The organism is Novosphingobium pentaromativorans US6-1, from assembly GCF_000767465.1.
Classification (GTDB): domain Bacteria; phylum Pseudomonadota; class Alphaproteobacteria; order Sphingomonadales; family Sphingomonadaceae; genus Novosphingobium; species Novosphingobium pentaromativorans.
On record NZ_CP009291.1, the window covers coordinates 2522501 to 2579552 of the forward strand.

50 protein-coding genes and 1 tRNA gene (2 of these 51 cut by a window edge) are annotated in these 57052 nt (G+C 64.9%); 28 read left to right on the forward strand and 23 right to left on the reverse strand.

Annotation, left to right across the window (positions count from 1 at the left end):
* The 11 genes from JI59_RS11830 to JI59_RS11890 form a co-directional block, all read right to left on the reverse strand.
* A protein-coding gene (locus JI59_RS11830) for a VOC family protein (RefSeq protein WP_007015851.1) crosses the window boundary here: on the reverse strand, positions 1 to 237 show its start. It extends 651 nt beyond the left edge of the window; the window shows 237 of its 888 coding nt (coding positions 1-237); the start codon lies at positions 235 to 237; its stop codon lies beyond the left edge, outside the window.
* Between the two features lie 69 nt (positions 238 to 306).
* Positions 307 to 1140: a DODA-type extradiol aromatic ring-opening family dioxygenase gene (locus JI59_RS11835; RefSeq protein ID WP_038576080.1), complete on the reverse strand. Its 834-nt coding sequence runs from the start codon at positions 1138 to 1140 to the stop codon at positions 307 to 309.
* Between the two features lie 53 nt (positions 1141 to 1193).
* Positions 1194 to 1466, reverse strand: a complete 273-nt coding sequence (locus JI59_RS27095) for a hypothetical protein (protein ID WP_007015849.1) — start codon at positions 1464 to 1466, stop codon at positions 1194 to 1196.
* A 17-nt stretch (positions 1467 to 1483) separates the two neighbouring features.
* Positions 1484 to 1846: a hypothetical protein gene (locus JI59_RS11845; protein WP_007015848.1), complete on the reverse strand. Its 363-nt coding sequence runs from the start codon at positions 1844 to 1846 to the stop codon at positions 1484 to 1486.
* 98 nt (positions 1847 to 1944) lie between these two features.
* Positions 1945 to 3116, reverse strand: a protein-coding gene (locus JI59_RS11850; RefSeq protein ID WP_085997526.1) for an IS3 family transposase whose coding sequence is annotated in 2 segments (ribosomal slippage) — positions 1945 to 2852 and positions 2852 to 3116 — 1173 coding nt in all. Because the reading frame shifts where the segments join, the coding sequence is not laid out codon by codon here.
* A gap of 13 nt (positions 3117 to 3129) precedes the next feature.
* Positions 3130 to 3885: an LLM class flavin-dependent oxidoreductase gene (locus JI59_RS11860; RefSeq protein WP_052117883.1), complete on the reverse strand. Its 756-nt coding sequence runs from the start codon at positions 3883 to 3885 to the stop codon at positions 3130 to 3132.
* 61 nt (positions 3886 to 3946) lie between these two features.
* Positions 3947 to 5014, reverse strand: a complete 1068-nt coding sequence (locus tag JI59_RS11865; protein ID WP_007012497.1) for a cupin domain-containing protein — start codon at positions 5012 to 5014, stop codon at positions 3947 to 3949.
* 49 nt (positions 5015 to 5063) lie between these two features.
* Entirely contained in the window at positions 5064 to 5627 is a 564-nt protein-coding gene (locus JI59_RS11870; RefSeq protein ID WP_007012496.1) for an aromatic-ring-hydroxylating dioxygenase subunit beta, read from the reverse strand.
* Positions 5627 to 6928, reverse strand: a complete 1302-nt coding sequence (locus tag JI59_RS11875) for an aromatic ring-hydroxylating oxygenase subunit alpha (protein ID WP_238532497.1) — start codon at positions 6926 to 6928, stop codon at positions 5627 to 5629. Before JI59_RS11875 ends, JI59_RS11870 begins: the two co-directional genes overlap by 1 nt.
* A 745-nt stretch (positions 6929 to 7673) precedes the next feature.
* Positions 7674 to 7747 (reverse strand) — tRNA-Gln (locus JI59_RS11885).
* Positions 7748 to 7908: 161 nt separating this feature from the next.
* Positions 7909 to 8730 carry a crotonase/enoyl-CoA hydratase family protein gene (locus JI59_RS11890; protein WP_007012493.1) on the reverse strand — a complete coding sequence of 274 codons (822 nt, stop codon included), beginning with the start codon at positions 8728 to 8730 and terminating at the stop codon, positions 7909 to 7911.
* A 198-nt stretch (positions 8731 to 8928) separates the two neighbouring features.
* Here JI59_RS11890 and JI59_RS11895 point away from each other — a divergent pair, with 198 nt between their 5' ends.
* Together JI59_RS11895 and JI59_RS11900 are read left to right on the forward strand one after the other, a co-directional pair.
* Positions 8929 to 10242 carry a Ppx/GppA phosphatase family protein gene (locus tag JI59_RS11895; RefSeq protein WP_038576086.1) on the forward strand — a complete coding sequence of 438 codons (1314 nt, stop codon included), beginning with the start codon at positions 8929 to 8931 and terminating at the stop codon, positions 10240 to 10242.
* Positions 10239 to 10898, forward strand: a complete 660-nt coding sequence (locus JI59_RS11900) for an RlmE family RNA methyltransferase (RefSeq protein WP_007012491.1) — start codon at positions 10239 to 10241, stop codon at positions 10896 to 10898. The genes JI59_RS11895 and JI59_RS11900 overlap by 4 nt, the downstream gene beginning before the upstream one ends.
* A gap of 198 nt (positions 10899 to 11096) precedes the next feature.
* Here JI59_RS11900 and JI59_RS11905 read toward each other — a convergent pair whose 3' ends face one another.
* Entirely contained in the window at positions 11097 to 11729 is a 633-nt protein-coding gene (locus tag JI59_RS11905; protein WP_007012490.1) for a c-type cytochrome, read from the reverse strand.
* A 119-nt stretch (positions 11730 to 11848) separates the two neighbouring features.
* Here JI59_RS11905 and JI59_RS11910 point away from each other — a divergent pair, with 119 nt between their 5' ends.
* From JI59_RS11910 to JI59_RS11950, 9 genes are all read left to right on the forward strand, one after another.
* Entirely contained in the window at positions 11849 to 12742 is an 894-nt protein-coding gene (locus JI59_RS11910) for a prephenate dehydratase (RefSeq protein ID WP_007012489.1), read from the forward strand.
* 99 nt (positions 12743 to 12841) lie between these two features.
* Positions 12842 to 13546 (forward strand): hypothetical protein, encoded by a 705-nt coding sequence (locus JI59_RS11915; RefSeq protein WP_007012488.1) that lies wholly within the window; start codon positions 12842 to 12844, stop codon positions 13544 to 13546.
* The gene (locus tag JI59_RS11920; protein ID WP_007012487.1) at positions 13543 to 14880 is read left to right on the forward strand and encodes a hypothetical protein; all 1338 of its coding nucleotides are present in this window, start codon (positions 13543 to 13545) and stop codon (positions 14878 to 14880) included. The genes JI59_RS11915 and JI59_RS11920 overlap by 4 nt, the downstream gene beginning before the upstream one ends.
* Positions 14877 to 15851 (forward strand): AAA family ATPase, encoded by a 975-nt coding sequence (locus JI59_RS11925; RefSeq protein ID WP_007012486.1) that lies wholly within the window; start codon positions 14877 to 14879, stop codon positions 15849 to 15851. Before JI59_RS11920 ends, JI59_RS11925 begins: the two co-directional genes overlap by 4 nt.
* Before the next feature lie 4 nt (positions 15852 to 15855).
* Positions 15856 to 17184: a DUF58 domain-containing protein gene (locus JI59_RS11930; protein WP_007012485.1), complete on the forward strand. Its 1329-nt coding sequence runs from the start codon at positions 15856 to 15858 to the stop codon at positions 17182 to 17184.
* The gene (locus tag JI59_RS11935) at positions 17181 to 18221 is read left to right on the forward strand and encodes a stage II sporulation protein M (RefSeq protein ID WP_007012484.1); all 1041 of its coding nucleotides are present in this window, start codon (positions 17181 to 17183) and stop codon (positions 18219 to 18221) included. The genes JI59_RS11930 and JI59_RS11935 overlap by 4 nt, the downstream gene beginning before the upstream one ends.
* A complete protein-coding gene (locus tag JI59_RS11940) occupies positions 18218 to 19141 on the forward strand; it encodes an RDD family protein (RefSeq protein WP_007012483.1) in 924 nt (307 codons plus the stop codon). Before JI59_RS11935 ends, JI59_RS11940 begins: the two co-directional genes overlap by 4 nt.
* Positions 19141 to 19608 carry a GNAT family N-acetyltransferase gene (locus tag JI59_RS11945; protein WP_007012482.1) on the forward strand — a complete coding sequence of 156 codons (468 nt, stop codon included), beginning with the start codon at positions 19141 to 19143 and terminating at the stop codon, positions 19606 to 19608. Before JI59_RS11940 ends, JI59_RS11945 begins: the two co-directional genes overlap by 1 nt.
* 95 nt (positions 19609 to 19703) lie before the next feature.
* Positions 19704 to 20222 (forward strand): GNAT family N-acetyltransferase, encoded by a 519-nt coding sequence (locus JI59_RS11950; RefSeq protein ID WP_038576089.1) that lies wholly within the window; start codon positions 19704 to 19706, stop codon positions 20220 to 20222.
* A 7-nt stretch (positions 20223 to 20229) separates the two neighbouring features.
* Here the strand turns inward: JI59_RS11950 and JI59_RS11955 are convergent, their stop codons facing one another.
* Positions 20230 to 21240 (reverse strand): zinc transporter ZntB, encoded by a 1011-nt coding sequence (locus JI59_RS11955; protein ID WP_007012480.1) that lies wholly within the window; start codon positions 21238 to 21240, stop codon positions 20230 to 20232.
* A 117-nt stretch (positions 21241 to 21357) separates the two neighbouring features.
* Between JI59_RS11955 and ispG the strand changes: the two genes are divergently transcribed.
* Positions 21358 to 22482, forward strand: coding sequence for a flavodoxin-dependent (E)-4-hydroxy-3-methylbut-2-enyl-diphosphate synthase (gene ispG, locus JI59_RS11960; protein ID WP_007012479.1), 1125 nt, complete (start codon positions 21358 to 21360; stop codon positions 22480 to 22482).
* 71 nt (positions 22483 to 22553) lie between these two features.
* Complete coding sequence (locus JI59_RS11965) at positions 22554 to 23090, forward strand: retropepsin-like aspartic protease family protein (RefSeq protein ID WP_007012478.1); 537 nt, start codon at positions 22554 to 22556, stop codon at positions 23088 to 23090.
* A 12-nt stretch (positions 23091 to 23102) separates the two neighbouring features.
* On the opposite strand, the gene JI59_RS28000 is transcribed toward JI59_RS11965, so the two are convergent.
* The 3 genes from JI59_RS28000 to rpoB all read right to left on the reverse strand — a co-directional run bounded on the left by JI59_RS28000 (position 23103) and on the right by rpoB (position 31954).
* A complete protein-coding gene (locus JI59_RS28000) occupies positions 23103 to 23237 on the reverse strand; it encodes a hypothetical protein (RefSeq protein WP_007012477.1) in 135 nt (44 codons plus the stop codon).
* Between the two features lie 191 nt (positions 23238 to 23428).
* The gene (gene rpoC / locus JI59_RS11970; RefSeq protein WP_007012476.1) at positions 23429 to 27721 is read right to left on the reverse strand and encodes a DNA-directed RNA polymerase subunit beta'; all 4293 of its coding nucleotides are present in this window, start codon (positions 27719 to 27721) and stop codon (positions 23429 to 23431) included.
* 78 nt (positions 27722 to 27799) lie between these two features.
* The gene (rpoB, locus tag JI59_RS11975) at positions 27800 to 31954 is read right to left on the reverse strand and encodes a DNA-directed RNA polymerase subunit beta (protein WP_007012475.1); all 4155 of its coding nucleotides are present in this window, start codon (positions 31952 to 31954) and stop codon (positions 27800 to 27802) included.
* Between the two features lie 572 nt (positions 31955 to 32526).
* Here rpoB and JI59_RS11980 point away from each other — a divergent pair.
* From JI59_RS11980 to JI59_RS12000, 5 genes are all read left to right on the forward strand, one after another.
* Positions 32527 to 33666, forward strand: coding sequence for a hypothetical protein (locus tag JI59_RS11980; protein WP_007012474.1), 1140 nt, complete (start codon positions 32527 to 32529; stop codon positions 33664 to 33666).
* 418 nt (positions 33667 to 34084) lie between these two features.
* On the forward strand, positions 34085 to 34600 hold the full coding sequence (rplJ, locus tag JI59_RS11985) for a 50S ribosomal protein L10 (RefSeq protein ID WP_007012473.1): 516 nt from the start codon (positions 34085 to 34087) through the stop codon (positions 34598 to 34600).
* Positions 34601 to 34687: 87 nt separating this feature from the next.
* Positions 34688 to 35068 (forward strand): 50S ribosomal protein L7/L12, encoded by a 381-nt coding sequence (gene rplL, locus JI59_RS11990; protein WP_007012472.1) that lies wholly within the window; start codon positions 34688 to 34690, stop codon positions 35066 to 35068.
* 189 nt (positions 35069 to 35257) lie between these two features.
* Positions 35258 to 36169 (forward strand): CHAD domain-containing protein, encoded by a 912-nt coding sequence (locus tag JI59_RS11995; RefSeq protein ID WP_007012471.1) that lies wholly within the window; start codon positions 35258 to 35260, stop codon positions 36167 to 36169.
* A 7-nt stretch (positions 36170 to 36176) separates the two neighbouring features.
* Positions 36177 to 36647, forward strand: coding sequence for a CYTH domain-containing protein (locus JI59_RS12000; RefSeq protein WP_007012470.1), 471 nt, complete (start codon positions 36177 to 36179; stop codon positions 36645 to 36647).
* Positions 36648 to 36965: 318 nt separating this feature from the next.
* Here the strand turns inward: JI59_RS12000 and JI59_RS27660 are convergent, their stop codons facing one another.
* Positions 36966 to 37565: a c-type cytochrome gene (locus JI59_RS27660; protein WP_007012468.1), complete on the reverse strand. Its 600-nt coding sequence runs from the start codon at positions 37563 to 37565 to the stop codon at positions 36966 to 36968.
* A 135-nt stretch (positions 37566 to 37700) separates the two neighbouring features.
* Here JI59_RS27660 and JI59_RS12010 point away from each other — a divergent pair, with 135 nt between their 5' ends.
* The 4 genes from JI59_RS12010 (at position 37701) to JI59_RS12025 (ending at position 42580) form a co-directional block, all read left to right on the forward strand.
* A complete protein-coding gene (locus JI59_RS12010; RefSeq protein WP_007012469.1) occupies positions 37701 to 39080 on the forward strand; it encodes an MATE family efflux transporter in 1380 nt (459 codons plus the stop codon).
* A gap of 176 nt (positions 39081 to 39256) precedes the next feature.
* Entirely contained in the window at positions 39257 to 39544 is a 288-nt protein-coding gene (groES, locus tag JI59_RS12015; protein WP_007012467.1) for a co-chaperone GroES, read from the forward strand.
* A 45-nt stretch (positions 39545 to 39589) separates the two neighbouring features.
* The gene (gene groL, locus JI59_RS12020; protein ID WP_007012466.1) at positions 39590 to 41239 is read left to right on the forward strand and encodes a chaperonin GroEL; all 1650 of its coding nucleotides are present in this window, start codon (positions 39590 to 39592) and stop codon (positions 41237 to 41239) included.
* A 375-nt stretch (positions 41240 to 41614) separates the two neighbouring features.
* Positions 41615 to 42580, forward strand: coding sequence for a serine hydrolase (locus tag JI59_RS12025; RefSeq protein ID WP_038577529.1), 966 nt, complete (start codon positions 41615 to 41617; stop codon positions 42578 to 42580).
* A 148-nt stretch (positions 42581 to 42728) separates the two neighbouring features.
* Here the strand turns inward: JI59_RS12025 and JI59_RS12030 are convergent, their stop codons facing one another.
* A complete protein-coding gene (locus JI59_RS12030; protein ID WP_007012464.1) occupies positions 42729 to 43037 on the reverse strand; it encodes a hypothetical protein in 309 nt (102 codons plus the stop codon).
* Positions 43038 to 43261: 224 nt separating this feature from the next.
* Here JI59_RS12030 and polA point away from each other — a divergent pair, with 224 nt between their 5' ends.
* Positions 43262 to 46102 (forward strand): DNA polymerase I, encoded by a 2841-nt coding sequence (gene polA, locus JI59_RS12035; RefSeq protein ID WP_007012463.1) that lies wholly within the window; start codon positions 43262 to 43264, stop codon positions 46100 to 46102.
* 67 nt (positions 46103 to 46169) lie between these two features.
* Positions 46170 to 47303 (forward strand): mechanosensitive ion channel family protein, encoded by a 1134-nt coding sequence (locus JI59_RS12040; RefSeq protein WP_007012462.1) that lies wholly within the window; start codon positions 46170 to 46172, stop codon positions 47301 to 47303.
* A 173-nt stretch (positions 47304 to 47476) separates the two neighbouring features.
* Here JI59_RS12040 and JI59_RS12045 read toward each other — a convergent pair whose 3' ends face one another.
* From JI59_RS12045 to JI59_RS12055, 3 genes are all read right to left on the reverse strand, one after another.
* Positions 47477 to 49792 carry a CDC48 family AAA ATPase gene (locus JI59_RS12045; protein WP_038576092.1) on the reverse strand — a complete coding sequence of 772 codons (2316 nt, stop codon included), beginning with the start codon at positions 49790 to 49792 and terminating at the stop codon, positions 47477 to 47479.
* A 778-nt stretch (positions 49793 to 50570) separates the two neighbouring features.
* Complete coding sequence (locus JI59_RS12050) at positions 50571 to 51353, reverse strand: universal stress protein (protein WP_038577532.1); 783 nt, start codon at positions 51351 to 51353, stop codon at positions 50571 to 50573.
* A 110-nt stretch (positions 51354 to 51463) separates the two neighbouring features.
* Positions 51464 to 52366, reverse strand: a complete 903-nt coding sequence (locus JI59_RS12055; RefSeq protein ID WP_007012459.1) for a LysR family transcriptional regulator — start codon at positions 52364 to 52366, stop codon at positions 51464 to 51466.
* A gap of 89 nt (positions 52367 to 52455) precedes the next feature.
* Here JI59_RS12055 and JI59_RS12060 point away from each other — a divergent pair, with 89 nt between their 5' ends.
* From JI59_RS12060 to JI59_RS12075, 4 genes are all read left to right on the forward strand, one after another.
* Positions 52456 to 53163 (forward strand): CoA transferase subunit A, encoded by a 708-nt coding sequence (locus JI59_RS12060; protein WP_007012458.1) that lies wholly within the window; start codon positions 52456 to 52458, stop codon positions 53161 to 53163.
* Positions 53163 to 53816: a CoA transferase subunit B gene (locus tag JI59_RS12065; RefSeq protein WP_007012457.1), complete on the forward strand. Its 654-nt coding sequence runs from the start codon at positions 53163 to 53165 to the stop codon at positions 53814 to 53816. The genes JI59_RS12060 and JI59_RS12065 overlap by 1 nt, the downstream gene beginning before the upstream one ends.
* A 98-nt stretch (positions 53817 to 53914) precedes the next feature.
* Positions 53915 to 54460, forward strand: a complete 546-nt coding sequence (locus JI59_RS12070) for a glutathione peroxidase (RefSeq protein WP_007012456.1) — start codon at positions 53915 to 53917, stop codon at positions 54458 to 54460.
* Between the two features lie 38 nt (positions 54461 to 54498).
* A complete protein-coding gene (locus JI59_RS12075) occupies positions 54499 to 55182 on the forward strand; it encodes a glutathione S-transferase family protein (protein WP_007012455.1) in 684 nt (227 codons plus the stop codon).
* 18 nt (positions 55183 to 55200) lie between these two features.
* On the opposite strand, the gene JI59_RS12080 is transcribed toward JI59_RS12075, so the two are convergent.
* Positions 55201 to 56064: a sulfurtransferase gene (locus tag JI59_RS12080; protein ID WP_007012454.1), complete on the reverse strand. Its 864-nt coding sequence runs from the start codon at positions 56062 to 56064 to the stop codon at positions 55201 to 55203.
* A 167-nt stretch (positions 56065 to 56231) separates the two neighbouring features.
* A protein-coding gene (gene metK / locus JI59_RS12085; protein ID WP_013831828.1) for a methionine adenosyltransferase crosses the window boundary here: on the reverse strand, positions 56232 to 57052 show its 3' portion. The gene runs 397 nt beyond the window's last position; only the last 821 of its 1218 coding nucleotides appear in the window; its start codon lies beyond the right edge, outside the window; the stop codon is at positions 56232 to 56234.

The following is a 57052-nucleotide window of genomic DNA, read 5'->3' on the forward strand; positions in this document are numbered from 1 at the left end:
GGCCATCTCCGCCAGTTCAGCGCCCCCGGCGACGCGCAGCCCGAGATAGGCGAGATCGTCCCCTTCGCCGATGTGCAGTGTGATCCGGTGATGCCAGTTGTCCATCCGCAAATGGATCCGGTCGCCCTCGCCCTCATCCAACCATTCCAGGCCGATGATCTGCGTCGCAAAGACCTTCCAGGCATCCGCGTCGCTGATTGTCAGCCCGAGATAGCCGAGCTCCGTGATCTGAACCATCCGATTTTCCTTCGAAGCCAGAGTGCCGTTTGCGCACCCGCGGTCGCCGACCGGCGCGGGAACGCCTGATTACGCCGCGTTTTTCAACTCGGCGAAGCCCATGCCCGTCAGCCAGGCCTCCATCGCCTCATAAGCGATGATCTCGCCCTTCGCCTGGGGCAGGGCGCCGAGTGCGCAGTACCAGTTCTTGATTTCCATGCCCCCGTTGCCGCTCTCTCGCAGGATTTCCTCGTCGCTGATGGCCAGCAAGGCATCGACATCGCCCTTAACGAACAGATCGAGCATGCGAAGATCGAAGGCGGCATTGACATGGCCCATGCCCGGACAGCCAACCCAGTGGCTCATGCCGCCCGTGCCGAAGATGACAACCCGTTCGTTGCCCGGCCAGCTTTCCACCGCGCGGCGGATGCTCTCCCCGATCTCATAGGCGCGCTGGTTCGACACGAACGGCCGCTGGGTACAATTGAGATAGACGGGAATCGTCTTCAGCCCGGGGTTGGCCTTGACTGCGAATTCATAAGGAATGGCGATAGCGTGCTCGACGGTCAGTGCCTTGGCGAAGGACCAGTCGATCCGGTCGATGCCACCTTGTGCGAGGATGTGCCGGGCCAATGGCTCGTTGTTCGGGATCATGCCCTTTTCGAGCGGGATCCAGTCCTCGATCGGCCCGTCGAGGTCGCCGACCGCGATCAGGCAGCTCGGGATGCAGTGCGGCCCGAAATTGGTGTAATGGTCATCGCTGATGATGATGACGGTATCGGCCCGAAGCTCGACCAGGCGCGCTGCGATGTGCTCGAACGCCTTGAATACGGTGTCTTCCTGCGCCTGGTCCGCCAAGCCCTTCAGCATACCCGAAAGCGCCGGGTTATGCGGCATCAGGAAACCGCCCACTATTTCAGCCATGATCCAATTCCTTCTTCATATCCGTTTGAGTGCTGGTGCGGTGGGGCCCAGCCTCAGGCGGGCGCCCGGTAGTCCTGATTTATCTTCTCGAGATATTCCGGCATCCGCCGTGCCCCGTTGACGCCGCTGAATACCGACAGGAGGAGCAGCGGACTGACGTCGCGCCGCACGATTTCGGCAACATCCCAGTTGAGGATCAGCTCGCGCTCTTCCTCGCTGATGTTGAATTCGCTCAGATAGCCGGGCGCGTCCGCGCGGAGACGGTCCATTTCCCGGGGTTCGGACAGCGCCTTCCACAGCGCCTTTTCAATGCTGTTCGTGCTCATTCATGCCTCCCTTGGGGTCATACAGCCTGCGCAAGTGCCTCGCGCCGTTCGGTCGACTTCAGCAGGGGGATGACGCGCGTGCCGTACAGGTCCCAGCTGTGGGCGAGCTGCTCGACCGTGGTGTCACCGGCGAAGACGACCTGGAAATGGCCGGCGCCCGTCATCTCGCACTGCTCGCGGATCGTATCGGCCGCCTGCTCGGGCGTTCCGCCGATGAACTCGTCGTCGCCCATCGTGTATCCATGCGTGCCGGGGCTATCGAGCGCCTTGCGCGCCGCGACCGCCATGCGCTTGTCGCTGGCTGCGATCATGCTGCGGAATCCCTCGGCATAGGTGCCCGAGCGGCCGGCGGTCCCTTCTTCCTCGATTTCGAAGATCACCTGGCGGCGCAGCGCCAGCTGGTCCGGCCCGGTCGGGTTGAGGTGGTCCCGCCTTCCTGTACAGGTTTGCGGCTAAGTTAAGCTCATCCGGTTGTTGTTTACGCCGCCATTCTGGTGATCAGATCATGGGGGGCATGCCCCCCATGATCTGAAGCGTCGATTTGCCCATATGCCTCTGCCGGGGTTTTGCCTGCAAGGCGTGAGTGAGGCCGGTGATGGTTGTAATAGGCGAACCAGCGGGACAGGCCTGCGCGCAGTTCGGAACCCGTCTCGAAGGCGTGCAGATAGACGCACTCGTACTTCACCGAGCGCCACAGGCGCTCGATGAAGACGTTGTCCATCCAGCGCCCCTTGCCATCCATGCTGATTTTCACTTCGGCCGCCCGCAGCACGCCGGTGAAGGCCTGCGAAGTGAACTGGCTGCCCTGATCGGTGTTGAAGATGTCCGGCTTGCCAAAGCGGGCCATGGCATCCTCCAGAGCCTCGACGCAAAAAGCCGCGTCCATGGTATTGGACAATCGCCAGGCCAGCACCTTGCGGGTGGCCCAATCCATGATCGCAACGAGATAGAGGAAGCCTCGGCGCATCGGTAGATATGTCACGTCCGCACACCACACCTGATTGGGCCGCTCGATCTTCATGTCCCGCAGCAGATAGGGATAAATCCGATGCTCCGGGTGCGGATCGCTCGTGCGCGGGCGCTGGTAGATCGCCGCCAGCCCCATCTGCGCCATCAGCCGTCGTACCCGGCGGCGGCCCACCGCATGACCAAGCCGCTGCAGGTGCCGCACCATCTGCCGGCTGCCGTACCACGGACAGTCCATGAACGTCTCGTCGATTACCCGCATCAGCGCCAGCGTCTCCTCGCTCTGAGGCGCAGGCGTATAATAATAGGAAGACCGGCTGATCGACAGCAGGCGGCACTGCGCCGCGATCGACAGGCGCTGGTGAGCAGGCTCGATCAGCAATCGCCTCTGGCCCGCGCTCATCGACCGGAGGCTTTCGCCAAAAAATCCCGCTCCACCAGCAATTGCCCGATCTTGGCATGCAGCTTCTCGATTTCCGCTTCGGTCTCCGTCTTCGACGCCTGCTCACCGCCGTCGAACAGGCTGGCCATCCCGTCCACCGCCTGACGCTTCCATCCCCCGATCATCGTATGGTGGACGCCGTGCTTCGCAGCCAGTTCCGCCAGCGTCAGTTCACCACGGATCGCCTCCATCGCAACTTTCGCCTTGAATTCCGCGCTGTAGCGCTTTCTCGTCTTCTTCATTCCCGTCCATTCCTTAGGTCGGGATGAGCTTAACACCCTGTCCAGATTTCCAGCACCACGTCAGGTTGCCCGCCTTGGCGGCCTCCTCGTTATAGGCGTCGAACACCTCCTTGACCTGTTCGTTGGGAAGGAAGCCGGTGGCGATCTTCGCACCGCGCCGGGCGGCCTTGCGCGCTGATTCCACGCTGATGACCGTTGTCCACACCGGGATATTGGCCTGGATCGGCCGCGGCACCAGTGCCAGATCGTCGAAGTTCCAGAACTGGCCGTGATGGGAGATGACCGGATTTTTGAGACCCGCGTCGAGGATCTGCAGCGCCTCGTCGTTGCGGGCGCGTGCTTCGGCGGTCGGAAGGCCGATTTTCTGGAACTCGCCAGGAATACCGGCCGCCGTGCCGACCTCGAGCCGACCGCCCGTCAGAATGTCGAGCATGCCGACCTCTTCAACCAGCCGCCACGCATTATGATAGGGAAGAACCATGCCCATGACGCCGAGGCGCAGCGTATTGGTCCGCGCGGCGATCAGCGGCAGCAGGATGTTGGGAGATGGGCTGTAGCCCCCGCCGAAATGGTGCTCGCTCAGCAGCAGTCCGTCGAATCCCAGTCTCTCGGCGCTCGACCACAGGTCGAGGTATGCGTTGAAATAGGGAATGATCTTGCTTGCGTAGTTCGCGCATGCGGCCTCGCTCGGGTTGCCCCCGGCGCTCATGATGATGTTCTCGATTTCGCGTGACACGAAGAAGAACTCGAATGCCCATGACTTGATCATATCCTGGCTCCCAATGTGCGCCTGCCAGCGCGGCGGCGGCGCGTTCTTCGAAATCGCTTTCTCAGGCTGGCGCTTTTTCTTCCCGCCAGATGCCGAGCTTTTCCTGAACCACCCGGTCCGAGGCGCAGAAGAGGAAACAGTCTTCCTCCGCCTCGAAGGATCGCCACGTCCAGTTGGGGGCGGCGAGGACGTCCTGCGCGGCGAATGGGTGCCTTTGGCCGTCCACGATCATCCGTCCCCTGCCGTAGGGAACGCAGACGACCATCCCGTCCGTCGATCGGACCGGTGCGGTTCGCGTCCCGGCGGGGAGATAAGTCATCCAGGTGGAGATTGTGGGCATCGCCCAGCCACCGTCGGTCGGGTTGGCATAGCGCAGCGAAGCGCCCCAATGCGGATCGAGGGAACCGGCCGACGCGATCGCGACGAGCGCGGCGCGGGTCCGCTCGAATGGATAATTGAAAACCGGCGATGTTGCTCCGAAACGCGGTTCGGGCTCGATCGGCAGCATAGCGGTCCCGAAACGCGCGAGCGCATCGCCCTCCGGCCGGGCCGGTCCGTGGGTGGCCTCATTGTAATGTTCGAAGAAGCTCGTCTCGAAGAAGTTGACGATATGCGCGTCCAAGATGTCCACCCAGACAACCGGCTCATCGGAATCATTGCCGTGGTCGTGCCAGGTCCAGGACGGCGTGATGACGAAGTCGCCGCGGGCCATGGTCGTTCTTTCGCCGGCCACCACCGTGTAGCCGCCGGAGCTTTCCAGCACGAAGCGCAGCGCCGATGCCACGTGGCGATGGGCGGGCGCGGTTTCGCCGGGCAGAACCAGCTGGACGCCGGCGTACAGCGTGCCGCTGGCCCTGCCTTCGCCGACGAAGGCCGGGTTTTCGAGGATCAGTACCCGCCGTTCGGCCTCGGCTGCCGAAATCAGGTCACCGGCCTCCATCAGACAGGGGCGCACCTCTGCATAGGGCCAGACATGCGCGACCGTTCTGGGCGCGGGCTGGGGCGGCGCCATCTGGGCGATCTTGCCCCACAGCGGTGCCATGTACCGGGTGCCCAGCTTCTGGCCGAACGCCTCATTCCGGTCGTGAAAATCGGGCGCGCTGATGCCCGTGGTTGAAGTAGTGGCCATGATCCTTGCCTTGTTGACTGATTGCGCCGGGCCGGGGCCCGAACGCCCCTCACAGGAAGAACAGAAGGTTCTTGCTGCTGACTACGCGTTCCAGCAGGTCGATGCGGCGACTGACGATGCGGAATGCGCCGTCGCCAAGCTGGCGAACCCGGTCGGTTCGGCGGTAGACGACCTCGCTCTGTTCATAACCGCGACGGTAACGATAAGCCTTGCCGCAGCTGAGCACTTCGATCAGCTCGCCGACAGGATCGTGAAACGCTTCGACATTGGAGACAAAGCGAATGAGTTTCTGCGGCGGGTCCATCATCCACTGCAGTCCCGTCTCAAACTGGCGGACACGCATCTCCAATGCGTCCAGTTCATCGTCATAGACGAAGACCTCGCGCTGATCTTCCGGCGTCTTGTCCTTCAGATAGCGTTCGTCGCGAACGACCATTTGGTAATGGATCGCCGGATCGATCATGGTGTCGATCCACTCGCGGAACCGCTCCTGATCCAGCGTGCGCGCCTCGCGATAGAGGAACCGCTCGATATCCTGATGCAGCTCCCTCGAAACGGGCGGCCGTTCATGCTCCTGGGCATCGTGCCCTTGCGGAATGGTTGCCACGGTCATCAGAGTAACTGCTCCTTCCAGTTTTCGCTGTTGTGCTGGATTTCCTGCCAGTTTTTCGATTTCAGGCAGTCGGCATAGAAGCGGTAGTAGCCTCGGATCGACAGCTCGCTGACCATATCGCTGACGACCCCCGGGTAATCGGGATCCAAACGCGCGAGCCCATGGCCGAGCTGGGCATTGAGCGTGCCCTGTCGCGTGAAATAGCCCTGGTTCGGTTGCGTGGAGTGCTCGAAATTGTCCATGTCGTCGCCTTCGAGGATACCGGCCATGCCGAAGGTGCGGTTGACGGAGATCTTCATCCGGCGCTTGGCCTCCTCGGACATGCGCTTTTCCGCGATGACCCACGACACTACCTCGATCTTGTCGGGGCCGATCGGGTGCCAGACCTTGAAGACGTTCAAACCGATCAGATAGGAACAGTTGGGAAAGATCGTCCCGTCCCACATCGACGTATAGAGGTTGGCGTAGGCCTCGCCCTTTTCCGGCGCGACATCTTCTACCCTGCGCGGGGGGACCATGTCGGCCAGCTCCGGGGAGATCTGGTCGCGCATGGACGAGTGGTGACTGAACTGCGCCGCGTGGCCCGAACCGTAACGCGACGTGGCCTGCATCCCCATGCCCGACTTGAAATCGACGACCGGCGCGCCGAGCACCTTGAGGATGGACCCGTGGGTCATGCCCAGATGATAGACATCTCCAACGAATCCCTCAGGCGGCAGCTTCCAGTTGGTGTGAACGATCGATCGGGCCGGCGGTCCGAGCAGCTCTATGCCGCCGGGGATGTCGGTCCAGATGTCGATGTACCACTTCTCGTCGCCGAGATAGTCCGGCAAGGTCGGCGCGTCCGGGTCCATGCAGCCGAATACGAAGCCCTTGTAGCTTTCCACGCGCGGCACTTCGCGCAGGCCCCATTGGCGCTTATCGAATCTCGGACCGTAAACCGATTGCTCGAGCGGAACGGTCTTGAGGCTGCCGTCGGCGGCAAACTGCCAGCCGTGATATATGCAGGCGTGCGAGCGGGCGTTCCCTGCCTCGGCCTGGCATAGCCGCATGCCGCGGTGGCGACACTGGTTGAGAAAGGCCTTTATGCTTCCATCTTCCTGACGCCAGACGATGACCTCGTCCTCAGCCATTTTCGTGACCACGTAGTCGCCTGCCTTGGCCAGTTGGCTTTCATGGGCGAGGAACAGCCAGCAGCGGCCGAAAACCCGCTCCAGTTCAAGCTCGTAAACGTCCCTGTCCCAAAAAATCCGGCGGTTCTGAGTGCCAGCTTCCGCATCCACCAAATCGGCTATATTCACGACAAACCCTCCGCGCGACATCTTATTCCATGTTGCATTCCACCTGTTATAATATGATGCGTGCGATTGGTTTGATCTGCGTCAATTGGGTGTTTTGTTTTTGCCGGTGCCGGGCTGCGGAATGGACAGATTCGGCATGGATTGCGCGCCCCGGGCTCGGAACGCCGAGGGAGCCGCCGTCGCACCGCGCGCGATACCTGCAGACCGGACCATGGCCGGATGCTTTCGGAGATACGCCGCCGCTAAATCTGGCCTCACGCCAGACCGGTGCCTGGAAGAACGCGCCATGCGTCCATTCCCAACCGACAAGGCTTCAAGCGACAAGGCTTCAACCGGCGGCGCCCAAATCGGCAAGGCGAGCGCCATGCCCCCGATTTATCGCCCAAGACACCACATGCCATTGTGAGCCACGACCAAGGGTGCACGGGCCAGTTCGCTTACAGGCAACCTGCGCTCGGCGAAGCAATTCCGATAACGCTGTGAACCAGCCATGCTGGACCAAGGCGATGAAGGTGGGGCGTCGATGCTGGCCCGAGACACCGCTTTCCTGGCTGCCTCAGAAGATCTGCTGCGCGCCGTTGCCGCGAAGCCGAACGATCCGACGAAGGGTTATGGCGGAGGAGGCGACTCAGTCCGAGCAGGCTGCGCCCACGCCGCAATGACGAAGGTAATGGCCAACCATCGCAAAAAGTTAGCCACCGACCCCAGCGAGAACACCGGGAATTAGCCAAAATGTTCAGGAAAGTGGATGCCCCGCGAGGATTCGAACCTCGATAGACGGAATCAGAATCCGTAGTCTTACCATTAGACGACGGGGCAACGAGGGGGCGCCTCTAACTCGCATGCTCGAAGGGGTCAAGGCCCCAGCGCAAGTAAATTTGCGGTCGGGTTCCAAGGCGGAGAAAGCGACTGCGCAGCGGAATGCGCGTAAGGTGCGTCCGCATGTGCGCACATGCCGTTCGACCGGGTTTTTCCCGGGCCTATTTGCCGGTGAAGTGCGGGGGGCGCTTTTCGAGGAAGGCGTCGATGGCTTCCTCGAAGTCTGCCGTTTCATGGGCCAGTGCCTGCATCGCGGCCGACATTTCCAGTACTTCGTTGAGGCGCATGTTCTGGGCATCGGTGAGCAGCCGCTTGGCCATGCGCAACGACCTTGCGGGATTTGCGGCGATTTTCTCGGCGATCGCCATGGCTTCGTCCATCAGCGATTCGTGCGGGACGACGCGCGAGACGAGACCCATGGCCCTTGCCTGCTCGGCATCGAGCGTCTCGCCGGTGAAGAGCATTTCGGCGGCATTGGCGAACCCGACCGCACGGGGCAGCGCCCAGGCCCCGCCGTCGCCCGGAATCAGGCCCATCTTGATGAAGCCGGCGGAGAACTTCGCCTTGTCCGAGGCGATGCGGATGTCGCAGAAGCAGGCGAGATCGTTGCCAAGGCCGATGGCGAAGCCGTTGACCGCGGCGATCATCGGCACTTCGCATTCCTGGAAAGCGCGCGGGATGCGCTGCACGCCGCGGCGGTAGTTGAGCCGCGTCGCGGTGGGCGAGTCGAGCGGTCCGATGCCGTTGCGGTCCTTCATCGCCTGCAGGTTGCCGCCTGCGGAGAAGGCCTTGCCTGCGCCTGTGAGGATGCCGACGCTGATGGTTTCGTCCGCAGCCAGGTCCTCGAGCGCGGCGACGAAGTCGGCACAGTCCTGGTGTTCGCCGATGGCATTGAGCCTTTCGGGGTGGTTCAAGGTCAGGACGGCAATGCGCCCGCGCTTCTCGATCTTGACGAAATCGCCCATTTTCAAACCCTCGTCCATCAGCCAGCGGCAATCGGGCCGCCCCGTCCTGTCCTGTTCCCGGCATATGCGCCAAGGCCTTGCAGAGCCTTTCGCGCCGCCCCGGCGGTTCGTCAAGCAAGGCCGGGTAACCTCTCTTGCCCCTTTGGTTACGGCACGTTAGCATTGGCCTCAGGTGCCCGCCGCCTTGGCGGGAAGATATGAACGAGATTTGATACCATGGCGGAGCAAGATCCGCCGGCCGCGAAAGTCAAAGTGTCGGGTCGCCCGGGAAGGCGGCGGAAGGGACGAAAGGGCAAGTCACGCTCGAAAGTCGCCGGCACGGCCAAGGGGAAGGTGCGCCCGGCGGGTGCGCCTAAGCCAGAGGCAGGCGCAGCGCCGCGCGAAGAGAACGACAATAACGAGCAGGCGTCATCGCGTCGGCAAACGGTGCGGCAGGTTTCACAACGACCTTATCCTCAACGTACTGCCGGTCCGCGGCCGGGCGGCGGTCGGCAGTCCTATGCGGCGATCGACCTGGGTACCAACAACTGCCGTCTTTTGATCGCCCGACCTTCGGGCGAGAACTTCACCGTGATCGATGCTTTCAGCCGCGTCGTTCGTCTTGGCGAAGGGCTGGCTCAGTCCGGCCGTCTCTCGGACGAGGCGATGGACCGTACGCTTGCGGCCCTGCGCGTGTGTGCCGACAAGCTCATGCGCCGCAACGTTTATCTCGCGCGCTCCGTCGCCACCGAGGCCTGCCGCCGTGCCGAGAACGGCCCGGAATTCATCGAGAGGGTGCGCGAAGAGACCGGCATTGCCCTCGACATCATCAGCGCGCGCGAGGAAGCCCGGCTGGCGGTGCTGGGCTGCCATGTCCTGCTCGAGGCAGGGTTGGGGCCAGCGATGATCTTCGATATCGGCGGCGGCTCGACAGAGCTCGTCCTGATCGAGAGCACCGGCACCGTGCCGCGCATTCTCGACTGGCAGAGCGTGCCCTGGGGCGTTGTCTCGTTGAGCGAGAGCTGCGGCCCGGAAGGCGTGAGCGAGGCGGATCGTCTCAACCGCTATCGCCACATGCACGGCCTCGTGACCGAGAGCTTCGCTGGATTTTCCGACAGGATCTCGGGCGCGCGCAAGTCGGTTGCAAGCAGCGGCGAACTGCGCCTGCTGGGCACCAGCGGCACCGTGACGACGCTGGCGAGCCTGCACCTGCAACTGCCGCAGTACGACCGGCGGATGGTCGACGGCCTGATCGTGCCGGCCGAATCGATGCGCGAAATCAGCACACGCCTCTCGACCATGGCAGTCGAGGATCGCCGCGAGCTCAATTGCATCGGCCGGGAGCGTGCCGATCTTGTCGTTGCGGGCTGCGCCATTCTCGAGGCCATCCTCGACCTCTGGCCGGCAGCAAGACTGGGCGTTGCCGATCGCGGCATTCGCGAAGGCATCCTGCGCAGCCTGATTGCATCCAATGGCCATGGCAGCCCCCACGCGGGACAGGTCATCGCCGCAAGTGAAGGAAACGTACAGCAAGTGGAAACCGGTCGATGAGCCGTTCGGGACGCGATCCGGGCGAAAAACTGCGTACGGCGAAGAAGCGTTCGACGAGTTCGGCACGCTGGCTCCAGCGCCAGCTCAACGATCCTTACGTCAAGAAGGCCAAGGCCGACGGTTATCGCAGCCGTGCGGCCTACAAGCTGATCGAACTGGACGAGAAGTTCGGCCTGTTCAAGGGCGTAACCCGTGCAGTCGACCTCGGCATTGCGCCGGGCGGCTGGAGCCAGGTGCTGCGGCTCAAGTGCCCCAGGGCCAAGGTCGTGGGCATCGACCTGCTGCCCACCGATCCCATCGAGGGCGTGACGATCTTCGAGATGGACTTCATGGCCGACGAGGCCCCTGCGGCGCTGGAAGGGGCGCTAGACGGCGCGCCGGAACTGGTGCTGTCGGACATGGCGGCCAATACGGTCGGTCACAAGCAGACCGATCATCTGCGCACGATGGGGCTGGTCGAGACGGCGGCCGATTTCGCGATCCAGACGCTGGCACCCGGCGGTACTTTCGTGGCCAAGGTCCTTGCAGGAGGCACCGATACAGAGCTGCTGAACCTGCTCAAGCGCCACTTTACCAGCGTCAAGCATGCCAAGCCGCCGGCGAGTCGCAAGGATTCGTCCGAGTGGTACGTCATCGCCAAGGGCTTCAAGGGCTAGGGCGAGCCTCTCGTCGTTCCCGCGACTGCGGGAAGACGCTGTTTTCGGCGACCTTGCAAGTCAGCCGGCCCGGGTAGTGTCGGCCGGGCGGATTGGCCTGTTTTTCCTGCCCTGAAGACGGAAACGGCCCGAAGGCGACTCGGTGACGCCTGCGGACCGCTTCCTGCCGGCAATGCCGGATTCGTCGAATTTTCGGGATTATTCGGCCGCGGCGGCTTCGCCCTCGGCCGGAGCGGCCTCGTCCGCGCCTTCTGCCGGAGCGGCAGCGGCGTCACCCTCGGCCGGTGCCTCGTCGGCGGCCGGCGGGGTGGGCAGCGGCAGGTTCGAGCCCTGCGTGTTCAGATAGGCGATGAGGTTCGCGCGATCTTCCGGCTTGGAAAGTCCGGCGAAAGTCATCTTGGTGCCGGGCGCGAAGGCCTTGGGGCTCTTCAGCCAGTCGTTGAGCTTGTCGAAGGTCCATTCACCGCCAACGCTCTTGAGTGCATCGGAGAACGCGAAACCGCCTACGCCCTTGCCGATGGCTTCGCCCACGACGCCATGAAGGTTCGGGCCGATGCCGTTGGCACCGCCGGCGTTGATCGTGTGGCACGAGGCGCACTTGGCGAAAGTCGCCTCGCCCTTGGCGACATCGGCGCTGGCCAGAAGCGTTGCGATCGGCACTTCGCCGGCGCCTTCGCCTTCTTCCTGCACGCCTTCGATGGCGTATCCCATCGTCTCGGGACGATGCGGTTTGTCAGCCTTGAAATAATGCGAGCTGACGGTCGTCAGGCCGAGCCCAACGATGCCTGCGAACAGCGTCCAGCCTGCAATGGTATTGAAACGATCATCCATTCGAAGTTGCCCCGCCGGTGAATCTAGCCCATTCGGTTGCGCTGCGCTCTAGTGGCGGGCGGTGCTTAGTGCAAGAGCCATTGCGGATATCGCAGTTGCAGCCTAATCGCGCAGGCACCATGCATTCCTATCCCAAACCCGCCCTCGCCCTTGTGGCAGAGATGGAAGCCGCAGCGGCTTCTGACCCTTCGCGCGCCATGGCCTTGCAGGGCGCACCAGGCTGCAACGGGCATCGTGCCGCCCTCGAATTCGATCCCGATTGCCTGCCGCTGCCGTGCTTTTCCTTCGAGGATGCGCTCGATGCGGTGAAGGAAGGCAAGGCCGAGCGGGCGATCATCCCGATCGAGAATTCGCAGCACGGGCGGGTCGCCGACATCCATTTCCTGCTGCCGGAAAGCGGGCTTTCGATCGTCGGCGAACATTTCATGTCGATTCACCACGCGCTGATGGCGCTGGGGGACGGACCTTTCACCGGTGCCTACAGTCACCCGCAGGCGCTGGGTCAGTCCCGCCATTACCTGCGTGAGCGCGGGATCGTGCCGATGTCCTATGCCGATACCGCGGGCGCGGCGGCGTTCGTGCGCGAGCAGGGCGACATGACGGCCTGCGCCGTGGCGCCCAAGCTGGCTGCCGAGCTCTACGGCCTCAAGATCATCGAACAGAATGTAGAGGATGCCGCGGACAACACGACGCGATTCGTCGTGCTCGCCAAGGAACCGCTCGATCCGTTCTATCTCCAGGGCGAGACGGCGATGACGACCTTCATCTTCGAGGTGAAGAACATTCCTGCCGCGCTCTACAAGGCGCTGGGCGGCTTCGCCACGAACGGCGTCAACATGACCAAGCTGGAAAGCTATCAGACCGGGGCAAGCTTTGCCGCCACGACCTTCTATGCCGACATCGAAGGCGTGCCGGGCGATCCGCGTGTCGACATGGCGCTGCAGGAACTGGCTTTCCACTGCAAGTACGTGCGGCCGCTGGGCAGCTACCGGCAGGCGCGCGCCCGCGGCTGATCCTGCGCGAAGCGTGCTTGCGGCCCGTCGGATGGCGGTGCTGCCTGAAAAGTCGGGAATTTTCAGGCCTGCTTGCGCGGCGGTCCCGCTGGCAATCGCTTGCACGTCACGGCTGCACATGCCAATCAGGCCGGCGTGACGGTTGGTGGGCCTCAGATTGCGGGTGCGGCCGCTGCCCGGGACGCCGCGAGCGACTGGGAGGCCGTGCGCGCCGCGTCCGATATCCAGTACGCGCCTTTGCCGCCGCTCCAGCAGCCGCCCGTCTCCGAAGTACCGGGCTGGCTGCGCGCCCTTTCCAGGTTGATGGAAGCCATCTTCGCGCCGATCGGGCGCCTGCTCGGCATGTCCTGGCCGGTGTTCCAGTACGTCCTGATCGCACTGGCGGCAGCGATGGCGCTGTTTCTGCTCTGGCGGATTTTCGGCCCGGCCATCGCCGTCTGGCGCAATCGCCGTGACCGGGAGGAGGACGCCGTCTGGACGCCGAACCGGGCCCAGGCCGTCGCCCTGCTCGAGGATGCCGACCGGCTTGCCGCGCAAGGGCGATTCGGTGAAGCCGCGCACCTCCTGCTTCAGCGCAGCGTCCACCAGATCAACGATGCCCGGCCCGACTGGCTGATCCCGGCCAGCACCGCGCGCGAAATTTCCGTCCTGCCGATGCTGCCCGAAAGCGGCCGCCGCGCCTTCGCGACCATTGCGGAGCGGGTGGAGCGCAGCCTGTTCGCCCTGCGCGATCTCGACGCGCAGGACTGGTCAGCGGCCCGCGCCGCCTATGCCGATTTCGCCCGGCTGGAGCTTCGCGCATGAGCGCGGCGGCGTCCGCTGCAGGCCCGGTTGCCGGCACCGCCATTCCGGTCGGCGCCAACCCTTTCTCCCGCCGCGCCGTCCTGGGGATCGTGCTCCTCGGCTCCGCCCTGTTCATCGCGCTGCTGTGGATGATCGGGACCGGCAACGGGATGGGCACCAGCAACGACGGCCAGGCCCATGCGCAGGGCAAGGGACTCAATGGCTATGCGGCCATGGCCGATTTCCTCGACCGGCGCGGCTTTGCCGTGCGCAGGGTCAAGAACGAGGGTGCGCTTGCGAAGCAGGGGCTGCTGGTCCTGACACCGCCTGCCTTTGCCGAGGGAGAGGAGATCGACCGCATCGTCAGTGCCCGGCGCTACATCGGGCCGACGCTGGTGGTCACGCCCAAGTGGATGGCAGGCCCGGTCAATCGCCAGCAGAAGGGCGCGCGGCGCGGCTGGGTGCAGCTCATGGGCGCTTCTGGTCCCAACTGGCCGGGCTTTCTCGACGATGTCGGCGTCACCCTGTCCTCAATGGGGAAGGACGGCGCGCAGCCGCGCTGGCGCGGCATGGGCCTTGGCGGCGTACTGCCCGAGGGCAAGCAGGTGCTGTCGGGGCAGGGCGCCCGGCTGGTCCCACTGGTGGAAGGTCAGGACGGCCGGATCCTCGCGGCTGTTCTCGACGACGGCGGCTACTACCCCGAGCTGGAAGACCGCGCGCTTGCACCGATGAAGTCCGAGGTCGAGGATGACGACCTCTATCCGCTGGTGCTGGTGTTCGAGCCGGACCTGCTCGACAACTACGGCATGGCGCGGCTTGAGAATGCGCGCCTTGCCGAGACGCTGGTCCGGGCCAGCGGGATTTCGCCGGGCGATCCGGTGATCTTCGACATGACGCTCAATGGCTTCGGCCAGTCGCGCAACCTGCTCACGCTTGCTTTCACTCCGCCGTTTCTCGCCGCCACATTGTGCCTGCTGCTCGCCGCGGTGCTGATCGGATGGCGCGCCTTTCTGCGGTTCGGACCGCCAGCCAGCACGGAACGCGCCATCGCCTTCGGCAAGCGCGCCCTCGTCAGCAATTCCGCCGGCCTCGTGCGCCGTGCCCGCCGCCTGCACCTGATCGGCGGACCATATGCCGACCGCATCCGCGAGCGTCTCGTGCAGGGGCTTGGCCTGCCGCGTTACCTCGATACCGTTCACGCCGAAGAGGCCATCGACCGCGCCCTTGCCGCGCGCGATCCCGAAGCCGAACCCTATTCCGTCATTGCCGCGCGCCTCAAGCGCTCGCGCAAGGCCCATGACCTCCTGAAAGCCGCGCGCGAACTCCACGCGCTCGAAAGGAAGCTGATCCGATGAGTGAGACCGAGACCCTCAGCCTGCCCGATGTCGCGCAGATCGCCGGGGCCATACGCGAACAGGTCGGCAAGGCCATCGTTGGCCAGGCCGGGACCATCGACCACTTGCTGATCGCGCTGATGGCGCGCGGCCACGTGCTGCTTGAAGGGCCGCCGGGCACGGCGAAAACTTTCCTCGCGCAGTGCTTCGCGGCGACGCTGGGGCTCGATTTCGGGCGTATCCAGTTCACGCCGGACCTGATGCCGGGCGATATCCTCGGCTCCAACCTGTTCAACTTCCAGACCAGCCAGTTCACCCTGACCCACGGGCCGATCTTCTGTGACCTGCTGCTGGCCGACGAAATCAACCGTACCCCGCCCAAGACGCAGGCCGCCCTGCTTGAGGCGATGCAGGAACGCCGCGTCACGCTGGACGGTGCCGCCCATGCGCTGCCGCCGCATTTCATGGTCGTCGCCACGCAGAACCCGATCGAGAGCCAGGGCGTCTATCCGTTGCCCGAGGCGCAGCTCGACCGTTTCCTGTTCAAGCTGCTGGTCGACTATCCCAGCGCCGAGGAGGAGATCCGCATCGTCGCCCGCTACGGCGAGAATCGCGGTGCGCCTTCGCCTATGGAGCTGGGCATCGAAGCGGTGGCATCGCCGCAGGTGCTTTCCGCCGCGACCCGCGCTGTTGCGACCGTGACCCTCGCCGATAGTGTGACCGACTACATCGTGCGGCTCGTGCGCGCCACGCGTGACAGCGCTGACCTTGCCTGCGGGGCGAGCCCGCGTGCGGCGGTGCTGCTGGCCGGGGCGGCCCGCGCCCGCGCGGCGCTGGAGGGCCGCGACTATGTTGTGCCAGATGATGTGAAGGCACTGGCGACCGGCGTGCTGCGCCACCGTCTGCTGCTCAGTCCTGCGGCGGAGATCGAGGGCAAGCAGGTTGAGGCGCTTGTCGCCCAGCTTGTCGAACAGACCGAGGCGCCGCGCTGACGCGATGAGCACGCGGCTTGCCCCGATCGTACCGACCGCGCGCGCCGTGGTGCTGCTGGCGCTTGGTGCGCCGGTAGCGCTCGTCATCGGCGCAACGCAGCCGGAAGCATGGGTCATCGCGCCGCTGTTCGGGCTTGTAGTGCTGGTGCTGATCGTCGTTGACGGTCTGTTGGGAGGGCGGCTCGAGGATTTGCAGGTGACCGTGCCCGGCGATGCCGAAGTCGGGGCCGAGACGCAGTTTTCAGCCCGGGCCGCGCTCCATGCAGGCAATCCCTCTGCCGTCGAGATCGCGCTGGAATGCGATGCGCGGCTGTCGCCCGGCGGGCGCTGCCAGTTCGCGCTGCACCGTCGGGACGGCGAATGGCGCGGGCAGGCGCAAGTCAGCCCTTCGCGTCGGGGCACCGGCCGGGTCACGCGGTGCTGGCTGCGCTGGACCGGGCCACTGGGACTGGGCGCGCGGCAATTGCTGGGCGATCTCGACGAACAGGTCCGGGTCTGGCCGAACATTGCCGCGGTGCGTTCTCCGGCCCTGCAGACTTTCCTCAAGGATGCGCAATACGGGCTTATCGCGCGGCGAATTCGCGGCGAGGGTACGCAGTTCGAATCGCTGGCTGAGTACGAGCCCGGGATGGATCGCCGCCGCATCGACTGGAAGGCCTCGGCCCGCCACGTCCATCTCTACGCCAAGGAATTCGAGACCGAACGCAACAACCAGATCGTCTTCGCCTTCGATTGCGGGCAGGCGATGTGCGAACCGATTGCAGGGATGCCCCGGCTCGACCGCGCCGTTTCCGCCGCGCTGGCGACCTCCTATGTTGCGCTGAAGGGCGGGGACCGGGTATCGCTGTTCGGCTTCGCCTCCCGGCCCGAAGTTTCCACGCCTTTCATCACCGCTTCGCGCGACTTTCACCGTCTGCAGCGCGCGGCCGCCGGGCTTGAGTACCGCGCCGAGGAGCCCAATTTCACGCTCGCCCTGGCGACCCTTGCCAACCGGTTGCAGCGCCGCTCGCTTATCGTCGTGTTCAGCGACTTTTCCGACCCGACCAGCGCCGAACTGATGATCGAGAGCATCGGCCGTCTCGTCTCCCGCCACGTCGTGCTGTTCGTGACGATGGAGGATGAGGAGCTCGAGGAAATTTCGGCCGAGCCTCCCGAAGATCTCGAAGTGCTCTCGATGGCGGTTTCGGCCGACTTGCTGCTGCGCCAGCGCGCGCTTGTGACCCGGCGGCTGCAGCAGATCGGCGTCGACGTCATCGAGGCCCGCTACGACCGGATCGGTACCCGATTGCTCGACGCCTACCTTGCCATCAAGCGATCCGGAGCGATCGGATGACCGCCACCCTCGATGCCATCGAAAGCGCCGCCTTGCGTTCGGACCGTTTCCGGCTCGAGCGCGAGGCGGACTGGAAGCGGCTGGAAGCCATCGTCACGCGCATGGAAAAGGGCCGGATCAGGGGCATTTCCGACGAGGACCTGCCGGCGCTTCCCGGCCTCTACCGCACCGTCGCCTCCAGCCTGTCGATCGCGCGGGAAACTTCGCTCGATGCGGCAACGCTCGCCTACCTCGAAGCGCTGGTCCAGCGCGCGTGGTTCGTCGTCTATGGCCCGCGGACCAGCCTGTGGGAATGGTTCCGCGGCTTCCTTGGCGGTGGCTGGAGCGCCGCGGTGCGGGCGATCTGGGTCGATATTCTCATCGCCTTCGCGGTGATGGTGGCGGGAACGGCGGTCGGCTGGCTGCTCGTCTCGCACGATCCGGAATGGTATTTCGCGCTGGTGCCCAAGCAGTTCGGCGACGCGCGCGTGCCCGGGGCAAGCGCCGAGGCGCTCAAGGCGACGATCTTCGGTAATTCCGGGCAGAACGGGATGAGCGTGTTCGCCGCCCAGCTGTTCAGCAACAATGCGCAGGTCTCGATCCTCGCCTTCGCGCTCGGCTTCGCCTTCGGCGTGCCCTCGCTGCTGCTGCTGGTGCACAACATGGCCGTGCTGGGCGCCATGCTCTGGCTCTACAATGGGGCGGGGCTCACAACGGATTTCGCCGGTTGGATTGCGGTCCACGGCACGACCGAGATCTTCGCGATCCTGCTGGCGGGGGCAGCCGGACTGCACATCGGACGCTCGCTGGCATTTCCGGGGCGCAGGCCGGTGCTGCAGGCCACTGCGCAGGCCGGACGGCGCGCCGCTCTGGTCATGGCCGGCGTCGTGCTCATGCTTGTCGTCGCGGCCCTGCTCGAAGGCTTTGCGCGTCAGCTCGTCGACGAGACGGCGGGGCGCTTCGCCATCGGCGGATCGATGCTGCTGATCTGGCTCGGCTATTTCTTCGCCTTTCGCGGCAATGACGGCCACGCGGCGAGCCGGGACACCCCTCGATGACCGCGATGCCGACCCGCCTGCGCCGTTCCTCGCGCGACCGCGTGCTCGTCACGCCCGAGGGGATCGCCCTGCCGGTCACCGTGGCCAGCCGGGGCGCTCGGGCCGGTGCGCTGATGCTCGACCTCGTCTTCATATTCCTGCTGATCCTGGGATCGACGATGGCGCTGTTCTCCATCGCAGGCGGTGCATCGGCCTTCATGCGGGAGGTGGAAAGCGACACGGCTGCAGGGCATGTCCTGCAATTCATCTTCATCGTCTGGATCGTGATCCTGTTCCTCTTCCGCAACGCCTACTTCCTGTTCTTCGAGCTCGGCCCGCGCGGGGCCACGCCAGGAAAACGGCTGGCGGGCATCCGCATCGCCGCGCGCGACGGCGGGCGGCTCTCGGCGGAAATGGTCATTGCCCGCAACCTCCTGCGCGATGTCGAGCTGTTCCTGCCGCTGGTTTTTCTGGCGTCTGCGGGCGTGGAAAGCGGAGCGGCGTGGCTGGCCGCGACGGGCTGGTTCCTGATCTTCATGCTGTTCCCGATGTTCAACCGCGACGGCCTGCGCGCCGGGGACATCATCGCCGGAAGCTGGGTGCTCGAAAGACCGCGGCAGAAGCTGGAGGCGGCGATGTCAGTCGCGCGCGGAGCGCAGACCGCCGTGGCTGCGCCGCATCGCAAGTACCACTTCGACGATGCGGAACTGGCTGTTTACGGAGAGTACGAGCTTCAGGCGCTGGAACGCGTACTGCGCGGCAAGCGGGATCAGTCGATCGAATCCGTCTATCAGACGATCGCCGCCAAGATCGGCCGCAATGACGGCTGGAACGACGAGCGCCGGTTCCTCGAGGCCTATTACACCCAGTTGCGCGCGCGGCTGGAGGCAGGCATGCGCATGGGGCGGCGCAAGGCCGACAAGTTCTCGGACGAAGGCTGATGATCGACGCCTTGAGGATCGTGCCCGATGACCTGTCCGGCGATCAGGTTCTCGCCCTGCTGCAGTTCCATCTCGACGAGATGCACAAGTGGTCTCCGGCCTGCAAGGTTCACGCGATGCCGGCAGAGCGCCTGCGGCAGGCGGACGTTGCGTTCTATTCCGCATGGGATGGCGAGCGGCTCGCCGGTTGCGGCGCGATCAAGCATCTGGACGAGGGCCACGGGGAACTCAAATCGATGCGCGCCGCGCCCGATTATCGCGGGAAGGGGGTGGGCAAGGCGATCCTGCTTCATCTGCTCACGGTCGCGCGTGAGCGCGGCTATACCCGCGTCAGCCTCGAGACCGGCAAGCCGGAGGCCTTCCGCGCCGCCCGGCAGCTCTACCTTGCGAACGGCTTTGTCGAGTGCCCGCCGTTCGGCGACTATGTCTCCGACGCCTTTTCCATGTGCATGACCCGCGCGCTGTAACGGGAAACGGCCGCCTCCTTGCGAGCGCGGCTGCAAAGACTTGCGCTGAATCGGACGGAATTGACGGGCGCGGGCAAGTGAACCAGGAAACGGCAATGGAATTGAGACTCGCCGCGCCAGCCGATGCAGCCGCCCTTGCCGATCTGGGCGCGCGCAGCTTCGTGGAGAAGTTCGGGTATCTTTACCGTCCAGAGGATCTCTCTGCCTTTCTGGCCGGTTCCCATGGCGAAGTCGTCGTCGCAGGGCAGATTGCAGATCCGGGCATGCGGATCATGCTGGCCGTCGACGGGACCCGCCTGCTGGGATTTTGCAAGATGGTCATGGCCTGCGGCTGGCCGGAGCACGCCCGCGGCAGCAAGGTGGTCGAGCTCAAGCAGCTTTACACCGACCCCGACGCGACCGGGCAGGGCATCGGCGCAAGGCTGATGCACTGGGCGATGGACGAGGCGCGCGATTTCGGCGCGGACGAAGTCCAGCTCTCGGTGTGGAGCGAGAATTTCGGCGCTCACAAGTTCTATGCGCGCCAGGGCTTCGAAAAGGTCGCCGACATTCACTTCATGGTCGGCGAACAGCGTGACGAGGAATTCCTCTACGCGCGCCTGCTGCTGGGCTGACGGCGCTCTACCCGAACCACTTCCAGCGCCAGAACATCAGCAACTGCATCACCAGGATCGCAACGCACATGGCGACGACCAGCCAGAAGGCGTCCGGGTTCGAGGCGCCGGGCATCCCGCCGACGTTGATGCCGAGCAGCCCGGTCACGAATCCGAGCGGAAGGAAGATCGCCGCAACGATCGTCAGCAGGTAGCTGGTGCGGTTCGACTGGGCGACGGCGCGGGCGCGCAGGTCGTCCTGCAGGACGACCGCGCTTTCCTTGCTGATGTCGAGATCGTCGATATAGCGGCGCATGCGGTCGATCGTCTCGGCGATCTCGCGGCGGTCGTGGTCCTCGAACCAGGCCGGGGCATCGCGCGAGATGCGCTCCAGCGCGACGTGCTGCGGCGACATGTGGCGCTTGAGAGCGAGGCAATTGCGCCGGATCGTCGAGATCTTGTCGAGCATGCTTTCCGGATCGTCGTCGGGATCGGTGTCCTCCAGCTGGTCGATCACCTCGTTCATGTCGACGATGGAGCGGTTCATGCGGGCAATCATGTGCTCGACCAGCGAAGTGATGGCAGCGCCTGCATCGACCGGGCCGCGCCCGCCATCGAGATCGTGCATCACCGAACGCGGCGTCTGCAAGGGCCGCCGGCGCAGGGTGATCAGCCGTTGCCCGTCGCACCAGACCTGCATCGAGACCATGTCTTCCGGCTCTGCTCCAGGGTTGAAGTTGATCCCGCGCAGCGTCGCCACCAGCGCGCCGTCCTCGCTGAAGGCGCGCGGGCGGGTATCCTCGCTGGTGAGCAGTTCCGCCGTGGGTTCGGGCAGGCCCAGCGTCTGCTCCAGCCACTCGGCGACGCCCGGACGGTCGCGCCGCAAGTGCATCCACAAGACTTCCCCCGGTGTGCCGGGCTGCCAGGCATTCGCTTCCTGCCAGGTCACGGTGCGCCCGCCGCCGCGACCGTCCAGCACGCGACCGAACAGCAGCGGCGTTTCGGCTTCGAGGTCGTCGGTACGGGTATCGTCGAGCATTCGCCATGCATGCCCGAAAATCCGCACGGGCAAAAGAGCGCCCTCGAATCCGCGGCTTGACCCGGCAGAATGCAAACGTGCTTCAAACCGTCACGCCAAGCGCCTATAGGAGCGGCCATGTCTTCCATTCGACCCTGGCGCGATATCGAGCGCCGCAAGAGCCGCCAGATCATGGTCGGCAGCGTTCCCGTCGGCGGGGATGCCCCGATCACCGTGCAGACCATGACCAATACGCCGACCTCGGACGCGCGCGCGACGATCGACCAGATCCGCCGCTGCGAGGACGCGGGCGCCGATCTCATCCGCGTCTCGTGCCCCGATGTCGAGAGCACCACGGCGTTCCGCGAGATCGCCCGGGCAGCGCAGGTTCCGCTGATCGCGGACATTCATTTCCACTACAAGCGCGCGCTCGAGGCAGCGGACGCGGGCGCGGCCTGCCTGCGCATCAACCCGGGCAACATCGGCTCGGACGAGCGCGTCGCCGAAGTCGTGCGCGCGGCCAAGGCCAACGGCTGCGCCATCCGCATCGGCGTCAACGCGGGCAGCCTCGAGAAGGACCTGCTCGAAAAGTACGGGGAGCCGTGCCCGGAAGCTCTGGTCGAATCGGCGCTCGATCACATCAAGCTGCTGCAGGACCATGACTTCCACGAGTACAAGGTGGCCGTGAAGGCCTCGGACGTTTTCCTTGCCGTCGCCGCCTACCAGGGGCTGGCCGACGCGGTGGACTGCCCGCTGCATCTGGGCATCACCGAAGCAGGCGGCCTGATCGGTGGTACGGTCAAGTCGGCCATCGGCATCGGCAACCTGCTCTGGGCCGGTATCGGCGATACCTTGCGCGTCTCCCTTTCGGCAGAGCCGGAAGAGGAAGTGCGCGTCGGCTTCGAGATCCTCAAGGCGCTCGGCCTGCGCACCCGCGGCGTACGCGTCGTTTCCTGCCCGTCCTGCGCGCGCCAGGGCTTCGACGTGATCCGCACGGTCGAGGCGCTCGAGGCGCGTCTGCAGCACATCAAGACGCCGCTTTCGCTTTCCGTGCTGGGCTGCGTGGTCAATGGCCCGGGCGAAGCCCGCGAGACCGACATCGGCATTACCGGCGGCGGCAATGGCAAGCACATGGTCTATCTCTCCGGGGTGACCGACCACCATGTGCAGAGCGACGACATGCTCGATCACATCGTTTCGCTGGTGGAAGCCAAGGCGGCGGAGATCGAGGCTGCCGAGGCGCAGGCCCAGGCGGCCGAGTAAGTCCGCTCCTGCGTCGCTTCGCCGCGCGCTTTACGCCGGTTTAAGGCTTTGGCGCATAGCCTGCACGGGCCATGCGCAAGGGACCGATCATCCTTCTCGTCGGGACGGCCGCCGTCGTCGGCTGGATTGCGCCTGGACTGGAGGCAGGCAACGGGCGCCGTCCTGCCGCCAGCGTCAATCCTGTCGAGGTTGCGAGCCGCGAAGTTCGGCAGGATCGCCGCGATGCCTGGCTGGCCGGCGAAACCGTGCTGCCGCGCGAACCTGACGGTCATTTCTATGCCGATGCGATGGTCGGCAATGCGCGCACGCATTTTCTCGTCGATACGGGCGCCAGCATTGTCGCTCTCACCGGCGCCGATGCGCAGGCGATCGGCCTCGAGTGGGACGATTCGGATCTCGTCGGGGTCGGGCGCGGGGCAAGCGGTCCGGTCTATGGCGTACCGGTCCGGCTGGAGCGCCTGGAACTGGGCGGCTTCGAAGCGCGTGACGTCGAGGCGGCGATCATTCCCGAGGGGCTCGACGTTTCGCTTCTCGGCCAGTCGTTCCTCTCGAAGCTGAGCGGGGTGCGGATCGAGGACGATCGCCTGGTTATCGGACCGGTAAGCTGATCCCCGGCTCGCTCACGCGCCCAGCAGCGCTGCGGTACTGCTGAACGCCCCGCTGAACTCTGCAAGGCCGGACCACACCACGAAGGCCAGCATGGCAATCACCGAGGCGGCTGCGGCGCTGCTGACAGGGGACTCGTGACGTTTCATCGGTTCCGGCCTTGCGAGAGCGGGGGCGCGCGCCTCTATGCCGCTCCGCCCGCTCGAAGGCCATGTCACCGGTCGAACCCGATATGTCGCCCGTCGAAGCCCTCATTGTGCAGGGCCCGATAAAGCAAAGGCCCCGCCGGATCGCTCCGGCGGGGCCCTGCTTTTCGCCTGTCAGGCTGGAGGGGTGAGGCTCAGGCCTCGCCTTCCTCGTCGCCCTTGATCAGGTATTCGCCCGCATCGGCGTCGGTGCCGTGGGTTTCACCCTCGACTGCCGCCAGCGGATCGTCGCCCAGGTCGTCAAGCGGGTCGCGCTTGAGCTCTGCGGCATGCTCTTCCTCGGCCGTGTCGGCAGCGATGAGCGCTTCCTGCATCTTGCGATAGGAGGCGCGCAGGGCTGCGTCGCGGCTCGACGCGGCAACGCGCACGCGGTTCATGCCCGCGCCGGTGCCCGCCGGGATGAGGCGGCCGACGATGACGTTTTCCTTGAGACCGATGAGCGAGTCCTTCTTGCCCTCGACCGCGGCCTGGGTGAGGACGCGGGTGGTCTCCTGGAACGACGCAGCCGAGATGAACGAACGGGTCTGCAGCGAGGCCTTGGTGATGCCCAGCAGCACCGGCTTGCCTTCGGCCGGCTTCTTGCCGCCGGTGAGCTTGCTGTTGACCTCGAGCATTTCCTCGAAGTCGACCTGTTCGCCCGGCAGCAGCGTGGTGTCGCCGCCGTCGGTGATCTCGACCTTCTGCAGCATCTGGCGAACGATCACCTCGATGTGCTTGTCGTTGATCTTCACGCCCTGGAGTCGATAGACTTCCTGGATTTCCGACACGAGGTATTCCGCCAGGGCCTCGACGCCGAGGACCTCGAGGATGTCGTGCGGATCCGGCGAGCCGGAGATCAGGTTGTCGCCCTTCTTGACGAAGTCGCCTTCCTGAACGTCGATCACCTTGCTCTTGGGGATCAGGTACTCGACGGGTTCGCCTTCCTCGGGAATGATCGCGATCTTGCGCTTGGCCTTGTAGTCGCGAACGAACTCGATGCGACCCGAGACCTTGGCGATAACCGCATTGTCCTTCGGCTTGCGGGCCTCGAACAGCTCGGCAACACGCGGCAGACCGCCGGTGATGTCGCGGGTCTTGGCAGCTTCGCGCGATGCACGGGCGATGATGTCGCCGGCCTCGACGGTCTGGCCATCCTCGACCGAGAGCGTCGCACCCGGCGCCAGCATGTAGCGCGCGGCCTCGCCCGAGGAGTCGTCGAGAAGGGTGATGCGCGGACGCAGGTCTTCCTTCTTCTTCGACCGGCTGGACGAACGGTCCTCGGTGACGACGCGGCTGGTCATGCCGGTGGCATCGTCGACCTGTTCGGTCAGCGTGCGGGTGTCGATCAGGTCCTGATACTTCACCACACCTGCGGTTTCGGTGATGATCGGCAGGGTGAACGGGTCCCACTCGGCCAGGCGTTCGCCTTCCTTCACGGTCGCGCCGTCGGTGTGCAGCAGCACCGTACCGTAAGGAACGCGGTGCATGGCGCGCTCGCGGCCTTCGGTATCGATCACCACGACTTCGCCGTTGCGGGCCAGCGACAGGCGACGGCCGCGCTTGTCGACGATGGTCGGGATGTCGCGATACTGCACGGTACCGTCGCAGATCGATTCCAGGTGGCTGGTTTCGTTGAGCTGCGCGGCGCCGCCGATGTGGAAGGTACGCATGGTCAGCTGCGTGCCCGGTTCACCGATCGACTGGGCGGCAATGACGCCCACCGCTTCGCCGATGTTCACCGGCGTACCGCGAGCGAGGTCACGGCCGTAGCACTTGCCGCAGACGCCCTGGGTCGCTTCGCAGACCAGCGGCGAACGGATGCGGGCCGCCTGCACGCCGGCGCCTTCGATCGCCTTCACGCCGGCTTCGTCGAGCAGGGTGCCGTTGGCGACGACGACGTTACCTTCCTTGTCGACGATGTCCTCGGCCAGAGTACGGCCCAGGATGCGCTCGGCAAGGCTGGCGATGACCGAACCACCCTGGACGATCGCGCGCATTTCCAGCGCACGTTCGGTGCCGCAGTCCTCGACGACGACGACGCAGTCCTGCGAGACATCGACCAGACGGCGGGTCAGGTAACCCGAGTTCGCCGTCTTGAGCGCGGTGTCGGCCAGACCCTTGCGGGCGCCGTGGGTGGAGTTGAAGTACTCAAGGACGGTCAGGCCTTCCTTGAAGTTCGAGATGATCGGCGTTTCGATGATCTCGCCCGACGGCTTGGCCATGAGGCCGCGCATACCGCCAAGCTGCTTCATCTGGGCCGGGCTACCACGAGCGCCCGAGTGGCTCATCATGTAGATCGAGTTGATCTGAGCCTGACGGCCGGTTTCGGGGTCGACCGGAAGCGCCTTGAGCTCTTCCATCATGGCGTTCGCGACCTGGTCGCCGCAGCGGCTCCAGGCGTCGATCACCTTGTTGTACTTTTCCTGCTGGGTGATGAGGCCGTCCTGGTACTGCTGCTCGTAGTCGGCAACCAGGTCCTTGGTCTCGCCCACCAGGGCTTCCTTCGATTCCGGAATGATCATGTCATCCTTGCCGAAGGAGATGCCGGCCTTGAACGCGTTGCGGAAGCCGAGCGTCATGATGGCGTCGGCGAACAGCACCGTGTCCTTCTGGCCGGTGTGGCGGTACACCTGGTCGATGACGTCGCCGATTTCCTTCTTGGTGAGAAGGCGGTTGACGACTTCGAAGGGCACCTTGTGGCTCTTGGGCAGGCATTCGCCGATGAGCATGCGGCCCGGCGTGGTCTCGAACCGCTTCATGTACTGGTTCCCGTCCTCGTCGGTCTGCGGCACGCGGGCCTCGATCTTCGAGTGCAGGGTGACGGCGCCGGTGAAGAGTGCCTGGTGCACTTCGGCCATGTCGCCGAACTTCATGCCTTCGCCAGGATCGCCGGAGCGGTCCATCGACAGGTAGTACAGGCCCAGCACCATGTCCTGCGAAGGCACGATGATCGGCTTGCCGTTTGCAGGCGAGAGGATGTTGTTGGTCGACATCATCAGCACGCGCGCTTCGAGCTGGGCTTCCAGCGAGAGCGGAACGTGGACGGCCATCTGGTCACCGTCGAAGTCGGCGTTGAAGGCCGAGCAGACGAGCGGGTGCAGCTGAATCGCCTTGCCCTCGATGAGGACTGGTTCAAAGGCCTGGATACCCAGTCGGTGCAGCGTCGGCGCGCGGTTCAGCAGAACCGGGTGCTCGCGGATCACCTCGTCGAGGATGTCCCAGACTTCCTTGCGTTCCTTCTCGACCCACTTCTTGGCCTGCTTGAGGGTCATCGAGAGACCCTTGGCATCGAGGCGGGCGTAGATGAACGGCTTGAACAGTTCGAGCGCCATCTTCTTGGGCAGGCCGCACTGGTGCAGCTTGAGCTCCGGACCGGTCACGATGACCGAACGGCCCGAATAGTCGACGCGCTTGCCGAGCAGGTTCTGGCGGAAGCGGCCCTGCTTGCCCTTGAGCATGTCGGACAGCGACTTGAGCGGACGCTTGTTGGCGCCGGTGATGACGCGGCCGCGGCGGCCGTTGTCGAACAGGGCGTCGACCGCTTCCTGCAGCATGCGCTTTTCGTTGCGCACGATGATGTCCGGCGCGCGCAGTTCGATCAGGCGCTTCAGGCGATTGTTGCGGTTGATGACGCGGCGATAGAGATCGTTGAGGTCCGAGGTCGCGAAGCGGCCGCCGTCCAGCGGAACCAGCGGGCGCAGTTCCGGCGGAATGACCGGCACGACTTCGAGGATCATCCATTCGGGGCGGTTGCCCGAATCGATGAACGATTCGACGACCTTGAGGCGCTTGATGATCTTCTTGGGCTTGAGTTCCGACTTGGTCGTCTCAAGCTCCTGGAGAAGGTCGGCACGCTCCTGCTCGAGGTCGAGCTCCATGAGCATGGTCTTGACCGCCTCGGCGCCGATACCGGCCGAGAAGGCGTCCTCGCCGTACTCGTCCTGGGCGTCGAGCATCTCGTCTTCGGTGAGGAGCTGGTACTTCTCGAGCGGGGTCAGGCCCGGCTCGATGACGATGTAGCTCTCGAAGTAGAGGACGCGCTCAAGCTGCTTGAGCTGCATGTCGAGCAGCAGGCCGATGCGCGAGGGCAGCGACTTGAGGAACCAGATGTGCGCGACCGGCGCGGCCAGCTCGATGTGGCCCATGCGCTCGCGGCGGACCTTGGTGACGGTGACTTCGACGCCGCACTTTTCGCACACGACGCCCTTGTACTTCATGCGCTTGTACTTGCCGCAAAGGCACTCGTAGTCCTTCACGGGGCCGAAGATGCGGGCGCAGAACAGGCCGTCACGCTCGGGCTTGAACGTGCGGTAGTTGATGGTTTCCGGCTTCTTGATCTCGCCGAAGGACCAGGAGCGGATGCGCTCGGGGGAGGCGAGACCGATCTGGATCTGATCGAAGGTCTCGGGCTTCGCCATCTGGTTGGTGAATTTGGTCAGGTCGTTCATAGTTCAGTCCCCAACAGGGTGAATTCTCTTGGCAGGTGGAGAGGGCAGGGCGGAGCGCGAAGGCCCCGCCCGATCCCGTTACTCCGCCGCTTCGGCCAGGCCGTCGTCGTCCTCGTCGTCGTGGCTCTTGAGCTCGACGTTGAGGCCCAGCGAGCGCATTTCCTTGACGAGAACGTTGAAGCTCTCGGGAATGCCTGCCTCGAAGGTGTCGTCGCCCTTGACGATCGCTTCATAGACCTTGGTACGGCCGACCACGTCGTCCGACTTCACGGTGAGCATTTCCTGCAGCGTGTAGGCTGCACCGTAGGCCTGGAGAGCCCAGACCTCCATCTCACCGAAGCGCTGGCCGCCGAACTGCGCCTTACCGCCCAGCGGCTGCTGGGTGACGAGCGAGTAGGGGCCGATCGAACGGGCGTGGATCTTGTCGTCGACAAGGTGGTGGAGCTTCAGCACGTACTTGTAGCCGACAGTGACCTTGCGGTCGAAAGCCTCGCCGGTGCGGCCGTCGAGAAGCGTGACCTGGCCCGATTCATCGAGCCCGGCGAGCTTGAGCATGGCCGAGACGTCGGCTTCCACCGCGCCGTCGAACACCGGAGTACCCATCGGCACGCCGGCCCGCACGTTCTGCGCCAGTTCCACGATCTGCTCGGGCGAGCGCGCTTCGATCTCGTCGGCGTAGTTGTCGCCGTAGATCTCCTTGAGCACTTCCTTCACGGCTTCGGGCGGCTGACCGGCAACCGGGTCGGGGTTGGCGGCACGCCATGCGTCGAGCGCGTCGCCGACCTTGCTGCCCAGGCCGCGAGCGGCCCAGCCCAGGTGCGTTTCGAAGATCTGCCCGACGTTCATGCGCGAAGGCACGCCCAACGGGTTGAGCACGAAGTCGACAGGGGTGCCGTCCTCGAGGAAGGGCATGTCTTCCTGCGGCAGGATGCGGCTGATGATACCCTTGTTACCGTGACGGCCGGCCATCTTGTCGCCCGGCTGCAGCTTGCGCTTCACCGCAACGAAGACCTTGACCATCTTGAGTACGCCCGGAGCGAGTTCGTCACCGCGCTCGAGCTTCTCCTTGCGATCCTCGAACTTCTCCTGGATCGCCTTGACGGTCGCGTCGTACTGGGCCTTCACCGCTTCGAGCTGCGACTGCATGTGGTCGTCGGCAACCGCGAACTTCCACCATTCGTGCTTCTCGACTTCGCCGAGCACGGCTTCGTCGATCTCGATGCCCTTCTTCACGCCCTTGGGCGCCGAAGCGGCCACCTGGCCGATCAGCATTTCCTGCAGACGGTTGTAGGTCGCACGGTTGAGGATGGCGCGTTCGTCCTCGCGGTCCTTGGCGAGGCGTTCGATTTCCTCGTTCTGGATTGCGCGGGTACGGTCGTCGATCTCGATGCCGTGGCGGTTGAAGACGCGCACGTCGACGATGGTGCCCGAAACGCCCGGCGGCAGGCGCAGCGAGGTGTCGCGAACGTCAGAGGCCTTCTCACCGAAGATGGCGCGCAGGAGCTTTTCTTCCGGCGTCATCGGGCTTTCGCCCTTCGGGGTGATCTTGCCGACGAGGATGTCACCCGGGTGCACTTCGGCGCCGATGTAGACGATGCCCGCCTCGTCGAGGTTGCGCAGGGCTTCCTCGCCGACGTTCGGGATGTCGCGGGTGATGTCTTCCGGACCCAGCTTGGTGTCGCGGGCCATGACCTCGAACTCGTCGATGTGGATCGACGTGAACACGTCGTCCTTCACGATCCGCTCGGAGATGAGGATGGAGTCCTCGTAGTTGTAGCCGTTCCAGGGCATGAACGCGACGAGCACGTTGCGGCCCAGCGCCAGTTCGCCCAGCTCGGTCGACGGGCCGTCGGCGATGATGTCGCCGGCCTCGACGACGTCGCCCACTTTCACCAGCGGACGCTGGTTGATGCAGGTCGACTGGTTCGAACGCTCGAACTTCTGCAGGCGGTAGATGTCGACGCCAGACTTGCCGGCCTCGATGTCACCCGCGGCGCGGATGACGATACGGGTGGCATCGACCTGGTCGACCACGCCGCCGCGCTGTGCGGAGATCGCGGCGCCGGAATCGCGGGCGACGGTCTCTTCCATGCCGGTGCCGACGTAAGGCGCATCGGCCTTGACGAGCGGAACGGCCTGACGCTGCATGTTCGAGCCCATCAGAGCGCGGTTGGCGTCGTCGTTTTCCAGGAACGGAATGAGCGAGGCGGCCACCGAGACGAGCTGCTTGGGCGAAACGTCCATCAGCGTGATCTGGTCGCGCGGGCTCATCACGAATTCGCCGTTCTGGCGAGCCGAGACGAGTTCCTCGACGAACGAACCGTCGGTGTTGAGTTCGGCCGAAGCCTGCGCGACGGTGTGCTTCTGCTCTTCCATTGCGGAGAGGTACACGACCTCGCCGGAGACCCTTCCGTCCACGACCTTGCGGTACGGGGTTTCGATGAAGCCGTACTTGTTGACGCGGGCGAAGGTCGACAGGGAGTTGATCAGACCGATGTTCGGGCCTTCCGGCGTCTCGATCGGGCAGATGCGGCCGTAGTGGGTCGGGTGAACGTCGCGGACTTCGAAGCCGGCGCGCTCACGGGTCAGACCGCCCGGGCCAAGCGCCGAGACGCGGCGCTTGTGGGTGACTTCCGAAAGCGGGTTGGTCTGGTCCATGAACTGCGAGAGCTGCGAGGAACCGAAGAACTCGCGAACGGCAGCCACGGCGGGCTTGGCGTTGATGAGGTCGTTGGGCATCACGGTCGAGACGTCGACCGAGCTCATGCGTTCCTTGACGGCGCGCTCCATGCGCAGCAGGCCGACGCGGTACTGGTTTTCCAGCAGCTCGCCCACCGAACGCACGCGGCGGTTGCCGAGATTGTCGATGTCGTCGATCTCGCCCTTGCCGTCCTTGAGATTCACCAGTTCCTTGACCACCGCGAGGATGTCATCGGTGCGCAGGGTGGTGACGGTGTCCTCGACCTCGAGGCCGAGGCGCATGTTCAGCTTGACGCGGCCGACGGCCGAAAGGTCATAGCGGTCGCCGTCGAAGAACAGGCCTTCGAAAAGGGCTTCGGCGGTTTCCTTCGTCGGCGGTTCGCCCGGGCGCATGACCTTGTAGATGGCCTCGAGACCCATGTCGCGGTTCTCGGCCTTGTCCACCTTCATGGTGTTGCGGATCCACGGACCGGTGTTGACGTCGTCGATGTCCAGCAGGTTGAGCTGGTCGATGCCGGCGGCGTCGATCACTTCGAGGTTTTCCGGCGTCACTTCGTCACCGGCCTCGATGTAGATGCGGCCGGTGGACTCGTCGATCATGTCCTCGGCGATGAAGCGGCCGAAGATTTCCTCGGTCGGGATGAGGAGTTCCTCAAGACCGTCCTTCTGCGCCTTGTTGGCTGCACGCGGGCTGATCTTGTGACCGGCGCCGAACACGACTTCGCCCGACTTGGCATCGACGATGTCGAAGGCCGGCTTCAGGCCGCGCCAGTGCTCGGGGGTGAAGGGCAGGCGCCAGCCGCCTTCGCCGCGCTTCCAGGTGACGGTGTTGTAGAAGTGGTCGAGGATCTGCTCGCTGTCGAGGCCCAGGGCATAGAGCAGCGAGGTGACCGGCAGCTTGCGCTTGCGGTCGATACGCACGTTGACGTTGTCCTTGGCGTCGAACTCGAAGTCCAGCCACGAACCGCGATACGGGATCACGCGGGCCGCGAAGAGGAACTTGCCCGAGGAGTGCGTCTTGCCGCGGTCATGGTCGAACAGCACGCCCGGCGAACGGTGCATCTGCGAAACGATGACGCGCTCGGTGCCGTTGATGAAGAAGGTGCCGTTCTCGGTCATGAGCGGCATGTCGCCCATGTACACGTCCTGCTCCTTGATATCGAGCACGGAGCGGGTCTCGGTTTCCTGGTCCACCTCGAACACGATCAGGCGCAGAGTGACCTTCATCGGGGCCGCGTAGGTGATGCCGCGCTGGCGGCACTCGGTCACGTCGTACTTCGGCTCTTCGAGTTCGTAGTGAACGAAGTCGAGTTCGCTGGTGCCGGCGAAGTCACGGATCGGGAACACCGAACGCAGCGTCTTTTCCAGGCCCGAAACGTAGCCGACCGAAGGATCGGAACGCAGGAACTGTTCGTAGCTCTCGCGCTGGACCTCGATGAGGTTGGGCATCTGGACGACTTCGTGGATGTCGCCGAAGATCTTGCGGATCCGCTTCTTCGCGGAGCGGCGGGGTTCGAGGGGCTTGGTCGCCATGTGGGGTTCTTGCCTCTTCGCTTCTCAAAAGGGACCGATTCGCGATGAACGGTCCGGAAAAATTTCGTCTTCGCGAGGACGATTTTCCGCCCGATGGACGGATCACCTGAAACACCAAAAGGCCGCTCGGCATGCCCGGAATCCCGTGAATCGGGGTCCGAAGCGGCCTGCAGCCTCTGCGTCAGATGAATACCCGGACCGCTTCCTTCCTGGACGTGTCCCCGCGCATGGACCCGCCTTGCTCGAAGCGCCGAGCGAGGTGTGCATATAGGAGTGCGCCCCTGCACTGTCAAACGATCCCATGTGCGGCGTGCCGGCGCATGCCGGGGGCGGCGGCGTAGGCCGGGGTGTCCTTGCGGCAGGGGAGCGTACAGGGTCTCGATACGAAGAAACAGGCGGACTGCCTGCACGGCTTTTCGGTGAACGCCAAATGAACGCGCCCTTGTGTGCCGACAAGGCAAATACAGGCCCGGATCGGTCAAGTAACGGTTCGTCGCAAGGGGGATCTCGTCTTGTCCTGTATTGGAAGATGTACCGGTAACTCATCCAAGGTCCCGCGCATTATAAGCGGCATGACACAAGTACGCTCACGTTCGCCTCACGCCCTGACGGCCATTGCTGCCGTCCTGGCGATTGGTTCCACACCGGTCCTGGCGCAGGACAGTGGGGCGTCCGCGCCCGCGCTGACCCTGCCGCAGGACGTGAATAGCGCTTCGCCTGTCGATGCGGCGAAATCGACGGTCCCGGTCACGGGTGCCGCCGAGCAGCCGACTATCGTGCTTCCGCAGGCCGAGCCCGATGCGACGGTTTCGCAGCCGCTCGCGATGCCCGTGGCGCCAGTCGCGCAGCCAGAGACTTCAACCATCAACACTTCTGCAGCTTCCAATGCCGCCGATACGAACGATGCTGGCGAAACTGGGGCTGCCGCCCCTGCGGAGCGTAGCCCTGAGCAGCGCCCGGATGTGCGCGAAACCAGTGCCGCCGCGGCAAACAATCGCCGCGAGGCCGCGCCTGTCACAGTTCCCGATGCGGCCGATGCGGGGACGGCAGCAGACGGTGCTCTGGCGCAAGGCGATGTCTCCGACCCGGCTCAGGCATCGCCGCTCAAGGCTGCTTCGCCGGCCGATGAAAGGGCGCAGCCGGACGCGGCCCCGGCGAACGAGAACAACGGGAACGAGGACAGCGATCTGCCCATCGAGGGCATCCTCGGCCTGCTTGCGGCTGCCGGCATAGCCGGGGCCGGGATCATGGCCATGCGTTCGCGCCGCAAGCGGGTGCGCCAGCCGCGCTCGCGTGAGGCCATGCCAGGTACCTACAAGCCCGCATCCGTCTATCGCCCGGCTGCGGCTCCGGCCTCGAGTAAACCGGCGACTGCGTCTGCGGCAGCCAGCGGCCCGGCTGAAATGCCGCGTGCCGCCGCACCGGCTCCGGCAAGTCGCCCGCTTGAGCGCAAGGTCCAGGCACCGGTCGCAGGCAGCGGACCGGTTCCCACCGGCGAGGCGCGCCGCGAACTGCTCGAACGCATGGTCGCAGCTGCGCCAGACGCCGCGAATCCCTTCATCTCGCGCAAGGCCCGCATGCGCCGCGCGCGCATCCAGTTGCAGCACCGAGAACACCTGCAGAAGCAGGGTATGGCCCAGTCCTTCGACTGGCGCACCTACCGGCCGACGACCAAGCCCTCCACCCCTACGCCCCCGTTGGTCGAGGCCTGATCGCCCGCCGCCATCCCCTCTGGCGGCAGGTAACAGCGGGGCGGCTCCCAGCGAGCCGCCCCGTCTTTTCGTGCGATCTTCGAAGGCGCTGCCGGACTTTCCCGCCCGCCGCCGGATGACTTTGCTTGACTCCCTACCTGATTTCGGCCAATGGCCCGCTCCGACCGGCAGGCCTCGCGTCTGTCGTTCATCCGTCCGAGACCGCTGCTGAGGGTTTCCCTCTTAATTTGCAGCCTAGACGGGGAACAGGAAATTTTTCCGGCCCCTCGCTCCTTGCAGCGCGGTGCCACTCTCGCGTTTCGGCGCGAAACTCCTTCCCCATCGAACGGACTCGCCCATGGTGCATCAGCGCCATGGTCAAACGTAGCCGGCCGTCCGGGACGCAATTCCCTGGCGGTCACATGTGAAGGAGTAAGGCATGGATCGTTCGCAGAAAGCCGAATCGGTCGCCCAGCTCAACGCGGTCTTCAACGAGGTCGGCGTGGTGGTTGTCACCCGCAACCTCGGCATGTCGGTGGCCCAGTCCACCGAACTGCGCAACAAGATCCGTGAAGCCGGTGCGTCCTACAAGGTTGCGAAGAACCGTCTTGCCAAGCTTGCCATCGCGGACACCGACTATGTCGGTATCGGTGACTTCCTGAACGGCCCGACGGCCATCGCCACTTCGGTGGACCCCGTCGCAGCCGCCAAGGCCGTCGTCGACTTCGCCAAGACGACCGACAAGATCGAGATCGTCGGCGGCGCGATGGGTTCGCAGGTTCTGAACGCGGACGGCGTCAAGGCTCTCGCCTCGATGCCCTCGCTCGACGAACTGCGCGCCAAGCTCATCGGTCTCGTCCAGGCTCCGGCCACGAAGATCGCCCAGCTTTCGACCGCTCCGGCGGCCAAGCTGGCCCGTGTCTTCGGCGCCTACGCCGCCAAGGACGCTGCCTGAGCCAAGCCTCGGTAACACGTTTCGAAACGATTTATCCCGGTTGGTTGCATGAGGCGCCCCGGGACCACAGATCAGGAGTGAAGTACAATGGCCGATATCGCCAAGCTTGTTGAAGAACTGTCGCAGCTGACCGTCCTCGAGGCGGCTGACCTCGCCAAGGCCCTGGAAGAAGCATGGGGCGTTTCCGCCGCTGCTGCCGTTGCCGTTGCTGCTCCCGCCGCTGGCGGTGCAGACGGTGGCGCCGCTGCTGAAGAGCAGACCGAATTCGACGTGATCCTCACCGGCGACGGTGGCAAGAAGATCCAGGTCATCAAGGAAGTCCGCGCCATCACCGGTCTGGGCCTCGCTGAAGCCAAGGCTCTTGTCGAAGGCGCCCCGAAGGCCGTCAAGGAAGGCGTCAGCAAGGCTGAAGCCGAAGAAATCAAGAAGAAGATCGAAGAAGCCGGCGGCACCGTCGAGCTCAAGTAATCTTCTTTCCGGATTTTTCGGAACGAAACAGGGAAGGGCGGCTCCATCGGGGCCGCCCTTTTCCTTTGGCCGCCCTCCTGCCCGCGGTTCCGGCAGGCTTTTCGGGCGGCGCGATGGTAAACCATTGTTCCCTTTTGTCATGAACCTTGGCATGGTTGCGCACCGAAAGCGCGGCAGCTGAAGGGACGCATGGCCTACCGTCTCAAAGCAAGGGACAGCTCGGTTGAGCATGCCGTGCGCCGCATCGCGCGAGAGCAGGCTGCCCGCGCCCTCGGTGCCATCGAGCATGAGCCCTCGGCCATCGCCACCCATGAAGTGCGCAAATCCTGCAAGAAGATTCGTGCGCTCATCCGCCTCGTGCGTCCCTCGTTCCCCGCTTATTCGACTGAAAACGCGCGGTTTCGCGATATGGCCCGGCTCATGGCCGGCGCGCGCGACGCCAAGGTCGTAGCCGACACCTGCAAGCTGCTGATCGCGATGGCCCCGGACGATCTGGGGGAGGGCTTCTTCGCGCCCGTGCTGGAAGATCTGGAAGCGGCTGCCGATGGGCTTGTGCAGGGCGAAGTGGAAGACGCGCATCTGGAAAAGGTTCGCGTGCTGCTGGAAGAGAGCCGCGAGCGGGCCGCAGACTGGTCCATCGGCGAAAATGGCTGGGATGCGATCGGCGCAGGGCTGGGCAAGGTCCTTCGTCGCGCCGGGAAGGCCGCGCAAGTCGCGGCGGATGATCCGAGCGCGGAGAACTTCCACGATCTGCGCAAGCGGATGAAGTACCACTGGTATCACACGCGCCTGCTCGTGCAGATCTGGCCCGAAGTAATGCAGGCGCGGGCCGACCAGCTCAGTCTGCTGGCCGACAACCTGGGGCTTCATCACGATATCGCCGTATTCGAGCAGCGGTTGGCCGACCTCCGAACCGCGCGCGCGCATCCCCACGCGGTAGAGTGCCTGCAGACGCTTGCCTCGCAGCGCCGCGAAACGCTCGAAAGGGAAAGCAGACCCCTTATCGACCGGCTTCTGGCGCAATCGCCGGAGGACCTTGAGGGGCATTGGCGCTCCCTTTGGCAGATCTGGCGCGCCGGAACCGCGCACAAGAGGGACTGAGCCGAGCATGGCCATCGAAATCGAGCGCAAGTTCCTTGTCGAGGGTGACAGCTGGCGCAGCGCAGTCGCCTCGAAGAAACGGATTCGCCAGGCCTACCTCTCGAATGGCGGGAAGGCGGGCGTGCGCATCCGCATCATCGATGAGGAGAGGGCCAAGCTGACGATCAAGTCGAAGGCCAAGGCGGGCGTAAAGGCGCTTTCGCGCTCCGAGTTCGAATACCAGGTGCCGCTCGAGGATGCACGGGCGATGCTGGAGCTACGGCGCGGCCTGATCATCGACAAGGTACGTCACCTCGTTCCGGCGGGTGGCGGCCGGACCTGGGAGATCGACGTCTTCGCCGGCGAGCACGAAGGACTGGTCCTTGCCGAGATCGAGCTGGGCTCTGCCGACGAGGCGGTGACCCTGCCGGAATGGATCGGGCGCGAGGTGACTTCGGACCCCCGTTACAGCAACGCAGCGCTCGCGCAGGGCAGCTGAACATCGGGTAATCTGCGGTTCAGGTGGAAGGGATAAGTTTCGGTTTCGAAACGGGTTGAGTCACAGGAGATCCCTCCATGCGCATTGCCTCCACCGATGATTTGGTCGGCGCCGGAACGAACCGCGCGGCGATGCCTGCCGTCATTCCCGCCCAAGGCCGAGGCGTCGGCAAGGGCGCCTGAAGGACCCGGCCAGAAAGTCTGAAGTCCCCCGCAAGAAAACCCCTGCAAGTAAAGTGTCCCTGACTGAAAAGGGGCGGCCCGGAACCCTTCCGCGCCGCCCCTCTTTTCATCGGGCAATGATCCGCGCCGCCGAAACCTATTTCAGCGTTTCGAGATAATCGATGATTTCCTTGCGCTTGGCGGCGTTGGGCTGGCTGATGACCATCTTGGTGCCGGGAACCATCTTCATCGGGCTTGCCAGCCAGGTGTCGAGCGTGCTGCGATTCCAGGTGATCCCGGACTTCGCCAGGGCGGGCGAGAAGCTGTAGCCCTCGACTTCACCGGCCTTGCTGCCGACGATGCCGAAAAGAGTCGGGCCGACGCCGTTCTTGCCGGGTTCGACCGCGTGGCACACCTTGCACTGCGTGAACGAGGGCGGGGGTGCGACGGGCGCCGATGCAGCGGCCGGCACCATCTTGGCGGTAGGTGTCGTGGCTGGTGTCGTGGCAGGTGTCGCGGCGGCCATCTTCTCGACCGCTGGCGGCTGGCCCGGATCCTCGCCCGCAGGAGAGGAAGCGTCCTGCATCGTGCTGTCCGGCATCGCGGACGCAGTCGCCGAAGCCTCGCTCGAAGCCTGTTCCGCAGGTTCGGTGCCGGCATCCTGCGTTGCGGTATCGGCTGCAGTGTCGGGCCCGGAACCGCCGCAGGCGGCGAGGAGCGCCAAAGGGGCAAGGGCAAGCGGGAAGCAGGAACGCATCGACAATTCTCCTTTGCGGCCTTGCGTACCGCACGAAACAGGGCATGGAAAGCTGGTACATGTAGGCGGGTGAATGCGCGGCGAAGGGAATTCGCTTCCGTTGTCCCGCCGCTGGGCCTATCGCGCCGCTCCGCGATGACGAAGACTGTCCGCCCCTCGACCCTGCGCGGCGAATTGCGCGCCACCCTGCGTCTTGCGGGGCCCCTGGCGCTGGCCAACCTGCTACAGATGGCGGTCTTTGCCACCGACGTCATTTTCGTGGCGCGGCTGGGCCAGCAGGCGCTTGCCGCGTCGAGCCTTGCCATCGCCCTGATCGCAGTGATGATGATGGGGCTGAACGGGGTTACCAGCGCGGTCGCGCCGCTGATCGCCGCCGAACTGGGGCGGCGCAGCAATGCGGTGCGCGAAGTTCGCCGCTCGGCGCGCATGGCGCTGTGGGTGGCGGTCATTCTGGGCCTTGCCGGATTTCTCGTCAGCCTGAAGGGTGAGTGGCTGATGCTGGCGACCGGTCAGGACCCCGAAGTCTCTGCGCTTGCGGGCCATTTCCTCGTCATCGTGTCGATCGCAATGACGCCGATGGCGGTGTCCAACGTGCTGCGCACCTTCGTTTCGGCGCTGGGGCGGCCGGTTTTCGCGACGCTGATCACCGCGCTGTCGATCCTCGTGAATGCGCTGGGCAACTATACGCTGGTCTTCGGCCATTTCGGGGCGCCGGCTCTGGGGCTGACGGGCTCGGCACTGTCGAGCATCATCACCGCCTGCATTGCGGTGCTGGCCTACTCCATCGCAATCGCGCGGGACCGCAACCTGCGGCGCTTCCACATCTTCGGTCGCTGGTGGCGGCCGGAGTGGAGCCGCCTGCGCCAGATTCTCGCGCTCGGGCTGCCGATCGCGCTGACGCTGATTGCGGAAGGCGGCCTGTTCAGCGGGGCGGCCTTCCTGATGGGCCGCATCGGCGAGGCGCAACTGGCCGCGCACACCCTTGCGCTGCAGATCGCTTCCTTCGCTTTTCAGGTGCCGTTCGGCATCGGCCAGGCCGCGACGATCCGGGTCGGTTATCACTACGGTGCGGCCAATCGCCTCGCCATCGGCCATGCCGGCTGGGCGGCGATCATCATCGGCCTGGCGTTCACCTCGGCCTCGGCCGGCGCGATGCTGGCGTTCCCGAAGCTGATCCTCGCGGCCTACATCGACGTGTCGGCGCCCGCGAATGCGGCGCTGATCGCCTTTGCCCTGCGCTACCTGTTCGTCGCCGCGATCTTCCAGCTTACCGACGGACTGCAGGCCGTAGGCGCGGGGGCGCTGCGCGGCATCCAGGACACCCGGGTGCCGATGACCATCGCCATCTTCGGCTATTGGGCGGCCGGTTTCGGGGTGTCGGTGGTCCTTGCGTTCTGGACCCCGCTGGAGGGCGTGGGCGTCTGGATCGGCCTTGCCGTCGGCCTGACCGTGGCGGCGATACTGCTGCTCGCCCGCTGGCACTGGCGCGATCGCTTCGGTCTCGTGCCCGCGTAACGCGCACTCTTCGCCCTGCCGGGGCCCGGTGCGACCGATACCGGGACCGCCTTGCAAATTTTTTAGCATCGAGCCGCTTGACGCCTCCGGGGCGCGAGACCATATCCCCGCCGTTGGCACTCTCAGAGCGGGAGTGCCAATTCCAGATTCTTGCTCATAGGATTAGGGAGTATCCAATGACTTTCCGCCCGCTGCACGATCGAGTTCTCGTGCGCCGCGTTGAGGCCGAAGAAAAGACGGCCGGTGGCATCATCATCCCCGACAGCGCCAAGGAAAAGCCCGCAGAGGGTGAAGTGGTCGCTGCCGGCAACGGCGCCCGCGCCGAAAACGGTACGGTTACCCCGCTCGACGTCAAGGTCGGCGATCGCGTGCTCTTCGGCAAGTGGTCCGGCACCGAAGTCAAGGTCGACGGTGAAGACCTGCTGATCATGAAGGAAAGCGACATTCTCGGCGTCATCGCCTGAGCCTGTACGCAACCATCCATCTGATATTCTAAAAGGAATTCTACAATGGCAGCCAAGGACGTAAAGTTCTCGCGCGACGCCCGCGAGCGCATTCTCGCCGGTGTCGACACCCTCGCCAATGCCGTCAAGGTGACCCTGGGCCCCAAGGGCCGCAATGTCGTCATCGAGAAGAGCTTCGGCGCTCCGCGCATCACCAAGGACGGCGTCACCGTCGCCAAGGAAATCGAACTCAAGGACAAGTTCGAGAACATGGGCGCGCAGATGATCCGCGAAGTGGCCTCGAAGGCCAACGACGCGGCCGGTGACGGCACCACCACCGCCACCGTTCTTGCCCAGGCGATCGTTCGCGAAGGCATGAAGTCGGTTGCTGCCGGCATGAACCCGATGGACCTCAAGCGCGGTATCGACCTCGCCGTGACCAAGGTCGTCGAGAACCTCAAGAGCCGTTCGAAGGACGTCTCGGGCACCGCGGAAATCGCCCAGGTCGGCGTGATCTCGGCCAATGGCGACCGTGAAGTCGGCGAGAAGATCGCCGAAGCCATGGAAAAGGTCGGCAAGGAAGGCGTGATCACCGTGGAAGAGGCCAAGGGCCTCGAATTCGAACTCGATGTCGTCGAAGGCATGCAGTTCGACCGCGGCTACCTGTCGCCCTACTTCGTCACCAACCCGGACAAGATGACTGTCGAACTCGACAATCCCTACATCCTGATCCACGAAAAGAAGCTGTCGAACCTGCAGGCGATGCTTCCGATCCTCGAAGCCGTTGTTCAGTCGGGCCGTCCCCTGCTGATCATCGCAGAGGACATCGAAGGCGAAGCCCTGGCCACTCTGGTGGTCAACAAGCTGCGCGGCGGCCTCAAGGTTGCTGCCGTCAAGGCTCCGGGCTTCGGCGATCGCCGCAAGGCCATGCTGGGCGACATCGCCACGCTGACCGCCGGTGAGATGATCTCGGAAGACCTCGGCATCAAGCTCGAGAACGTGACGCTCAACATGCTGGGCGAAGCCAAGAAGGTCACGATCGACAAGGACAACACGACCATCGTCGATGGTTCGGGTTCGGCCGAAGAGATCAAGGCCCGCGTCGAGCAGATCCGTGCGCAGATCGAAGTCACCACTTCGGACTACGACCGCGAGAAGCTGCAGGAGCGTCTTGCCAAGCTGGCTGGCGGCGTTGCCGTGATCAAGGTCGGCGGCGCTTCGGAAGTCGAAGTGAAGGAGCGCAAGGACCGCGTCGACGACGCTCTCCACGCTACCCGCGCTGCCGTTGAAGAAGGCATCGTCCCCGGTGGCGGTACCGCGCTGCTCTACGCCACCAAGGCTCTCGAAGGCCTCAAGGGCGAGAACGACGACCAGACCCGCGGTGTGGACATCATCCGCCAGTCGATCATGGCTCCGGTTCGCCAGATCGCGACCAACGCCGGCTTCGACGGTGCGGTCGTCTCGGGCAACCTGCTGCGTGAAAACGACGAGACCCAGGGCTTCAACGCGGCTACCGACACCTACGAGAATCTCGTGGCTGCCGGCGTCATCGACCCGACTAAGGTCGTTCGCACTGCCCTGCAGGACGCGGCTTCGGTCGCCGGCCTGCTGATCACCACCGAAGCGGCGATCAGCGAAGCCAAGGAAGACAAGCCCGCCATGCCGATGCCCGACATGGGCGGCATGGGCGGCATGGGTGGCATGGGCGGCTTCTAAGCCAGCCCGGCCATCTGCCGAACGAAAACGGGCCGGGAGGAGCGATCCTCCCGGCCCTTTTCTTTGGGGTTCATGGCGGCGAAAAGGTGTGAAGGGTTCCGCTCGCGGCCGTTCCGGGCGGGTCCGGCAACATTTCCCCCAGATGAACGAATCCGTCGCAAAGGCGGCGTAAAACTGCGGCTTTGCGCAACTACTCGCAGCATGCCGGCAATTCATCGCGAATGGCTGGCGGTTCGCCGCCGTTTCCTTCATATTTGCGGAACTGGGACGCTTTAGGCTTCAAGAGATATGACCGGGTCTAGCACATTCATCGCAAGGTGCCTGCGTGGCGCCACTCGTCTGACCGCCGCTGCCGCGATGGCGCTGGCGGCGACGATGCCGCTTGCGCCTGCCTATGCGGGCGATACCGCGACGGTGCAGGATATCGGTGAAGTACGCCAGACGTTCGATTCGCTGTTCGGGACGGAGCTGCGCGGTCCGCCGACGTACTCGACCCAGTTCGAAAAGCAGCTGGCCTCGGTGGCCGAAGCGTCCAAGGGCCGCATCGGCGTTGCGGCGGTGGATCTTGCGACTGGCCGCACCATCGAAGTGCTGGGCGACCAGCGCTTCCCGATGGCCAGCACCAGCAAGATCGCGATTGCCGCCACTTTCCTGGCCGGTGTCGAGAAGGGCAAGTGGAGCCTGACCAGCGAATTCCCGCTGATGGTTCCGGTCGCCTCGGCGCCGTTCTCCACCCCGATCGCGCCGGTTCGGCCCGGCGCCTATCTATCGGCGCGCGATCTCATCGAACAGATGATAACCCGCTCCAACAACTACGCGACCGACGCCCTGCTCAAGGTCGTGGGCGGACCCAAGGCCGTGAACGACTGGGTGCACAATGTCGCGGGGATCGAGGAATGGCACCTCGATCGCGACATCGCCACGCTGGTTCGCGATGACGGCGCGATCGATCCGGCACAGGTGATCGACAAGCGCGACAGCGCCACGCCGCTGGCGATGGTGAAGCTGCTGAACGGCATCTACGACGGCAAGTGGATGAAGGCGGAAAGCCGCGACGTCATCCTCGGGGCGATGAGCCGTTGCCGCACCGGCCGGCGCCGCATCCCGGCAATGATGCCCGATGGCGTGACCGTTTCGCACAAGACCGGCTCGCTCAACAACACGTCCAGCGACGTCGGCATTATCCAGACGCCCGACGGCCATGCCTTCGCCGTGGCCATCTATGTGACCGGGCAGGGCAGCCGCCCCAACCGCGAGGCGCGCATCGCCCAGATCGCCCGCACCGTCTATGACGGCTACCTGACCGAAAGCTCCAGCTACCGCCGCACTGCCTCGCGCTGAGGAATGCGCCGGCGCAGGCCCGGTCCATCCGGATCTGGCTTTCGCGCGCATTGCGCCCGGGCCGGCAAGACGCTCCAGGCAAAAGGAAAGGCCCGCCGGACCGAAGTCCGACGGGCCTTTGCCGTCACTCCAGACTGAGCGTTCGGGCTCAGTTGGTGTGGTTGTCCATTTCCGCTTCCGCGTCCTTGGCAGCCTGCTCGGCGCTCGATGCGGCGTCGCCCGCTGCGTCGGCAGCATCTGCACCGGCATCCTTGGCGGCATCGGCGGCGTCGTTTGCAGCACCGGCCATCGCATCGCCCGCATCGTCGACAGCGCCGGCGGCGTCGGTTGCCATCGCGCTCATGTCATCGGCAGCGGAGGAGGCTGCGGCCTCGGTCGCGTCCTGGGTCTTTTCAGAGCAGGCGGCGAGCGAGAGGGCCGCAACAGCGGCGGTGGTTGCAATAACGATCTTGCGCATCTTTCAGTAATCCCTCGTTGGCAAGTTGAACCCCGATGGCGAAAGCCACGAAGCAGGCCCGGAATCTTGAACCGGGCCGGTCCCCCATGGATTAGGAGGGGGCACGCGGCGTTTCAAGCACTCGGGGCAAAACGCGCATCGGGCCGGGCGGTTCCCGAGAAAGTTCACGACCTTCGTCGACCTGCCTGCTGACGCCCCGCTTCGGCACTGCTAGGGGACTGTCCATGGATCCCAAGCAGCACCTCTATCTCGTCGACGGCTCGGCCTACATTTTCCGCGCCTATCACCGCCTGCCGCCGCTGACGAACCCGGAAGGCACGCCGGTCGGTGCGGTCTACGGCTACACGACGATGCTGTGGAAGCTGGCAGACGATCTCAACAAGGCAGACGGGCCGACGCACCTGGCCGTCATCCTCGATGCCGGGAGCAAGTCGTTCCGCAACGACATCTACGAGGAATACAAGGCCAACCGTCCGCCGCCGCCCGAAGACCTGCGTCCGCAGTTCCCGCTGATCCGCGATGCGACGCGCGCCTTTTCGCTGCCATGCATCGAGGAACAGGGTTTCGAGGCCGACGACCTGATCGCCTCCTATGCCCGCGCCGCGGCCGAGCAGGGCTGGAACGTCACCATCGTCTCCTCGGACAAGGACCTTATGCAGCTGGTCGGTACTTGCGAGAAGGGCGGCGGCAAGATCGACATGCTGGACACGATGAAGAACCAGCGCATCGACATCGACGAGGTGGTCGAGAAATTCGGCGTGCCGCCTGAAAAGGTCGGCGATGTGCTGGCGCTGATGGGCGACTCGGTGGACAACGTACCCGGGGTCTATGGCGTCGGCCCCAAGACCGCGACCAAGCTGATCCAGGATTACGGCGATCTCGAAGCGGCGCTGGCTGCTGCGCCCGAGATGAAGAAGTCGAAGCTGCAGGAACGGCTGATCGAACAGGCCGAGCAGGCCCGCCTTTCGAAGGTGCTGGTCACGCTCAAGGAAGACTGCAACCTGCCGATGCCGATCGAGGACTTCAAGCTCGACGCGATCCCGCCCGAGCCTTTGGCAGCATTCCTCTCGACGCATGGTTTCACCAGCCTCCTGAAGCGCCTCAATGGCGGTGCGGGCAGCCCCGAGCGCGCGACCCAGCTCAACCCGGCCAAGCCGGTCACGGCGGGCGCCGGTCCCGCCGAAGGCGCCGCGCGCCAGTCGCCGCCGGAATTTCCCGCGCTCGACTATGCCGCCTACGAATGCGTGCAGACGCTCGAGGCTCTGCAGGCCTGGGTGGACAAGGCAGCCGCGGCCCATCTCGTCGCCGTCGATACCGAGACATCCGCGCTCGATGCCATGCAGGCCGACCTGACCGGCGTCAGCCTGGCGATCGGGCCGAACGAGGCCTGCTACATTCCCCTTGGGCACGGCGGCAGCGACATGTTCGCCGAAAAGCCGCAGCAGGTGCCGCTCGACAAGGCCATCGAGGCGCTCAAGCCGCTTCTGGAAAACGATGCGGTGCTCAAGGTCGGCCAGAACATCAAGTACGACCTCAACGTACTCGCCCGCTACGGCATCGCCGTGGCGCCGGTCGACGATACGATGATCGAGAGCTTCTGCCTCGATGCCGGTCGCTCCATCGACGGGATCGGCGGCGGTCACGGCATGGATGAACTCTCCGAGCGTCACCTCGGCCACAAGCCGATGGCGTTCAAGGATCTTTGCGGCACCGGCAAGAAGGCGATCCCCTTCGGCGAAGTTCCGCTCGACAAGGCGACCCACTATGCGGCCGAAGATGCCGACGTCACCTGGCGACTGCACGCCGTGCTCAAGCCGCGTCTCTCCGAAGAAGGCGGCACCCGCATCTACGAGCGGGTCGATCGCCCGCTGATCCCCGTCGTCGCGCAGATGGAGCGCCACGGGATCAAGGTCGACCGCGAGAAGCTGGCCGGTCTTTCCAGCCAGTTCGCCGAGACGATCGGCGCGCTCGAAGCCGAGATCCACGAGGCCGCAGGGCAGGAATTCACCATCGGCAGCCCCAAGCAGCTGGGCGAAGTACTGTTCGACAAGCTCGGCTACAAGGGCGGCAAGAAGGGCAAGTCGGGGCAGTATTCCACCGACCAGTCGGTGCTCGAGAAGCTCGCCGGCGAAGGTGCGCAGGTCGCGACCAAGGTTCTCGAATGGCGACAGCTCTCCAAGCTGCGCTCGACTTATACCGAGGCGCTGCAGGCAGCCATCAACCCGAAGACGGGCCGTGTTCATACCAGCTATTCGCTGGTCGGCGCGCAGACCGGCCGCTTGTCCTCGACCGATCCCAACCTGCAGAACATTCCGATCCGCACCGAGATCGGCCGCCAGATCCGCGACTGCTTCGTCGCTGACAGCGGCAATGTCCTGCTCGCGGCCGACTACTCGCAAATCGAGCTGCGGCTGGCAGCGTTCATGGCGGACGTGCCGAGCCTGAAGGAAGCCTTCGCCAATGGCGAGGACATCCACGCGCGCACGGCGCAGGAGATGTTCGGCACGGTCGATCGCGACACGCGCGGCCGGGCCAAGACGATCAACTTCGCGATCCTCTACGGCATTTCGCGCTGGGGCCTTGCGGGCCGTCTCGGCGTCGAGGCGGACGAGGCGCAGGCCATGATCGACCGCTACTTCGAACGCTTCCCCGGCATCCAGCGCTATATCGCCTATACGCTCGAGCAGGTCCGCGAGCGCGGCTATTCGGAGACGCTGTTCGGCCGCAAGACCTGGTTCCCGCGCATCACCTCGAAGAACCAGGCCGAGCGGCAGGGTAGCGAGCGCGCCGCGATCAATGCGCCGATCCAGGGTACCTGCGCCGATATCATCAAGCGCGCGATGGTGCGCATGCAGCCCGAACTGGAACAGGCGGGCCTCGGCCACGTGCGCATGCTGCTGCAGGTGCACGACGAACTGGTCTTCGAACTGCCCGAAGCCGATGTTGCGGCGGCCTCGCAAGTCATCGAAAGGGTCATGGCGAGCGCGGCGGAACCGGCAGTCAAGCTGGACGTGCCGCTGGGCGTGGAGATCGGTTCGGGATCGAGCTGGGGCGCGGCGCACTGACCGCCCGCATCGCGGCGCGTGAAATTACGCCCTTGATTATGCTGCAATGCGGCATACCCTCGTGCGGATGATCCAGTTCATCGAGCGCAACCTCGTCGCCTTGCCCCTCTGGGCGGAGCAGCCCCTGCTTGCGGTGATTGCCGCTGCCATCGGCATTGCCATGGCACTGGTGATCCACTGGTTCCTCTTCCGCCTCCTGCGCCGGGTCGCCCGGTCGAGCAGCAACGATGCCGACGACATCGTCGTCAAGCGGCTGGCGCGGCCGACCCGTTATGCTTTCGTGGCGCTGGGCATCGTTATGGCCGCGCGCGAGATGCCGGTGCTCGATGCGGTCTGGTCGCGCTTCTCGGGCTTCGTCATGCCGCTGCTGACGGGATGGATCGCGGTTGCGGTACTGCGCGCATTCGTCGAGGCGATGATCCTGCGAAACGACATCTCGGTCGAGGACAACCGCAATGCCCGGCGCAGGCGCACCCGGCTGGCGATCTTCAGCCGCATCGGCACATTCCTGATCCTCTTCCTGACGGTCGCGGGCATGCTCGCCTCGATCCCCGGAGTGCGCGAGATCGGGGTGACGCTGATGGCCTCGGCCGGCCTTGCCGCCCTGGCGGTCGGCGCGGCGGCCCAGCCCGCGCTCAAGGCCCTCATCGCCGGATTCCAGATGGCCCTGACCGAGCCGATAGCGATCGACGACGTGGTGATCATCGACGGCGAGTGGGGCCGGATCGAGGATATCCGCACGACCTACGTGATCGTGCGCGTCTGGGACGACCGCCGGCTGGTGGTGCCGTCCAACCGTTTTCTCGAGGATACTTTCCAGAACTGGACCAAGACCAGTTCCGAACTGCTCGGCACGGTCATGATCTACCTCGACCACGGGGCCGAGATCGCGCCGATCCGCGCCGAATATTCCCGGCAGATCGCCGCGCATCGGCTCTGGGACAAGCGCGCGCAGGTGCTGCAGGTCACGGATTGCGACAACGAGGCTATCGAGGTGCGCCTGTTGATGAGCGCAAAGGACGGACCCACGCTGTTCGACTTGCGCTGCGAAATTCGCGAATCGATGCTCGACTGGATTCGCCGCGAAATGCCGCAGGCCCTGGTTCGCCGCCGCACCCTGCCGGTCGCCCCGGTGGAGCTTGCCGCCGGCCCGTCGATGGCCGAGGCCATGGCCGGTGAGGGCAGGGGTTTGCTACCTTAGGGGGCTTGCTGCCTTAGGGGCTGGCCGGCGCCGCACCTGCCAGGATTTGCGAGCGAACGCGCGGAGAGCCCAGATAGGCAGGCGCCAGTCGGGTAGATGACCTGGCCCTGGCCCCAAGGAAAAAGCCCGGCCTGTGCAGACCGGGCTTTCCCTGAGCTTCGAGCCGGGAATGATCAGTCCCCGTGCTTCCGGTCCCTGGTCGATTCCACCATGCCGGGGGTGATGAAGCCGATGGGGGCCACTTCCATCGCGCGTTTCTTCAACTCGCCCTTCATGCGGGAATATTCGTTCTCCATTTCCTCTGTCACCGTGGCGCGGCTATCTTCCAGGGCTTCCTCGAAGTCGGCCATGCTCACCGACTGCACTTCGGCGCCGCCCTTGCGGATGGCGATGAGGCCTGCACGGCGCACCACGTCTTCGAGGTCTGCGCCGGTGAAGCGCTCGGTCCGCTCGGCGATGTCCGCCAGCGAGACGTCGTCCGTAAGCGGCATCTTCGAGGTATGGATCCCCAGGATGTGCTCGCGTCCGGCCGTGTCGGGCGTGCCGACATAGACCAGCTCGTCGAAGCGGCCGGGGCGCAGCAGCGCCGGGTCGACGAGCGTCGGGCGGTTGGTTGCGCCGATCAGGACGACCGACTGCAGTTCCTCCATCCCGTCCATCTCGGCCAGGATCGTGTTGACCACGCGGGCGGTAACCTGGGGCTCCCCGAAACCGCCGCCCGAACCGCGGGCGGGTACGAGGCTGTCGATCTCGTCGATGAAGATGACGCAGGGGGCAACCTGGCGTGCACGGGCGAAGAGCCGGGCGATCTGCTGCTCGCTCTCCCCGTACCATTTGGACAGCAGGTCCGAGGACTTGATCGAGATGAAGTTCGCCTCGGCTTCCTTGGCGACGGCCTTTGCCAGCAGCGTCTTGCCGGTGCCCGGCGGGCCGTAGAGCAGGAAGCCCTTGGCCGGACGGATGCCCAGCTTGTGGAACGCCTCGGGGTTCTTCAGCGGCAGTTCGATGCCTTCCTTGAGCTTGAGTTGCGCCTCGTCGAGCCCGCCGATATCGGCCCAGCCGATATTGGGCACCTGCACCATGACTTCGCGCATTGCCGAAGGCTGGATGCGCTTGAGCGCCTCGATGAAGTCCTCGCGGGTGACCGAGAGGTTCTCCAGCACCTCGGGCGGGATCGTGCGCGCTTCGAGGTCGATCTGCGGCATGATCCGGCGCACTGCCTCGATCGCGGCCTCGCGGGCGAGCGCGGCGATGTCGGCGCCGACGAAGCCATGCGTGGTACGCGCCAGTTCCTTGAGGTCCACCTTGTCGCCCAGCGGCATGCCGCGGGTGTGGATGGCGAGGATCTCGCGCCGCCCGCTCTCGTCGGGCACGCCAATCACGATTTCGCGGTCGAAGCGTCCGGGGCGGCGAAGCGCCTCGTCGATCGCCTCGGGCCGGTTGGTTGCTGCGATGACGACCACGTGGGCGCGGCTGTTGAGGCCGTCCATCAGCGTGAGCAGCTGGGCGACGAGACGCTTTTCCGCCTCGCCGTGGACCTGGCTGCGCTTGGGCGCGATCGAATCGATCTCGTCGATGAAGATGATCGCCGGGGCCGCCTTGGTCGCCTCGTCGAAGACCTCGCGCAGCGCCTTTTCGCTGTCGCCGTAGCCCGAGCCCATGATCTCGGGCCCGTTGATCGAGAAGAAGTTGGCCTCGCTCTCGTTGGCGACGGCCTGCGCCAGGCGGGTCTTGCCGGTTCCCGGCGGGCCATGGAGCAATACGCCCTTGGGCGGCGCAACGCCGAGGCGGGTGAACAGCTCGGGATAGCGTAGCGGCAGCTCCACCATTTCGCGCAGCTGGCGGATGGTATCGCCCATGCCGCCCACGTCATCGTAGTTGATGTCGCCGCGCCGGGCTTCGGCTTCCTCGAAGACCTCGCGCAGTTCGACTTCGGTATTCTCGTCGATGTGGACGATGCCGCGCGGCGTGGTCGAGACGACGTTCAGGCGAATCTGCGTCAGGGCATAAGCCGGCGCGTTGAACATCCGGCGCAGTTGCGGGGGAATGTCGGCAACTTGCTGCTGCCCGGTCGTTGCGACGAGATCGCCCTGGACCATCGGGCGGCCGGAAAAGTTGCGCTTGAGCGCGACCGGCGGCCCCTGCAGGCGCATTTCCCTTTGCGCGGGAGCGAAAACCACGCGTTGGGCGGGCCGCGATTCTCCCTTGCGCACGGTGACATGGTCGCCCGAACCGACTTCGGCGTTTACCCGCTGGAGTCCGTCCAGGCGGATGACTTCCAGCCCCTCGTCTTCCGGATAGGCCAAGACGGCCTGGGCGACCGTGACCGACTTGCCGGTGATCTCCAGGACATCGCCTTCCAGTGCGCCGATCGCCGAAAGCGCTGCACGCGACATCCGGGCAATGCCCTGGCCGCTCTCCTCCTGCCGGGCGGCCGCGACTTGCAGCCTGACCGTCCGTTCATCCACCTGGGATGGGGCCTCCGCCATGTGATTCCTTTCCTTCGCCCAATTCCCTCATGCGCCGCGCGTCGACCTTGCGACATCCTGGGGCTGGTCCTGAGCTAGGTATCGCCACGAGGGATTTCAAACGAACGATGATCGCGGTTGCAAGTTCCGCGCGAGGGATCGCAGCGCAGGCCCCCGAAGTGGTGAGCCGATCTCTTGATAGCGCTCACAGTTTGCAGACAAAAAAAGGCCCGGACGTTGCCGTCCGGGCCGTGGAAGTTTTGGGAGAGGATGCCTGAAAGGCAGTTTCGTTATGACCCCAGGCGCTCTTTTGTGCAAGTGCGAAAAGGGGTGCGCATGGATGCAAAAAACGCAATACTTGTTGCGATTACGCGAAGTCATTCGATAAACTCGCGGTAATGCGCGGGAAATCAGGTTAAATCTTATCCGAATCAGGTTTCATATTGCATTGAAAATATTGCAGGATCCGGTGTCGACGGGTGGCTTTCGAGTTGCGACTGCTGCGACGCGATATCTACTAAGCTACCTCAGGATCTTATCGCGCTGTCGCTAAACTTATCGCTGCGCGAATGGGCGGCGAGGAGCAGAACGCTCCACGCGACAGCTCGAATCGAAGCGCGAATCGGAATTGGCGGCATGGCCTCCGGTTCAACGAGAGCGATGAATCGCCTTCGCCGGACAACGCGAGGTCACATCTCGGGGCAGGATCAACCTGGAAGCGCGGCCGTGACACAGGCCCCCGCCCCGCAACCGGTCCAGTGCGGCGCGGCAGGGCGCAGCCAGACTTTCGCGCGTGCGACTAATGCACCATCAGCAGCGCCGGGGACTTTGCCTCGTTCAGGAAATAGGCAGTGACGCCGCCGAACAGGAATTCGCGCATCCGGCTCTTGCCATAGGCGCCCATGACCAGAAGCTCGGCATGGTTCTGCGCCACGGCGCTTGCCAGCGTCTCTTCGGTCGAACCGCGTCGCTGATGCTCCTCGAATTCGGCATGGATGCCATGGCGTGAAAGGTAGCGCAGGGCTTCCGTGCCCGGATAGCCGCCCGGCTTTTCGGCGACCGAGATCACTTTCACCATCTGGCAGTCGGTCAGGAGCGGCACCGAGGCCCGCAAGGCCGCTGCGGCCTGCTCCCCGCCGTCCCAGGCAATGCAGGCCCGGCGGATCGGGATGTCCAGCGCCTTGCCGTCGGGCAGGGCAAGGACGGGGGTGCTGGAAATCAGCGCCACTTCGCCCGCCAGTCCGCCAGAGCGGGAGACGATCACGAGATCGGACAGGCGCGCGGCGCCGGCCAGGGCGTTGACCGGGTCGTCCTCGCTGCGCAGGACGTTGAACGAGACATCGTCGCGTGCCAGGCGCGCCTCGATCGCTTCGGCAGCGGCGTCGTCTTCGCCGCGCGCCTGTTCAAGCGCATCCGAGATCACGTAGCTGCCGCCCATGGGGTCCATGGCGATGTAGCGGGTTACCGGCGTATCGACGAGGACGGTAACGTGACCGTTGGCTCGCCGTGCAAGGTCGAGCGCCGTGTTGATACGGGCTTCGCTGTCCGGCTTACGGTCCGCATTGACGAGAATCGAGCGCATGTCCATTTCTCCCACTGATTTTCGAACCTTAGGACGAGGGTACGCCTTCGCCATGACAGAGATCAAACATTAATCGCGTTTGTTGCCGCGATTGGGGTCTCCATGCCTTTTCAATGCGGCAGCTGCGCTGCGTGTTCCGGATTTGCGTCGATCTTGAGCCGTCCGGCGCGCTCGAACAGCTCAAGGATCACGGGTTCGCGTTCGCGGGTGCGAATCGCCGCTTCAAAGTGAATCCTCTGCTCTGGCCGCGGCAGGATCTCGACGAGAGACCCGCTTCGAAGGTGCTCTCTCACCATGGTCTCGGGCAGCACCGCCGCGCCTTGGCCGCCGCAGACGATCTCGATCATGGTGCGCACGTTGTTGCAGGTATGCAGCGCCCGCGGGGCAAGGCCGTGGACCGCCAGCGTGTGCAGGGCGACGGCGTGGATCGGCGAGTGGTCGGGCAGCGACCAGACCGGCAGGTCCTGCGCAAAGCCGCCTGCGCGGGCAACGGCTGGACCGGCGGCCCAGACGAGATCGACCGAGCCGATCGGGGCAGTGCGAATGCCGGGGCTGGCAACGGGGCCGGCAAGAAAGACGATGTCGCGCGTGCCCGACAAAAGCTGCTGGAGCAGGCGCGCGGTCAGGTCGAGGTCGATTTCCATGGTCACGCCGGGGCGATCGCGTTCGATCGCGCCGATGAAGGCGGGCAGGCAGCTTGCCGCCGCTATCTCGCCCGAGCCGATGCGCACCGCGCCCGTTGCGCCGGCGAAATCGCTCGCTTCCAGCAGCACCTGTTCCAGCCCGCTGCGCAGCGGTTCGCAGGCCTGCACAAGCCTGCGCCCGCGGGCGGTGAGAACCATTCGGCGTCCGTCGCGTTGGAACAGCGAGAGCCCTAGTTGCTCCTCGATCTCGCGCACCCGGGCGGAAATGGCCGGCTGGGTCGTGTTCAGCCGCTGCGCGGCCGCCGCGAAAGTGCCCAGGCGGTCGATCCACATGAGCGTCTCGAGATGGTAGAGCGCAATCCGTTTCATAGAACCTGCTTATCGAAACAGATAAAAAACAATCGCTATTCGTAATGTCATTGCATGTCTAGGGTGTCGCGCAAGCGAGAGGAGATCCGATGAACAAACTCTATCCCAGTGCTGAAGCTGCCCTCGACGGGCTGCTCAGGGACGGCCTGCTGATCGCCGCCGGCGGTTTCGGCCTTTGCGGCATTCCCGAGCGCCTGCTCGACGCGGTGCGCGACAGCGGGGTGAAGGACCTGACCTTCGCCTCGAACAATGCCGGCATCGACAATGAGGGCATCGGCAAGCTCCTGCGTACGCGGCAGGTGAAGAAGATGATCTCCTCCTACGTGGGCGAGAACAAGGAGTTCGAGCGCCAGTTCCTTTCGGGCGAGCTGGAGGTCGAATTCAGCCCCCAGGGTACCCTGGCCGAGCGCATGCGCGCGGGCGGCGCGGGCATCCCGGGCTTCTATACCAAGACCGGCGTCGGCACCCAGGTGGCCGAGGGCAAGCCGACCATGGACTTCGACGGACAGGAATACGTCCTCGAGCGCGGCATCTTCGCCGACCTTTCGCTGGTCAAGGCGTGGAAGGCCGACGAGAGCGGAAATGTCGTGTTCCGCAAGACGGCCCGCAACTTCAACGTGCCCGCCGCAACCTGCGGCAAGGTCTGCATCGTCGAAGTGGAAGAGATCGTGCCGACCGGCTCGCTCGATCCGGATCACATCCACCTGCCCGGAGTTTACGTCCAGCGCCTCGTGCTTGGCGCGCCCTACGACAAGAAGATCGAATTCACGACGACCCGCGAAAGGGAGACCGCCTGATGTCCGAGGAAACCAAGAAGGGCTGGGATCGCAACCAGATGGCCGCCCGCGCGGCGCAGGAACTGGAAGACGGTTTCTACGTCAACCTGGGCATCGGCATTCCGACGCTGGTCGCCAACCACGTGCCCAAGGGCGTCACTGTCACCCTGCAGTCGGAAAACGGCATGCTCGGCATCGGGCCGTTCCCCTATCCGGACGAGGTCGACCCCGACCTGATCAACGCCGGCAAGCAGACGGTCAGCGAACTGCCGCAGACCGCCTTCTTCGACAGCGCCACCAGCTTTGCGATGATCCGCGGCGGGCATATCGACCTGGCCGTTCTGGGCGCAATGGAAGTGGCCGAGAACGGCGATATCGCCAACTGGATGATCCCGGGCAAGATGATCAAGGGCATGGGCGGCGCGATGGACCTTGTCGCCGGCGTGAAGAAGATCATCGTCGTCATGGAGCACACCTCCAAGAACGGCGATCCCAAGTTCATTCCCGCCTGCACCCTGCCGCTGACCGGCAAGAACGTGGTGGACATGATCGTCACCGACCTGTGCGTGTTCCAGCGTCCGGACCACAACTCCCCGTTCAAGCTGGTCGAACTCGCCCCTGGTGTCACGGCTGAGGAAGTGGCGGCCAAGACCTCGGGCAAGTACGAGGTCTGACAAGAGTTTAAGCGCATTTGCCCCGGCATGACTTGCAGCGGTCATGCCGGGGCCGCATATCTCCCATCGCAAACCAAGCCACACGGGAGAATTCGGAGATGACCGATCTTGCTGCCATTCCGCTGACGCGCATCGACGGTGCCGGCGACAGCCTTGCCAACCACGAAGGCAAGGTCCTGCTCGTGGTCAATGTCGCTTCCAAGTGCGGCCTGACCCCGCAGTACGAGGGGCTGGAAAAGCTCTACAACGCATACAAGGACAAGGGTTTCGAAGTCCTCGGCTTCCCGGCCAACGATTTCGGTGCGCAGGAGCCGGGCAGCCATGAGGAGATCATGGAATTCTGCTCGCTCAACTACGGCGTCTCCTTCCCGCTTTTCGCCAAGGCCGACGTCACCGGCGAGGGCAAGCAGCCGCTTTATGCCGCGCTGATCGAGGCGCAGCCTGAAAAGGTTGGTCCCGCCGAGGAATTCCGCGAAAAGCTTAAGGGTTTCGGCATGACGCCGACGCAGGATCCGGAAGTGCTGTGGAACTTCGAAAAGTTCCTGATCGCCCGCGACGGGAGCGTCGCCGGCCGCTTTGCTCCGGGCGTTGAGCCTGGCGCGCCCGAGCTTGTCGGCGCCATCGAATCCGAACTCGCGAAGTAGCTTGCCAAGTGCTCATGCCCCGGCCTAGCGGTCGGGGCATGAGCTATGTCCTGATCACCGCCAACCGCAATTATTCCAGCTGGTCGCTGCGGCCTTGGGCGCTGATGAAAGCCCTCGGCATCGCTTTCGAGGACCGCGTCGAGCCGTTCACCAAGCCGGTGAACTTCGAGGAATTCCGCAGCTTCTCCCCCACAGGACAGGTGCCGGCGCTGATCGATGGTGAGCGCATCGTCTGGGATTCGCTGGGGATCGCGCTCTACCTTGCCGACTGTCACCCCGGCGTGTGGCCGCAGGACGAGGCTGCGCGCGCCTTCGCACAGAGCATCGTTGCCGAAATGCACGGCGGCTTCGCGGCCCTGCGCAACGACTGCACGATGAACGTGGGCGTGCGCGTTCGCCTGCGCCCGATGTCGCAAGCGCTCAGCCGGGACGTGGCCCGCCTGCGCGAGATGTTCGAGGAAGGGCTGGCGCGTTTCGGCGGCCCGTGGCTCGCCGGACCCGAATTCACTGCGGCCGATGCTTTCTATGCGCCGGTAGCCTTCCGCATCCGTACCTATGGTCTGGATGTGGGCGGCGGGCAGGAATGGGTCGATCGTGTGCTCGACCATCCGGCCATGCGGCAATGGGAAGCCGAAGCGCTGACCGAGACCTGGCGCGAGGAAGCGCACGAAGCGGAACTCGCCGAATGCGGCGAGATCGTCGCGGACTACCGCAAGAGCTGAATCGGCCGCAGGGGCCGCTCAGGCCTCTCCGGTTTCGACCGGACGGGAGGGATGGCTGATCCACTCGCTCCACGATCCGGGATAGAGCCGCGCGCCGGGCAAGCCTGCGATTTCCAAGGCGAGCGCATTGTGGCAGGCGGTCACGCCCGATCCGCAGCTGAGCACGGCAGGTTTGCCCTCGAGCAGCGCCGAGAAGGTTGCGGCCAGTTCCTCGGCCGAGCGGAAGCGCCCGTCGCCGTCGAGGTTGTCGCGAAAGAAGCGGTTGCGTGCCCCCGGAATGTGCCCGGCGACCGGATCGAGCGGGTTGGGATTGCCCCGAAAGCGCGAAGGATCGCGGGCATCGAGCACTTGCGCCGCGCCGCCGTCGATGCCCGCAAGCACGTCCTGCGCGCTGACGATCCCGCCCACCAGCGGTTGGCCCGGAGTGAAATCGCCTTCGACGCCCGCCCCGGGCACTTCGCTGGTGAGGCGATGTCCGGCGACAACCCAGGCCGGCTTGCCACCGTCGAGCACCGCGACCGCGCGGTGTCCCATCCAGCGCAGCAGCCACCAGGCCCGCGCCGCCCACGCTCCGCCGTTCGAATCGTAGGCGACGACCTGCTGGCCCTTGCGCAGGCCGAGGCTGCGCAGCCAGGCGGCAAAGGTATCTCGGTCGGGCAAGGGGTGGCGGCCGTTCGATCCGTCGGGTACGCTGGCTAGGTCGTTGTCCAGGTGGGCATATCGGGCACCCGGCAGGTGCCCCTGCGCATAGACCGTGCGGCCCTTTTCCGGCGAGGCCAGGTCGAACTCGCAGTCGAGAAGAAGGACCGACGTGCCGCATTCCAGCAGGGCCTGCAGCTCCGCGACCGAAATCAGTGTTTCGAAGGGCGTCTTGTCGTTCATGGTGCCTCGCACGTCCGGTTCCCTGCCTGCACCGCAGTAGGGACCGGCAGGCGCAATGTCGACGCATGTCGGTAGATCGGGCCAATCAGCCCGGCAGGTGCTCGATCCGCTCGATGGCGCGGGTGCGGGTAGGCGAGGGGTCATGAACCCCTCGCCCCCGGACCGGATCAGGCCAGCGCGGCCTTGAGGTCGTCCACCAGGTCGGTGCGTTCCCAGGGGAACAGGTCGCCGCTGGGCTGACGGCCGAAGTGGCCGTAGGCCGCCGTGCAGGCGTAGATCGGCTTGTTGAGGCCAAGCCCGACGCGGATCCCGCGCGGGGTGAGGCCGCCCAGGCGCTCCTTGGCGACCTTGGTGATCGCGGCTTCCAGCGCTTCCTCGCTGACCGTGCCGGTATCATGCAGGTTCACGTAGAGCGAAAGCGGCTCGGAAATGCCGATCGCGTAGGACACCTGGATCGTGCAGCGCTTGGCAAGGCCCGCCGCGACGACGTTCTTGGCAAGGTAGCGGGTGACGTAGGCTGCAGAACGGTCGACCTTGGTCGGGTCCTTGCCCGAGAATGCACCGCCGCCGTGCGGGGCTGCGCCGCCGTAAGTGTCGACGATGATCTTGCGGCCGGTGAGGCCGGCATCGCCGTCGGGGCCGCCGATCTCGAACTTGCCGGTCGGGTTGATGTGGAACACCGTCTCGCCGGTCACGAAGCCTTCGGGCAGGATCTCGGTGACGACGCGCTTCACGTAGTCCTTGAGCTGCGCTTCCTTCTCGCCCTCGTGGTAGCCCGGCTTGTGCTGGGTCGAGACGACCACGGCAGTTGCGGCGACCGGCACGCCGTTATGGAAGCGCAGGGTGACCTGGCTCTTGGCGTCGGGTTCGAGGAAAGCCGCTTCGCCCGACTTGCGGTCGGTCGCGAGGCGCTGGAGGATCTTGTGGCTGTAGTCGAGCGTCGCCGGCATCAGGTCCGGCGTTTCGTCACAGGCGAAGCCGAACATGA

Bases quoted from the DNA above. Each gene is read 5' to 3' on its own strand.
- JI59_RS11835 (WP_038576080.1), bottom strand. From the start codon at position 1,140: ATGGCTGAAATAGTGGGCGGTTTCCTGATGCCGCATAACCCGGCGCTT.
- JI59_RS27095 (WP_007015849.1), bottom strand. From the start codon at position 1,466: ATGAGCACGAACAGCATTGAAAAGGCGCTGTGGAAGGCGCTGTCCGAA.
- JI59_RS11860 (WP_052117883.1), bottom strand. From the start codon at position 3,885: ATGATCAAGTCATGGGCATTCGAGTTCTTCTTCGTGTCACGCGAAATC.
- JI59_RS11865 (WP_007012497.1), bottom strand. From the start codon at position 5,014: ATGGCCACTACTTCAACCACGGGCATCAGCGCGCCCGATTTTCACGAC.
- JI59_RS11870 (WP_007012496.1), bottom strand. From the start codon at position 5,627: ATGACCGTGGCAACCATTCCGCAAGGGCACGATGCCCAGGAGCATGAA.
- JI59_RS11890 (WP_007012493.1), bottom strand. From the start codon at position 8,730: ATGGACGAGGGTTTGAAAATGGGCGATTTCGTCAAGATCGAGAAGCGC.
- JI59_RS11895 (WP_038576086.1), top strand. From the start codon at position 8,929: ATGGCGGAGCAAGATCCGCCGGCCGCGAAAGTCAAAGTGTCGGGTCGC.
- JI59_RS11900 (WP_007012491.1), top strand. From the start codon at position 10,239: ATGAGCCGTTCGGGACGCGATCCGGGCGAAAAACTGCGTACGGCGAAG.
- JI59_RS11905 (WP_007012490.1), bottom strand. From the start codon at position 11,729: ATGGATGATCGTTTCAATACCATTGCAGGCTGGACGCTGTTCGCAGGC.
- JI59_RS11910 (WP_007012489.1), top strand. From the start codon at position 11,849: ATGCATTCCTATCCCAAACCCGCCCTCGCCCTTGTGGCAGAGATGGAA.
- JI59_RS11920 (WP_007012487.1), top strand. From the start codon at position 13,543: ATGAGCGCGGCGGCGTCCGCTGCAGGCCCGGTTGCCGGCACCGCCATT.
- JI59_RS11925 (WP_007012486.1), top strand. From the start codon at position 14,877: ATGAGTGAGACCGAGACCCTCAGCCTGCCCGATGTCGCGCAGATCGCC.
- JI59_RS11930 (WP_007012485.1), top strand. From the start codon at position 15,856: ATGAGCACGCGGCTTGCCCCGATCGTACCGACCGCGCGCGCCGTGGTG.
- JI59_RS11935 (WP_007012484.1), top strand. From the start codon at position 17,181: ATGACCGCCACCCTCGATGCCATCGAAAGCGCCGCCTTGCGTTCGGAC.
- JI59_RS11940 (WP_007012483.1), top strand. From the start codon at position 18,218: ATGACCGCGATGCCGACCCGCCTGCGCCGTTCCTCGCGCGACCGCGTG.
- JI59_RS11945 (WP_007012482.1), top strand. From the start codon at position 19,141: ATGATCGACGCCTTGAGGATCGTGCCCGATGACCTGTCCGGCGATCAG.
- JI59_RS11950 (WP_038576089.1), top strand. From the start codon at position 19,704: ATGGAATTGAGACTCGCCGCGCCAGCCGATGCAGCCGCCCTTGCCGAT.
- JI59_RS11955 (WP_007012480.1), bottom strand. From the start codon at position 21,240: ATGCTCGACGATACCCGTACCGACGACCTCGAAGCCGAAACGCCGCTG.
- ispG (WP_007012479.1), top strand. From the start codon at position 21,358: ATGTCTTCCATTCGACCCTGGCGCGATATCGAGCGCCGCAAGAGCCGC.
- JI59_RS11965 (WP_007012478.1), top strand. From the start codon at position 22,554: ATGCGCAAGGGACCGATCATCCTTCTCGTCGGGACGGCCGCCGTCGTC.
- JI59_RS28000 (WP_007012477.1), bottom strand. From the start codon at position 23,237: ATGAAACGTCACGAGTCCCCTGTCAGCAGCGCCGCAGCCGCCTCGGTG.
- rpoC (WP_007012476.1), bottom strand. From the start codon at position 27,721: ATGAACGACCTGACCAAATTCACCAACCAGATGGCGAAGCCCGAGACC.
- rpoB (WP_007012475.1), bottom strand. From the start codon at position 31,954: ATGGCGACCAAGCCCCTCGAACCCCGCCGCTCCGCGAAGAAGCGGATC.
- JI59_RS11980 (WP_007012474.1), top strand. From the start codon at position 32,527: ATGACACAAGTACGCTCACGTTCGCCTCACGCCCTGACGGCCATTGCT.
- rplJ (WP_007012473.1), top strand. From the start codon at position 34,085: ATGGATCGTTCGCAGAAAGCCGAATCGGTCGCCCAGCTCAACGCGGTC.
- rplL (WP_007012472.1), top strand. From the start codon at position 34,688: ATGGCCGATATCGCCAAGCTTGTTGAAGAACTGTCGCAGCTGACCGTC.
- JI59_RS11995 (WP_007012471.1), top strand. From the start codon at position 35,258: ATGGCCTACCGTCTCAAAGCAAGGGACAGCTCGGTTGAGCATGCCGTG.
- JI59_RS12000 (WP_007012470.1), top strand. From the start codon at position 36,177: ATGGCCATCGAAATCGAGCGCAAGTTCCTTGTCGAGGGTGACAGCTGG.
- JI59_RS27660 (WP_007012468.1), bottom strand. From the start codon at position 37,565: ATGCGTTCCTGCTTCCCGCTTGCCCTTGCCCCTTTGGCGCTCCTCGCC.
- JI59_RS12010 (WP_007012469.1), top strand. From the start codon at position 37,701: ATGACGAAGACTGTCCGCCCCTCGACCCTGCGCGGCGAATTGCGCGCC.
- groES (WP_007012467.1), top strand. From the start codon at position 39,257: ATGACTTTCCGCCCGCTGCACGATCGAGTTCTCGTGCGCCGCGTTGAG.
- groL (WP_007012466.1), top strand. From the start codon at position 39,590: ATGGCAGCCAAGGACGTAAAGTTCTCGCGCGACGCCCGCGAGCGCATT.
- JI59_RS12025 (WP_038577529.1), top strand. From the start codon at position 41,615: ATGCCGCTTGCGCCTGCCTATGCGGGCGATACCGCGACGGTGCAGGAT.
- JI59_RS12030 (WP_007012464.1), bottom strand. From the start codon at position 43,037: ATGCGCAAGATCGTTATTGCAACCACCGCCGCTGTTGCGGCCCTCTCG.
- polA (WP_007012463.1), top strand. From the start codon at position 43,262: ATGGATCCCAAGCAGCACCTCTATCTCGTCGACGGCTCGGCCTACATT.
- JI59_RS12040 (WP_007012462.1), top strand. From the start codon at position 46,170: ATGATCCAGTTCATCGAGCGCAACCTCGTCGCCTTGCCCCTCTGGGCG.
- JI59_RS12045 (WP_038576092.1), bottom strand. From the start codon at position 49,792: ATGGCGGAGGCCCCATCCCAGGTGGATGAACGGACGGTCAGGCTGCAA.
- JI59_RS12050 (WP_038577532.1), bottom strand. From the start codon at position 51,353: ATGCGCTCGATTCTCGTCAATGCGGACCGTAAGCCGGACAGCGAAGCC.
- JI59_RS12055 (WP_007012459.1), bottom strand. From the start codon at position 52,366: ATGAAACGGATTGCGCTCTACCATCTCGAGACGCTCATGTGGATCGAC.
- JI59_RS12060 (WP_007012458.1), top strand. From the start codon at position 52,456: ATGAACAAACTCTATCCCAGTGCTGAAGCTGCCCTCGACGGGCTGCTC.
- JI59_RS12065 (WP_007012457.1), top strand. From the start codon at position 53,163: ATGTCCGAGGAAACCAAGAAGGGCTGGGATCGCAACCAGATGGCCGCC.
- JI59_RS12070 (WP_007012456.1), top strand. From the start codon at position 53,915: ATGACCGATCTTGCTGCCATTCCGCTGACGCGCATCGACGGTGCCGGC.
- JI59_RS12075 (WP_007012455.1), top strand. From the start codon at position 54,499: ATGAGCTATGTCCTGATCACCGCCAACCGCAATTATTCCAGCTGGTCG.
- JI59_RS12080 (WP_007012454.1), bottom strand. From the start codon at position 56,064: ATGAACGACAAGACGCCCTTCGAAACACTGATTTCGGTCGCGGAGCTG.